The sequence below is a fragment of the Citrobacter sp. HN-141 genome (assembly GCF_033341895.1).
Taxonomy (GTDB): Bacteria; Pseudomonadota; Gammaproteobacteria; order Enterobacterales; family Enterobacteriaceae; genus Citrobacter.
In genome coordinates this window covers 115,026-165,077 of sequence record NZ_JAWPBF010000011.1, presented here as the reverse complement: position 1 = coordinate 165,077, position 50,052 = coordinate 115,026, and the positions used below count along the sequence as shown (strand labels likewise).

Annotated in this window: 48 protein-coding genes and 4 tRNA genes (1 of these 52 cut by a window edge); 26 read left to right on the top strand and 26 right to left on the bottom strand. The window is 51.1% G+C overall.

The features are described 5' to 3' along the window. The 4 genes from RYZ59_RS15325 to RYZ59_RS15310 form a co-directional block, all read right to left on the bottom strand. A partial coding sequence (locus RYZ59_RS15325; RefSeq protein WP_318049199.1) for a lecithin retinol acyltransferase family protein occupies nucleotides 1–410 on the bottom strand: 410 nt, incomplete at its 3' end. A gap of 58 nt (nucleotides 411–468) precedes the next feature. Beyond that, a complete protein-coding gene (locus RYZ59_RS15320) occupies nucleotides 469–897 on the bottom strand; it encodes a DUF2787 family protein (RefSeq protein WP_308837100.1) in 429 nt (142 codons plus the stop codon). Between the two features lie 47 nt (nucleotides 898–944). Further along, nucleotides 945–1,376: a hypothetical protein gene (locus tag RYZ59_RS15315; protein WP_308837101.1), complete on the bottom strand. Its 432-nt coding sequence runs from the start codon at nucleotides 1,374–1,376 to the stop codon at nucleotides 945–947. Continuing rightward, nucleotides 1,369–1,722, bottom strand: coding sequence for a hypothetical protein (locus RYZ59_RS15310; RefSeq protein ID WP_318049195.1), 354 nt, complete (start codon nucleotides 1,720–1,722; stop codon nucleotides 1,369–1,371). Before RYZ59_RS15310 ends, RYZ59_RS15315 begins: the two co-directional genes overlap by 8 nt. A gap of 600 nt (nucleotides 1,723–2,322) precedes the next feature. Here RYZ59_RS15310 and RYZ59_RS15305 point away from each other — a divergent pair. From RYZ59_RS15305 to RYZ59_RS15295, 3 genes are all read left to right on the top strand, one after another. Next, the gene (locus RYZ59_RS15305) at nucleotides 2,323–3,642 is read left to right on the top strand and encodes a tyrosine-type recombinase/integrase (protein ID WP_318049193.1); all 1,320 of its coding nucleotides are present in this window, start codon (nucleotides 2,323–2,325) and stop codon (nucleotides 3,640–3,642) included. Nucleotides 3,643–3,714: 72 nt separating this feature from the next. Next, nucleotides 3,715–5,646, top strand: a complete 1,932-nt coding sequence (locus RYZ59_RS15300; protein ID WP_075208969.1) for a DUF927 domain-containing protein — start codon at nucleotides 3,715–3,717, stop codon at nucleotides 5,644–5,646. Between the two features lie 75 nt (nucleotides 5,647–5,721). Beyond that, complete coding sequence (locus RYZ59_RS15295) at nucleotides 5,722–6,072, top strand: DUF4102 domain-containing protein (RefSeq protein ID WP_020838595.1); 351 nt, start codon at nucleotides 5,722–5,724, stop codon at nucleotides 6,070–6,072. A 51-nt stretch (nucleotides 6,073–6,123) separates the two neighbouring features. On the opposite strand, the gene RYZ59_RS15290 is transcribed toward RYZ59_RS15295, so the two are convergent. Then, complete coding sequence (locus tag RYZ59_RS15290) at nucleotides 6,124–7,311, bottom strand: site-specific integrase (protein WP_318049192.1); 1,188 nt, start codon at nucleotides 7,309–7,311, stop codon at nucleotides 6,124–6,126. A 512-nt stretch (nucleotides 7,312–7,823) separates the two neighbouring features. Continuing rightward, a complete protein-coding gene (locus RYZ59_RS15285) occupies nucleotides 7,824–8,144 on the bottom strand; it encodes a hypothetical protein (RefSeq protein ID WP_318049191.1) in 321 nt (106 codons plus the stop codon). Between the two features lie 355 nt (nucleotides 8,145–8,499). On the opposite strand from RYZ59_RS15285, the gene RYZ59_RS15280 reads away from it, so the two are divergent. Beyond that, nucleotides 8,500–9,375 carry a restriction endonuclease gene (locus RYZ59_RS15280; RefSeq protein ID WP_318049190.1) on the top strand — a complete coding sequence of 292 codons (876 nt, stop codon included), beginning with the start codon at nucleotides 8,500–8,502 and terminating at the stop codon, nucleotides 9,373–9,375. 600 nt (nucleotides 9,376–9,975) lie between these two features. On the opposite strand, the gene RYZ59_RS15275 is transcribed toward RYZ59_RS15280, so the two are convergent. The 6 genes from RYZ59_RS15275 to aspA all read right to left on the bottom strand — a co-directional run bounded on the left by RYZ59_RS15275 (nucleotide 9,976) and on the right by aspA (nucleotide 15,971). Next, nucleotides 9,976–10,051: transfer RNA gene (locus RYZ59_RS15275), tRNA-Phe, on the bottom strand. A gap of 296 nt (nucleotides 10,052–10,347) precedes the next feature. After that, nucleotides 10,348–10,923, bottom strand: coding sequence for a transcriptional regulator (locus RYZ59_RS15270; RefSeq protein WP_101743244.1), 576 nt, complete (start codon nucleotides 10,921–10,923; stop codon nucleotides 10,348–10,350). A gap of 36 nt (nucleotides 10,924–10,959) precedes the next feature. Next, the gene (locus tag RYZ59_RS15265) at nucleotides 10,960–12,669 is read right to left on the bottom strand and encodes a protein-disulfide reductase DsbD (RefSeq protein WP_318049188.1); all 1,710 of its coding nucleotides are present in this window, start codon (nucleotides 12,667–12,669) and stop codon (nucleotides 10,960–10,962) included. Further along, on the bottom strand, nucleotides 12,645–12,992 hold the full coding sequence (cutA, locus tag RYZ59_RS15260; protein ID WP_003025447.1) for a divalent cation tolerance protein CutA: 348 nt from the start codon (nucleotides 12,990–12,992) through the stop codon (nucleotides 12,645–12,647). The genes RYZ59_RS15265 and cutA overlap by 25 nt, the downstream gene beginning before the upstream one ends. A gap of 125 nt (nucleotides 12,993–13,117) precedes the next feature. After that, complete coding sequence (gene dcuA, locus RYZ59_RS15255; RefSeq protein WP_181509695.1) at nucleotides 13,118–14,419, bottom strand: anaerobic C4-dicarboxylate transporter DcuA; 1,302 nt, start codon at nucleotides 14,417–14,419, stop codon at nucleotides 13,118–13,120. Between the two features lie 115 nt (nucleotides 14,420–14,534). Beyond that, nucleotides 14,535–15,971, bottom strand: coding sequence for an aspartate ammonia-lyase (gene aspA / locus RYZ59_RS15250; protein WP_048212919.1), 1,437 nt, complete (start codon nucleotides 15,969–15,971; stop codon nucleotides 14,535–14,537). Between the two features lie 337 nt (nucleotides 15,972–16,308). Between aspA and RYZ59_RS15245 the strand changes: the two genes are divergently transcribed. Then, on the top strand, nucleotides 16,309–16,788 hold the full coding sequence (locus RYZ59_RS15245) for an FxsA family protein (RefSeq protein WP_005120978.1): 480 nt from the start codon (nucleotides 16,309–16,311) through the stop codon (nucleotides 16,786–16,788). A gap of 46 nt (nucleotides 16,789–16,834) precedes the next feature. Here the strand turns inward: RYZ59_RS15245 and yjeH are convergent, their stop codons facing one another. Further along, on the bottom strand, nucleotides 16,835–18,082 hold the full coding sequence (gene yjeH / locus RYZ59_RS15240) for an L-methionine/branched-chain amino acid transporter (protein WP_318049185.1): 1,248 nt from the start codon (nucleotides 18,080–18,082) through the stop codon (nucleotides 16,835–16,837). Nucleotides 18,083–18,358: 276 nt separating this feature from the next. Here yjeH and RYZ59_RS15235 point away from each other — a divergent pair, with 276 nt between their 5' ends. The 3 genes from RYZ59_RS15235 (at nucleotide 18,359) to RYZ59_RS15225 (ending at nucleotide 20,945) form a co-directional block, all read left to right on the top strand. Beyond that, nucleotides 18,359–18,652: a co-chaperone GroES gene (locus RYZ59_RS15235; RefSeq protein ID WP_005120976.1), complete on the top strand. Its 294-nt coding sequence runs from the start codon at nucleotides 18,359–18,361 to the stop codon at nucleotides 18,650–18,652. Nucleotides 18,653–18,695: 43 nt separating this feature from the next. Then, entirely contained in the window at nucleotides 18,696–20,339 is a 1,644-nt protein-coding gene (gene groL / locus RYZ59_RS15230; protein WP_137384020.1) for a chaperonin GroEL, read from the top strand. Between the two features lie 252 nt (nucleotides 20,340–20,591). Beyond that, on the top strand, nucleotides 20,592–20,945 hold the full coding sequence (locus RYZ59_RS15225) for a DUF4156 domain-containing protein (protein WP_005120974.1): 354 nt from the start codon (nucleotides 20,592–20,594) through the stop codon (nucleotides 20,943–20,945). Between the two features lie 176 nt (nucleotides 20,946–21,121). Here the strand turns inward: RYZ59_RS15225 and yjeJ are convergent, their stop codons facing one another. Together yjeJ and epmB are read right to left on the bottom strand one after the other, a co-directional pair. Beyond that, the gene (gene yjeJ, locus RYZ59_RS15220) at nucleotides 21,122–21,985 is read right to left on the bottom strand and encodes a YjeJ family protein (protein WP_318049183.1); all 864 of its coding nucleotides are present in this window, start codon (nucleotides 21,983–21,985) and stop codon (nucleotides 21,122–21,124) included. A 183-nt stretch (nucleotides 21,986–22,168) separates the two neighbouring features. Then, a complete protein-coding gene (gene epmB / locus RYZ59_RS15215; protein WP_318049182.1) occupies nucleotides 22,169–23,197 on the bottom strand; it encodes an EF-P beta-lysylation protein EpmB in 1,029 nt (342 codons plus the stop codon). Between the two features lie 41 nt (nucleotides 23,198–23,238). Between epmB and efp the strand changes: the two genes are divergently transcribed. The 3 genes from efp to ecnB all read left to right on the top strand — a co-directional run bounded on the left by efp (nucleotide 23,239) and on the right by ecnB (nucleotide 24,293). Then, nucleotides 23,239–23,805: an elongation factor P gene (gene efp / locus RYZ59_RS15210; RefSeq protein ID WP_003025478.1), complete on the top strand. Its 567-nt coding sequence runs from the start codon at nucleotides 23,239–23,241 to the stop codon at nucleotides 23,803–23,805. A gap of 99 nt (nucleotides 23,806–23,904) precedes the next feature. Continuing rightward, nucleotides 23,905–24,039, top strand: a complete 135-nt coding sequence (gene ecnA / locus RYZ59_RS15205) for a lipoprotein antitoxin entericidin A (protein ID WP_040232999.1) — start codon at nucleotides 23,905–23,907, stop codon at nucleotides 24,037–24,039. A gap of 107 nt (nucleotides 24,040–24,146) precedes the next feature. Then, the gene (gene ecnB, locus RYZ59_RS15200) at nucleotides 24,147–24,293 is read left to right on the top strand and encodes a lipoprotein toxin entericidin B (protein ID WP_003025482.1); all 147 of its coding nucleotides are present in this window, start codon (nucleotides 24,147–24,149) and stop codon (nucleotides 24,291–24,293) included. Between the two features lie 30 nt (nucleotides 24,294–24,323). On the opposite strand, the gene RYZ59_RS15195 is transcribed toward ecnB, so the two are convergent. After that, the gene (locus tag RYZ59_RS15195) at nucleotides 24,324–24,923 is read right to left on the bottom strand and encodes a LuxR C-terminal-related transcriptional regulator (protein WP_318049181.1); all 600 of its coding nucleotides are present in this window, start codon (nucleotides 24,921–24,923) and stop codon (nucleotides 24,324–24,326) included. Nucleotides 24,924–25,182: 259 nt separating this feature from the next. Here RYZ59_RS15195 and sugE point away from each other — a divergent pair, with 259 nt between their 5' ends. Next, a complete protein-coding gene (sugE, locus tag RYZ59_RS15190) occupies nucleotides 25,183–25,500 on the top strand; it encodes a quaternary ammonium compound efflux SMR transporter SugE (protein ID WP_318049180.1) in 318 nt (105 codons plus the stop codon). On the opposite strand, the gene RYZ59_RS15185 is transcribed toward sugE, so the two are convergent. Next, nucleotides 25,497–26,030, bottom strand: a complete 534-nt coding sequence (locus tag RYZ59_RS15185; protein ID WP_318049178.1) for a lipocalin family protein — start codon at nucleotides 26,028–26,030, stop codon at nucleotides 25,497–25,499. The two genes, sugE and RYZ59_RS15185, sit on opposite strands and share 4 nt — an antisense overlap. Before the next feature lie 93 nt (nucleotides 26,031–26,123). After that, nucleotides 26,124–27,269, bottom strand: coding sequence for a CMY-2 family class C beta-lactamase (blaCMY, locus tag RYZ59_RS15180; protein WP_318049176.1), 1,146 nt, complete (start codon nucleotides 27,267–27,269; stop codon nucleotides 26,124–26,126). Between the two features lie 131 nt (nucleotides 27,270–27,400). Here blaCMY and ampR point away from each other — a divergent pair, with 131 nt between their 5' ends. Beyond that, nucleotides 27,401–28,276: a LysR family transcriptional regulator AmpR gene (gene ampR, locus RYZ59_RS15175; protein ID WP_318049173.1), complete on the top strand. Its 876-nt coding sequence runs from the start codon at nucleotides 27,401–27,403 to the stop codon at nucleotides 28,274–28,276. A 41-nt stretch (nucleotides 28,277–28,317) separates the two neighbouring features. Here ampR and frdD read toward each other — a convergent pair whose 3' ends face one another. From frdD to frdA, 4 genes are read right to left on the bottom strand one after another with little or no spacing between them, the layout of a single operon-like run. Next, on the bottom strand, nucleotides 28,318–28,677 hold the full coding sequence (gene frdD / locus RYZ59_RS15170; protein WP_048212909.1) for a fumarate reductase subunit FrdD: 360 nt from the start codon (nucleotides 28,675–28,677) through the stop codon (nucleotides 28,318–28,320). A gap of 10 nt (nucleotides 28,678–28,687) precedes the next feature. Next, the gene (frdC, locus tag RYZ59_RS15165) at nucleotides 28,688–29,083 is read right to left on the bottom strand and encodes a fumarate reductase subunit FrdC (protein WP_048212908.1); all 396 of its coding nucleotides are present in this window, start codon (nucleotides 29,081–29,083) and stop codon (nucleotides 28,688–28,690) included. Between the two features lie 10 nt (nucleotides 29,084–29,093). Beyond that, complete coding sequence (frdB, locus tag RYZ59_RS15160; RefSeq protein WP_137384014.1) at nucleotides 29,094–29,828, bottom strand: fumarate reductase iron-sulfur protein; 735 nt, start codon at nucleotides 29,826–29,828, stop codon at nucleotides 29,094–29,096. Next, nucleotides 29,821–31,611, bottom strand: a complete 1,791-nt coding sequence (gene frdA / locus RYZ59_RS15155; protein WP_003830519.1) for a fumarate reductase (quinol) flavoprotein subunit — start codon at nucleotides 31,609–31,611, stop codon at nucleotides 29,821–29,823. The genes frdB and frdA overlap by 8 nt, the downstream gene beginning before the upstream one ends. 324 nt (nucleotides 31,612–31,935) lie before the next feature. On the opposite strand from frdA, the gene epmA reads away from it, so the two are divergent. Both epmA and yjeM read left to right on the top strand, forming a co-directional pair. Beyond that, the gene (gene epmA / locus RYZ59_RS15150; RefSeq protein ID WP_137384013.1) at nucleotides 31,936–32,913 is read left to right on the top strand and encodes an elongation factor P--(R)-beta-lysine ligase; all 978 of its coding nucleotides are present in this window, start codon (nucleotides 31,936–31,938) and stop codon (nucleotides 32,911–32,913) included. A gap of 216 nt (nucleotides 32,914–33,129) precedes the next feature. Continuing rightward, complete coding sequence (yjeM, locus tag RYZ59_RS15145; RefSeq protein WP_318049168.1) at nucleotides 33,130–34,632, top strand: glutamate/gamma-aminobutyrate family transporter YjeM; 1,503 nt, start codon at nucleotides 33,130–33,132, stop codon at nucleotides 34,630–34,632. 94 nt (nucleotides 34,633–34,726) lie between these two features. Here yjeM and mscM read toward each other — a convergent pair whose 3' ends face one another. From mscM to rsgA, 3 genes are all read right to left on the bottom strand, one after another. Then, nucleotides 34,727–38,041: a miniconductance mechanosensitive channel MscM gene (gene mscM, locus RYZ59_RS15140; protein ID WP_271454077.1), complete on the bottom strand. Its 3,315-nt coding sequence runs from the start codon at nucleotides 38,039–38,041 to the stop codon at nucleotides 34,727–34,729. Nucleotides 38,042–38,058: 17 nt separating this feature from the next. After that, nucleotides 38,059–39,027 carry an archaetidylserine decarboxylase gene (gene asd / locus RYZ59_RS15135; RefSeq protein WP_318049165.1) on the bottom strand — a complete coding sequence of 323 codons (969 nt, stop codon included), beginning with the start codon at nucleotides 39,025–39,027 and terminating at the stop codon, nucleotides 38,059–38,061. Between the two features lie 93 nt (nucleotides 39,028–39,120). Beyond that, entirely contained in the window at nucleotides 39,121–40,173 is a 1,053-nt protein-coding gene (gene rsgA, locus RYZ59_RS15130; RefSeq protein ID WP_318049163.1) for a small ribosomal subunit biogenesis GTPase RsgA, read from the bottom strand. Nucleotides 40,174–40,278: 105 nt separating this feature from the next. Here rsgA and orn point away from each other — a divergent pair, with 105 nt between their 5' ends. The 4 genes from orn (at nucleotide 40,279) to RYZ59_RS15110 (ending at nucleotide 41,560) form a co-directional block, all read left to right on the top strand. Continuing rightward, the gene (gene orn / locus RYZ59_RS15125; protein WP_040232952.1) at nucleotides 40,279–40,824 is read left to right on the top strand and encodes an oligoribonuclease; all 546 of its coding nucleotides are present in this window, start codon (nucleotides 40,279–40,281) and stop codon (nucleotides 40,822–40,824) included. A 196-nt stretch (nucleotides 40,825–41,020) separates the two neighbouring features. After that, nucleotides 41,021–41,096, top strand: a tRNA-Gly gene (locus RYZ59_RS15120). A 156-nt stretch (nucleotides 41,097–41,252) separates the two neighbouring features. Continuing rightward, a tRNA-Gly gene (locus RYZ59_RS15115) sits at nucleotides 41,253–41,328 on the top strand. A 156-nt stretch (nucleotides 41,329–41,484) separates the two neighbouring features. Then, nucleotides 41,485–41,560 (top strand) — tRNA-Gly (locus RYZ59_RS15110). A 269-nt stretch (nucleotides 41,561–41,829) separates the two neighbouring features. On the opposite strand, the gene queG is transcribed toward RYZ59_RS15110, so the two are convergent. Further along, complete coding sequence (queG, locus tag RYZ59_RS15105) at nucleotides 41,830–42,969, bottom strand: tRNA epoxyqueuosine(34) reductase QueG (RefSeq protein ID WP_318049161.1); 1,140 nt, start codon at nucleotides 42,967–42,969, stop codon at nucleotides 41,830–41,832. Between queG and nnr the strand changes: the two genes are divergently transcribed. The 7 genes from nnr to hflX form a co-directional block, all read left to right on the top strand. After that, nucleotides 42,968–44,515 (top strand): bifunctional ADP-dependent NAD(P)H-hydrate dehydratase/NAD(P)H-hydrate epimerase, encoded by a 1,548-nt coding sequence (gene nnr / locus RYZ59_RS15100; RefSeq protein WP_318049158.1) that lies wholly within the window; start codon nucleotides 42,968–42,970, stop codon nucleotides 44,513–44,515. The genes queG and nnr overlap by 2 nt on opposite strands. Continuing rightward, on the top strand, nucleotides 44,487–44,948 hold the full coding sequence (gene tsaE / locus RYZ59_RS15095) for a tRNA (adenosine(37)-N6)-threonylcarbamoyltransferase complex ATPase subunit type 1 TsaE (RefSeq protein WP_318049156.1): 462 nt from the start codon (nucleotides 44,487–44,489) through the stop codon (nucleotides 44,946–44,948). Before nnr ends, tsaE begins: the two co-directional genes overlap by 29 nt. Nucleotides 44,949–44,964: 16 nt before the next feature. Beyond that, nucleotides 44,965–46,290 (top strand): N-acetylmuramoyl-L-alanine amidase AmiB, encoded by a 1,326-nt coding sequence (gene amiB, locus RYZ59_RS15090; RefSeq protein WP_271456351.1) that lies wholly within the window; start codon nucleotides 44,965–44,967, stop codon nucleotides 46,288–46,290. Nucleotides 46,291–46,299: 9 nt separating this feature from the next. After that, nucleotides 46,300–48,162, top strand: coding sequence for a DNA mismatch repair endonuclease MutL (gene mutL, locus RYZ59_RS15085; RefSeq protein ID WP_318049151.1), 1,863 nt, complete (start codon nucleotides 46,300–46,302; stop codon nucleotides 48,160–48,162). Continuing rightward, the gene (miaA, locus tag RYZ59_RS15080; protein ID WP_318049148.1) at nucleotides 48,155–49,105 is read left to right on the top strand and encodes a tRNA (adenosine(37)-N6)-dimethylallyltransferase MiaA; all 951 of its coding nucleotides are present in this window, start codon (nucleotides 48,155–48,157) and stop codon (nucleotides 49,103–49,105) included. The genes mutL and miaA overlap by 8 nt, the downstream gene beginning before the upstream one ends. Nucleotides 49,106–49,315: 210 nt before the next feature. Next, a complete protein-coding gene (gene hfq / locus RYZ59_RS15075) occupies nucleotides 49,316–49,624 on the top strand; it encodes an RNA chaperone Hfq (protein WP_003025584.1) in 309 nt (102 codons plus the stop codon). Nucleotides 49,625–49,698: 74 nt separating this feature from the next. Continuing rightward, nucleotides 49,699–50,052: the beginning of a ribosome rescue GTPase HflX gene (hflX, locus tag RYZ59_RS15070; RefSeq protein ID WP_003025589.1), read on the top strand. The gene runs 927 nt beyond the window's last position; the window shows 354 of its 1,281 coding nt (coding positions 1–354); it begins with the start codon at nucleotides 49,699–49,701; its stop codon lies beyond the right edge, outside the window.

Genomic DNA, 50,052 nt, shown 5'->3' with positions numbered 1-50,052 from the left:
GCAAGCCAGATATCAGGGCACGAATCGCCGGTAACGCAGCGGGCAGTAAACCGGTGGCAGTTAAAGTCGAGCAGGCTGTAAGGATAGTGCTGACCCACTGCCGCCTTTGCCCGTTCAGCGGCCCGCGCACAGCCCTGTGGCGTCAAATCCATACAGTCGGTATACACCGAGATAGCGGAGTTCCAGCCATCGAGCCGGTCAAGAAACCCTTTTGCCTTACTTTTGATAACGGTTCCATCTCCATCAAGATGAACAATATCGCCGTTACCCACATAGATACCGCTGTGTGCGGCAAGGCCAAAAAGCAGTTCGCACTGCACGATACCGCCGTAAGCCGGTTCATCGACGCAGGAGAGAATGCAGTTATCGATAAATGAATCCACGAAGTTAAGCAGTAGAAGCCGGTACATAACATTCAGTTCCTTACTACGGGGGAGAGGGGGGATGCGGGGGAAACGTAGTGAATACTCAGCTTTCCCACAAAATACGGACCGTGAAAACCCCCATCTCGTGGTAAGCCATAAAGTTACTTTCCCATAGCGACCAGAACTCACGGGCGTCGATATGAGAGATATCGCCACAGCGGGAAAGCCAGGTGTACTGATGCGTCCAGCTCACATCGACATCTTTTTCAAGCTCAGGCCACGGATGTCCTGCATAGTGAAAATCGGTGACGTAATCGAACTGCCAGTTTTCTCCGGCAGGGATGAGGCGTATTTCGACCGGATGCCAGCCACCCGTTTCCGGTGAGTATTCAGGGTCACGAAAGTTAATGGTTAATCCGGTGATGGGGTGACGATGAGGCGGTTTCTGCGCGACGATATCCAGAAGCATTTGGGTGAACGACCGGGAGAGCGGCAGCACATAGCCTCCCTGCAATATAGCGGGTGATGACATAGTGAATTTCCTTTTTAAGGGGTATGGAACACAGAAAAAGCGGGGGGTTAGTCCTGACTGAGCGCGGTAAGCTGCGTCATACGATGCTGCCAGTCGGCATAACAGCGGTGCATAAAGAGCCTGCTGCTGTCCGCCTCGATAAGACAAATATCCGGGCTTCTCAGTACAGCGGCAAGAAACCCGGTGTTGTTGGTGCTGCCCTGACCAAATAGTGGGCGAAACACACGCGACGGGAAACTGTCCTGCTGTTGTTCAAGAATGGCGTGAATCGCATCAAGCGCTATCCATTCACGGGAGAACAGCCCCCCTTCGCCATTGGCGGTTAAGCGCAGGGCAAGGCTTCCGGTTTCACCCTCTTTACCCAGCTCATACGTCAGCAGACCCTTACTGTGGGGACTGATTTTCTCGGCGTCCCCACTGTAGAACACGGTATAGCTTTCGGTGGCGGCGGCTTCGGTAGCGATTTTTTTCTTACTCATGGTTCAGCGCCTCAATCAGGTTCTGGAGTTGAGTGATAACGGTTGTGTCCGGGAACATCAGATAGATACCCTGTCCGTTATCACAGACGATACCGAGAAGCAGATACCAGCCATCATCAAGTGCGGTGACGTATTCCGGGTTAGCCAGTGCAACTGCCAGCAGCGGGTCTTCGGGCAGCGTGTCATCATGGTTGAGATGCCAGAGCAGGGTTTCCGTTTCGTTCCAGAAGGCGGTAAAGAGGTTGATATCATCGACGGGGCCAAGGATTTCATTGCTGAGGGACGCCAGTGCGGAGGCGGGCAGGTTGAGAAGGGGAAGACTGGTGGGGGTCGTGATTTTAAACATGATTATCTCCATAATGAATTGATTTACATGGAAATAATATGTGCATAAAAAGAGGTTTTTTACGGTCATAGTCGTTGGTGTGGGTGAGCTTTGTGAATGTACAAAATCAAAGCACCCGCAGGCGTGAAATGTGACGAGTGTCACAATAATAAAAAATGAATAGAGTGTGGTTTTGATTGTGGAAAGGTTGATTCAACCTTAAGTTGGGCTGCATATTGTCAAAACCATTACTTTAATCTATTGATTTAAAAAGTATTAATTTTAAATACCTTATGAGGTCGTTTTTCAGGCGAAAATCGGTGAGGTGTATCACCATTTTCTTATTTCAGAGCCTCAAAAGTTGACTTACTTTGGGCGACGCATCCGGAACACAATTTTTTTATATGGTTTAACGCTATTTTCCCTTTTCCCTGGGCAGGAGTACTCCTGATGAATCATCATGGTCTTTCTGACTTGAGTATTAAATGTCAATGGGCATGTAAGAGCTGATTTTTCATGGGCTTGAAAGTGATGTCACGAATAAATAAGCTTATCCCATTGTTGGCCGACATATTAACTTACTCATTATCATCTGAATTTTCAGAGGACCATGTACATATTATGGATGTTAATTACCCTTTAAATAAAATAACGCAAGCGCTGGATGAAAAGAGCATCGCTGCTGCTCATAAAAATTCCTTCAATGTAGATGCGGAGATTCATGGATATTCCGACCATGGAGTATCTAATGCTATAGAATATTCAGAGGTTGCACCTAAAAATACTGGAGGTGTTTTTACTAAAGCCTTTCTTGATGAATATAAAATCCGTGCAGTACAAACTGGCCGGACTATCGAAGCCAGCGATACAAAATGTACCGGGCTTAAGGCTATATTCCACTCATCCGGACGCATTAAGTTTATTGTCCGCAAAAGTATTCGCGGAAAGAATGTTTACGTTGCAGTAGGAAGTTACCCTGAATTTTCCATTAATAACGCAAGGGAACATGCCTTTAAAATAATTCAGGAGCTTAAGGCTTCCGTTGAGACTTATGGTGAGCGTTTTCTTACGCACAGCAAAATAACGTTTAATGAACTTGTGGAACAGTATGTGAAATGCGTACTTAACACGGGCGTTAAGCGTTCAGCTAACACCGACCTTTCTAAGATCCGTAAATACCTGCGCCCTCTTCTCGGTGACAAAAAGCTGGCAGGTATGACGGAGGCAGATGTTCTGAGCTATCTGCACGATCTCGATCTTAAGCCTGCCACACGCAACCGCCACCTGGCGCTCATTAAAGCGGTCTTTACCTGGGCTATACGCATGGGATACACCAGCCGCTCTCCGGCGCTTTATATCAAAGCGCTGCCTGAAGTGACGTCAGATCGCCGCGCCATGGATGACTCCCAGCTTCAGCGCTGGATGGAAGTCTGTGAGTGCTGGCGTAATGGTAAACCCGATCATGAAGCCCTTGCTCTGCTCATGTTCCTTGCCCTGACGGGGCTGCGTCTGGGGGAAACCCGTCACCTTCGTCTTGAAGATGTGGACTGGAGCCGCAAGGTTATCACCCTTCGCCATACCAAAAACGGCAAACTCCGCCGTTTACCGGTATGTGATAAGGCTTTCGTTCTTCTGACAGAACAGCGTCAGCATCTGGGTGATGAAGGCTGGGTATTTCCGGGCAAGGGGACCGACAATCCGGTTTCTGAGCCGCGTCGCCTGCAAAAACGGCTTTGTGAGGCTGCGGGTATTCCACCGTTCACCATCCATGAGATGCGCCATACCTTTGCGACAAAACTCATTGAGAGCGGGGCCGACATTCACACCGTCAAAGACTTACTGGGCCACAGCACTATCAAAGTGACGGAGCTTTACTTGCACGCTTCCCCGGCGCGTTACCACGAAGCTGTTAACCGGGCGATGAATGTTTTTCCGGCCTAAACAGAATTCCCCCTCAGGCAAGTGAGTTCTGCGCTTTACTGCCTGTGGTTCACATTCAAAAGGAACCTGTAAATGAATAATAAATCAACACCATCCCCCTTGACTACAACGACCCCCGCTCGTTTTGCCTGCAGGAAATTAAATGCATTTCTGGCTCGTCGTGCTCTTCATATGAAGGTGGTAAGAAAAAACCTGAACAAGGCTGCTGCAATCGACATCGATCTCGATGACATTTCTAAGTGCGGATGCCGTGATGGTCTGCCTGAAGGCTTTGTCAATACTGCAAAAGGGCTTTTCTATTATGAAGGAAAAAAATGGTACCAGTTAAGCTCGACCCCCATTCTCCCTGTCTACAGGCATTATTCTGATTGTAAAACGCGCAATATGGGCGTCGAGTTGATGACTATCAACCATGCTGGAGAGTTCGCCTGTGCTGATGTCTCATTAAGTGATGCAATGGTAAAACCTGATCACGTCATGGCTTCTCTGGCGGGCAAAGGTTTTGGTATCTCCCTGACGATAAAGTCTAAAGAGCTTCTGGTGCAATTCTTACAGGTGTGTATGAAGAAATCGCTGGAATTGCCTACTTATCTTGTCGCAGATTCGATGGGTTTTGTGCCTGGCAACAAAGCATTTCTTCACGGCAGTATACCTATCGCGCAGCACCTTTTGGAATTTGACTATTTGATTCCGGCTTCCCGTGTTCCACGAGGGCTTGTCGAGTCGGGAACGCTGGATGACTGGAAAACGATGGTAGCTGAGCTGGTTCATGGCTGGCCTCAGGTCTTTGCATTATCCACAGCTTTTGCTTCGATGCTGCTGTCGTTGTGCAAAATGGATGTCGCATTGTTTCATTTTTACGGGGGGTCAACGACCGGAAAAACAATTCTTCTTCAGCTTCCCATGTCAGTTCACGGCCATGGTGGAGAACCCGGCAGTGCGCCAGATGTGAACATTTTACGCTGGAATACTACAGCGAATGCGCTTGAGAAAAACCTGAGTCGGTATTCAGGGATATTAGCCTGTATTGATGAGTTGGGTGCTTACAAACAGAAGGACTTTGCTTCCTTGCTGTACAATATTACTGCTTCGAAGGGTAAGGATAGAATGAATCAGCATCTGGAGATAGATGAGGCCTTTACCTGGAAAATGTTTATTCTTTCGTCAGGGGAAATGTCTATCCCTGAGAAGCTTGCCACGCAGAAAGAGCAAATTCAGGGAGGGCAGGAGCATCGTGCCATCAGTCTTAACATCCGCTCCGAAGATGCCCGTAAAGACGGTGAGACCTCTGAAGACGTACGTAATCGAGCTGAGAGACTGAAACATGGGTTGTGTGAGACTTACGGCACTGCGGGTAAGGAATTTATTGCCTGCCTTCTAACGTTGAAGGGTGAAAATGATGAGGCCTTATCTTATCAGGAGATGTGTAAATTCATCCAGGGTGCATCAAAAGATTGCTATGGCATTCTGATCGGTGAGTTGCAGAAAGAAGGCTATTCTCTCAGTAATATTCAGAAGCGTGCATTAGAACGTTTTGCTCTGTGCTGGTGCGCTGGGATTCTCGCAACTGAATGGAATATTCTTCCCTTTGATGAGGATGTTATTGCAGATGCGGTAATGAGTGCCGCTCGACGCTGGCTTGATGATAAACCTAACCAGTATAACCCCGTATTGCTGGCTCTTATTGATATTCAGCGTGACCTTGTAAAGCGAGAAGGTGCGCATTTTATCGGTCTTAAAGAACCGGACAACCGTAAACCCGCAAATCACTGGGGGTATATTCATCATGCTAGTGAAGATTTTTTAGTCTTCGCACCTGTATTTGAAGAGTGGTGTCAGAAACATTCCTTAAGCGCCAGTGACGTCGCTAAGGAACTGGTACGTCGAAAACTGCTGCGGGCAGAAAGTAAAGGGCATTACAAAAAGCGTCCTCTTACTGGTATGGACAGGTGTTACTACCACATTAAGCGAGGGTTTATCAGTGCTGATTTGAATTGTGCTTAGAGCATTATCTGAATGTAGTTAACTAACTTATATTTAAACTTATTATTCTGAGTAAATTAACAGAAGGGGAACCCCATGACTGAATTCTGCGAATTAGATGAAAATCACACTTTTCCTGGTGCTATTACAGGCTGTGAAACTTTTCGCCCACCACTTACGCCTTATGGTCTTATCATGACGCAGGCTAAATGCAATTTTTATGGTATCTGTAGGGAAGTGACCGACGGTAAGTATCCTGAATTAAAAGCAATGATTAACCGGAATGAAAACATTCGTTTCTTCACCAGTTATATTTTCAAAGGTAACGTTCGTTATGATTATCTTGGCGAATTTCCAACACTATCAATCGATCAGGCTCGCAATAAAGCCCGATATCTTGCCAGAAGTAATGAGGATGAGACCGATTATGAGCATATCCCGTTCTGACTGATAGCTGAACAGTAAAAAAAGCAGGGGCATTTGCCTCTGCTTTTTTTGTTATCGCAAGGAAGGTAACTGAGCCGTTATCCTTTCCGCCAGTAACTGACTGGTGTTCTGTAAGCGCTGAGGATGAAGATGCGCATACCGTTGTGAAGACTGACTGCTGCGGTGCCCCAGTTGAGCCTGAACGTCATACAGTGTTCCGCCGTAGGACACGATGAGGGCGGCAACCGAATGGCGGCAGGTATGAATACACACTTCCTTGTCGAAAATTCCCGCCCGACGCACGATACGCTGAAAGGCTTTAACCGGGTTACTCAGCGGCATTCCCTGTTTTTTACCAATAAACAACCACGGATTTCCCCGCTGCGTTGGCAGCGTTCTGATTACGTCCATCGCCAGTGAATTAAGATGAACAATCCGTCCATAGCCATTCTTGGTTTCAGGAAGCCATAGGGTGCGTTTAACCGGGTCAACATGCTCCCACTTAGCCAGACGCAGTTCATCACGACGAAGGCCGGTCAGTAACAGCAGTTTGACATAGCGGGCAGCTACGGGGCTGGTATCGTTATCGGCGGAGAGAAAAATACGACGAATTTCGTCCTCGGTGAAATAGCGCTGTCGGGCGTTGTTCTCCCTGAGAAGCTGTACCACTCTTGCCGGATGGACAGAGGTGATGCTTTGCCTTCCGGCCCAGGTAAACACCGCTTTAATCAGTACGATGACACGATTACAGGTTGCTGCTGATAATGAAGTGCTTAACGTCTGCTGGAGGCGGAGAATGCTGGCAGGCGTGATATCGCTAAGCAGCATCTGACCAATGGCGGGACGGATATGATCCCGGTAGCGCTGGAAATCCTTACCCCAGCTACGTTTAGCAGACTTTGCCCAAACCAGATAATGCTGGTTAAAGAGTTCATCAAATGTCATCTCTTGTCTCTTGTTTTCGCGTTCCTGCTTAGGGTCAGTTCCGGTGGCAAGTGAGCGTTTATGTTCCATGGCTATCTTACGGGCAAGACTAACGTCCACTTCAGGCCAGTGACCAATGGCAATGGCGCGTTTTCTTCCGTGGTAGAGATAGCGGAGGAGAAACTTTTTGCACCCCACTCCTTTGCTGACCAGACATTTCAGGCCGGAAATCTCGGTGTCGCTGTATTCGGCATCGGTGCTGCGTGAATCTGATGAGTTTGGGGGCAGGGATTTGATGAGCTGGTTGGTAAAACGGAAGCGTTTTGGACTGGACATATTACCTCCTTTGACTGGTGGAAAGAACGTCAGGGTTGACCCATCCCCGGCACGGCGCTTTTTATGGTTGAGTTGATTTTCTGGTGTGGCTAAGGGAATGCTGGTGCCACATGGTATGAATTAAGACGGGAAATGCAGAAAGAACAGGCTTTACGGTCTGATTCTGGTCTTAAGGGGAAAGATTGCCGTTGGGGAAGAGTTCACAGAAATAATATGTGTTTCAGTCGGGTATAATTACATGCCATAAGGACCAGTAGCGTTGCCTGTATGTGGGGCGGCTATGTGCCAGGAACGGACGTTACTACTAGCTCAAGCAAACCGCTCCTTAGCCCTTAATGAAGAATGGAGGTATTGGTATAAATAGGTGAATATCGGAATATCTCCAACAGGGAAAGGGACGTTTTTAGGGGATAACTATATTATCACCTAGTGGCCGTAAGAATATGCGCAGAGAGAACATATTTCACAACAGCCACCTTAGTTTTATGAAAAATCATAAACCGTAGGAATATTTAAACGCATTTAAACGTCAGGCGAGCAACGCCATTAACAAGTAAGTGTGTATCAATATCAGTTCTGACTTCTTTCATAGATTTATTTTGTACCCTACAGAAATCAGAAGCCTTTTTTGTTGCAGTGCCAATAGCGCCTCGTATACGACCTGCAGCAGGAGCAGCTTCTACCTCAGTGAGGTAGTTCCCATTATTCAGTTTTTTGACATCGGACTGATATGTCAGACCCAGGCCTTGAAACTGTGTTTTATCATTTTGCACAGAGCAACCGCTTAGAAAAGTACCAATTAAAATGGTGGTGGCAATTACTAATGTTTTCATGTAAAGAACAATCCTTATGTATTTGGTTAGTCTCTATTCTACAAACTGAAATACAACATAAATTAAACCAATTGCTATTTATAGATTTGCATACAGCTATCGTATTGAATATTTAGAGAAATAAATCACACTAACCGAAAAACAAGAACGTCAGGTGATCTGTTCCATATGATTCAGAACACATCGATGTAAACATGGATCCCTAACTTCCGCTTCTTGCTCACAGCGGACCTTCTGCTCAGTTAGTTTGGCCGCGTTCTGCCAACAGCGGGACACGCTAATGCTGGTGTACAGGTGCTGACTCATTTCCTCCTTCACTTTCATCCCGTTATACTGTGAAAAAAAGGAGGTAGGCGTGAAACTGAAAATGCAGGATTTGAGGCTGTTTAATCTCGTGTTTGAGAGCGCTCCTGGCTGGATACTTGATTTCTCTAACCGCACCTTGTCTGCTTTTTTTGATGAAGAACTAAACATTGATATTGATGATGAACGTTATCAGGAAGAGGGGACGTCAAAGGCCAAACGAGTTAGATGCCTGAAACAGGCTGATCGTGAGACCGCTCTGCGGGTTCTTGGCGCTCTCTGGCAGTATAAAACGGAATCCATGCCTGAACAGGCTGAACAAAGCCGTAATGACTATCTTGCACTGATTTCCCGCTTAGAAAACGCTGGCACCGATGAAGCCAAAGGCGTAAAGCCTGTTCAGGCATGGCATGGTGTTGACTGGCCTTCACTTATCGCTGAAATGAACGAGATGAAATCTCTGCCGCCACATCCACGTGGTTTTCGGTTTGAAGCCTGGCTTGCTGAACTGTTCAGTATCTTTAAGCTCGCTCCCCGTTCGTCTTTCCGAAACACAGGCGAACAGATTGACGGAAGTTTCCGACTGAATGATGAATTTTACCTGATGGAGGCAAAGTGGCATCAGAAAAGAACGTCGGCTGCCGATCTCCATGTATTTGAAGGAAAGCTCAGTACCAAGGCAACCTGGACACGCGGCGTTTTTATCAGCTGGATGGGGTTTACGCCTGAAGGTCTGACGGCTTTTGGTAAAGGGAAGCGTGTTATCTGTGTCAGTGGTTATGATCTTTACCACTCACTGAGTCATGGAATCCCTTTGCCCGACCTTCTGGACGCTAAAACCCGGCACGCAGCTGAAACGGGAGAGCCCTATGCTGAGTTCGACCGACTATATGCACTGAAGAACAAACAGTTTGGCACGATGAAATAACGGGTTGGGAAGCGGTGACTGCTCCCCGTTGTTTCACACAGAGTGCTGCTAGTAATGCCCGCATATCCCTCCCAGCGGACACTCAGCTTTAACAGTCCAATACGTTTAGCTCAAGTAGTACTACGGATAAACCATTTTATGATGGCGTGGAGGACGGGGGATTCTGGTAACGGTAAGAAATGAAAAGGAAAGAAGAGCTGTTGCAGGTGGACTGACTGGTGAAGATCCCCATGTGATTGGTGGAGGGTATATATTGCCAAGTTTCCCCGCTTGCTATTGGGGATTTCCCCACCTTATTCCCCGCGACAAAATCACGTTAAGACCAGCGGATTAAGGCGAAATGATAATTCCCCCGTTTTCCCCGTGCTTTCTTATTCATAATGAATGATTTGAGAGAAAGGAACCGTAGAGGACCGTAGAAAGACCGTAGCAGTGAGGTTAGGAAAAGGTACATCAGAGAATGTTGAGGTGTCTAAAAGTAACGAACATCTGCGAAAATGGCGAGAAATCCAGCAAACAAATAACGTGTTGCAACGACCAGAAATCTACCGTAGCGAGAAAAGGAAAAAGCCCCACTTTTCAGCGAGGCCTTATGAATAGTGGTGCCCGGACTCGGAATCGAACCAAGGACACGGGGATTTTCAATCCCCTGCTCTACCGACTGAGCTATCCGGGCAACGGGGCGCATTAAACCGTATTCACGCATGCCAGTCAATCAAATTTCCGGAAAAGCTGCTCAAACGCTTAATATTACGGCAATCTGTGCGTTTTTGCCTGAAGTTTGCACAAATTTCCCTGGTAATCCAGGTGGAAGGAGGCGCAACCATGGTGACATGAAGTTGCGTGCTAAGTACGGTGGTTTCTGCTGATTCCAGCTGCGTGGGTGCATGGCAAGACAGAGTGAATAACAGGGTATTTCGCACCACCGTGAAGATGGTGCGGTTTTAGCCGTGGCAGGAAAGGAATGCTCGTTTAGGTCAGCGCCCCGCCCATACGACACTGAGCAAAACGCAGGATATCTTCGGCCAGACGATGTGCTGTTTCTACATCAGCATGGCTGCGATTAACCAGCATGCGACTCAGGCAGCCCTCCAGCACCAGTTCCATCTGTTTGGCGACCATTGCCGGGTCATCAACTTCCAGCGTCGTCAGCAGCTCATGTGTGAAGTCATGTGCTGCCTTTTTCTGCTGATCGGCCAACTGATGGACAGGATGGCCTGGATCGGGGTAAAACGTGCAGGCAGCGATGAACAGGCAACCGGGATAGCGATTATTACTCACGCATTCTGACAGCGCGTTATAGCGTGCCAGTAGTTTCTGCTCAGCGCTCAGGGTGTCATCGAGCAAAAGCTGACGCCGCCAGATATCCACCCGTTGGCTGAGGTAACGCAAGGCATCGTACAGAATGGCCTCTTTATCAGGCCAGAAGCGTTGCAGTTCATCAAGTGGATAATTGACATGCTCTGCCACCATTTCCAGTGTGGTATTGGCTATCCCTTGAACCTCAAGTAATTTCAGGGCTTCTCCCAGGACATCTTCACGTTGCACGGTATTCTCCTCCGTATTTCCTTTTGCAAGTGTCGCTCACGGTTGGCGATCGCGCAAATGCGCACTAAAGGTCGCTGCATCCATAAAGCCCGTTACCCGCGCTTGCGGATGCTCTTTACCCTCGGCATCAAAGAACAAGATAGTCGGCAAACCTAAAACCTGTAGATGTTTCAGGAGAGCGACATCCTGGGCATTGTTTGCTGTCACATCCGCCTGCAATAGCACCGTGTTGCCTAGCGCTTGCTGAACCTGCGGATTACTGAACGTGTACTTTTCAAATTCCTTACAGGCTACACACCAGTCGGCATACAGATCCAGCATGACTGGCCTGCCTTTAGCTTGCGCCAGTGCTTGATTTAACGCATCTACCGATGCCACCGGCGTGAAGTTAAGGTGTGCCTGGGTTTGAGCATGTGGCGCGCCGAACGCCCAATCCTGTAATGGTCGTGCGCTTACTAGCGCCGCAGCTAACAGGACAATCTGCACGATACGCATCCAGCCTTGTTTTGCCTGCAGACTGGTGATGAACGACCAGGCAAAGAATGCCACGCCAAGCAATGACCACAGGCGAACGCCCCACTCATCACCGATAATCCGCTCAAGTAAAAAGACGGGAAGCGCAAGGATGACGAAACCAAAAGCGGTCTTGACGTGTTCCATCCATGGGCCACTTTTCGGTAGCAGGCGGTTACCAAATACGGTAATCAGCATCAGGGGTAATCCCATCCCCAGCGCGTACAGATACAGCGTACCGCCTCCCAGCCACATATTCCCGCTCTGAGCGATATACAGCAAAATCGCGCTCAGTGGTGCCGTGGTGCAAGGGGAACAGATGAGGCCTGCAATCGCCCCCATTGTAAAGACGCTGCCCGGAGAACCGCCCTGCTGGCGGTTACTCATCAATGTCAGACGCGTTTGCAGCGAGGAAGGGAGCTGTAATGTGAACAAGCCGAACATCGACAAGGCCAGCAGCGTAAAGACAATGGCAAGCCCAATCAGTACATAGGGATGCTGTAGCGCGGCCTGGAACTGTAGCCCGGCAGCCGCAACGACCAGACCCAGAGCAGTGTAGGTGAGCGCCATTCCCTGCACGTAGATAAAGGTCAGCAGCAGTGCCCGCCCGGTTGATAAGCGCTGTTTACCACCGAGGACGATCCCGGAAATCAGTGGATACATCGGCAGTACACAAGGGGTAAAGGCAATGCCAATTCCGATCAGCAATGCCCACAGTGCGGAAAAGGGGAGCTGGCCGGCAGGTTGAGATTGTTCTTCCGGCGCGACTGTAACTGGCGTTGGTGCTGGCGTTGCATCTGTACGCGCCATGACTTCACTGAGTGGAACGGTTTTGGTTTCCGGCGGATAGCAAAATCCGGCATCGGCACAGCCCTGGTAAGTGACGGTCAGCGTTGCACCAGATGCGGCCTGATTGATGGTTACCGGAACGTTCAACTGCTTACGGTAAATTTCACTTTTGCCGTAAAACTCATCTTCATGCCAGACGCCTGGCGGTAGCTTTACCTCGGCAATATCAGCCTGAGACGGCGTAATGCTTATCTGTTTGCGGTACAGGTAGTAGCCGTCTTTTACCTGCCATGAGAGGTTCAGGTCATGTTGGTTTTGCTGAAAATCAAAAATAAATGCCCGGTCGGCAGGAACAAACTGCGAGCGGCCAGGCGAATCAAATAATCCGGCAAAAGTGGATGTGCTGCATAGCAGCAGGATCAGCGTAAGGATGCGTTGAGCCATGAGCGGTAATCAAAGTCTCCGTGAGTGACGGGTAAAACCAGAAGTTCAGGGGTTTGATACGGATGATGAGACTTCAGGCAATCGAGAAGCGCTTGCTGGTGCGTGACGGTGGTTTTTAAAATCATCTGGACTTCATATTCCTGCTCCAGTTTACCCTCCCAATAATAGAGAGACGTTGCTCCGGGCAGGAGAGTCACGCAGGCGGCCAGTTTTTCTGCCAGTACTTTGGCTGCCAGATCCTGGGCTGTTGCTTCATCCGGGGCGGTACAGAGCACCACAACGGTATCGGGGATGGAAATATCCTGACTCTTAACATCAAGCATAAACACCTCGAAAGAACAGAGTAACCAGCAAGAGAACGGTAACTATACAACGGACGAGGGAAGGATGTTAGTTAAAGCGAGGCGGGGAGGAACTGCGGGATGCCTAAGCACCCCGCAGGTAAAACTTACAGCATGAAGCTACCCAGCAAGAAGCCGAAGCAGACAGCCAGAACCACACCCAGAGTACCAGGGATGAAGAACGGATGGTTAAAGACGAACTTACCGATACGGGTAGTACCGGTGTCATCCATCTGAACCGCCGCAACCAGAGTTGGGTAGGTAGGCAGAATGAACAGACCAGAAACCGCAGCGAAAGACGCTACAGCGGTCAGTGGAGAAACGTTCAGTGCCAGAGCCATCGGCATCAGTGCTTTAGCCGTTGCAGCCTGAGAATACAGCAGAGCAGAAGCAAAGAAGAAGATGACGGCCAGCAGCCACGGATGGCCCTGAATTACGCTACCTGCAGTATCTTTGATCCAGTCAATGTTGTGAGATACGAAGGTATCACCCAGCCATGCAACACCCAGGATACAAATACAGGCGCTCATACCTGCTTTGAAGGTGCTGGAGTTCAGGATGGAGTCAGTTTCAACGCGGCAGATGATAGTAGTCAGCGTCGCGATGCTCAGCATGATGATCAGAATAGCGTTGGTGGTGTTCATCAGCGGCTTAGCAACCAGACCAAGGCTTGGGCTGTTGACGATGGCGTAAACGACGACACAAACTACGCCCAGCAGGAACAACCATACGGAGGTTTTCGCACCGGCTTTGATTTCAACTTGTCTTTCACCGCGCAGCTCAACCAAACCTTCTTCCAGACGCTTGCGATAAATCGGATCGTCAGACAGTTTGGAGTTGAACAGCATGGTGACCAGGAAGGACATCACCAGCACAGCCAACAGGGTGGACGGAATGACCACGGACAGCAGGTGAATGTAGCTGATACCATGACCTTCCATTACGGAAGACATGTAAACCACGGCCGCAGAGATAGGTGATGCGGTAATCGCAATCTGTGCAGAAACCACAGCAGTAGAGAGCGGACGGCAAGGTTTGATCCCTTGCTCCTTCGCGACTTCAGCGATAACTGGCAGCGTTGCCAGAGAGATGTTGCCGGTACCCGCGAAGATAGTCAGGAAATAGGTCACGATCGGTGCAAGGATCGTGATGTATTTTGGGTTCTTACGCAGCAGTTTTTCAGTTTGATGGACCAGATAGTCCAGACCACCTGCAATCTGCATGGCAGAGATAGCAGCAATAACCGCCATGATAATGGAAATAACATCGAACGGAATATTACCCGGTTTTACGCCAATAGCGGCGAGAACCAGAACACCCAGCCCACCTGCAAATCCAATACCGATACCCCCAAGTCTGGCACCCAAAAAGATTGCCAGCAAAACGATGATAAGTTCTAAAACTATCATATTAGCCTTCCTTGTTGTTTAACAAGTTGATATTAAATTGTTGTTTTTAAGTAACTTAGTGCAAGAAAAAAGGCACGTCATCATGACGTGCCCTCTCTGGTACTACCCTACACGATTACTGTTCGCTTTCATCAGTATAACGTTTTGCTTTATAAGCCGGGTGCATCAGGTTCTGTGCAGAGAAGATATCGTCCAGTTCTGCCTCGGTCAACAGACCGCGCTCCAGGACAACTTCACGCACGCTCTTACCGGTTTCGGCACAAATTTTACCGACGATGTCGCCGTTGTGGTGACCGATGAACGGGTTGAGGTAGGTGACGATACCGATGGAGTTATAAACGAATGCTTCACACACTTCTTTGTTAGCAGTGATGCCGCTAACGCATTTTTCCAGCAGGTTGTAGCAAGCGTTGCTCAGAATGTGGATAGATTCGAACATTGCCTGGCCGATAACCGGTTCCATTACGTTCAGCTGCAGCTGACCTGCTTCAGATGCCATGGTAACAGTGACGTCGTTACCGATGACTTTAAAGCACACCTGGTTTACAACTTCTGGAACAACCGGGTTCACTTTTGCTGGCATGATGGAAGAGCCCGCCTGCAGTTCCGGCAGGTTGATCTCATTCAGGCCGGCACGTGGGCCAGAGGAGAGCAAGCGCAGGTCGTTACAGATTTTGGACATTTTCACAGCCAGACGTTTCAGTGCACCGTGCACCATAACGTATGCGCCGCAGTCGGAGGTGGCTTCAATCAGGTCTTCTGCCGGAACGCAGGCGAAACCGGTTACTTCAGCCAGTTTTTGCACTGCCAGCGGAGAGTACTCTTTCGGTGTGTTCAGACCCGTACCGATTGCAGTTGCGCCGAGGTTAACTTCCAGCAGCAGCTCAGCGGTACGGCCAATGTTTTTCACTTCTTCTTTCAACAGTACGCTGAAAGCACGGAATTCCTGACCGAGGGTCATCGGTACAGCATCCTGCAGCTGGGTACGACCCATTTTCAGGATGTCCTGGAATTCAACAGCTTTTTGCTCGAAGCCTTCACGCAGCTGGTTCAGAGCATCAATCAGTTTGATGATGGATGCGTAAACAGCGATACGGAAACCGGTCGGGTAAGCGTCGTTGGTAGACTGACATTTGTTGACGTGGTCGTTCGGGTTCAGGTACTGATATTCACCTTTCTGGTGACCCATCAGTTCCAGACCGATATTGGCCAGCACTTCGTTGGTGTTCATGTTGACGGAGGTACCCGCACCACCCTGGTAAACATCTACCGGGAACTGATCCATGCATTTTCCGTTATTCAGGACTTCATCACACGCCGCGATGATGGCATTTGCCACGCTCTTAGGAATAGTTTGCAGCTCTTTGTTGGCCAGTGCCGCTGCCTTTTTAACCATTACCATGCCGCGAACAAATTCAGGAATGTCACTGATTTTGTTGTTGCTAATGTAGAAGTTTTCAATCGCTCTCAGAGTGTGAACACCATAGTAAGCGTCCGCTGGAACTTCCCTGGTACCCAACAAGTCTTCTTCGATACGAATGTTGTTTAACATGTGAACCTTCTTTTTCAAGCTGCCAATGATTTGACTAAACACACAGGATATATGTGATTTCGATTGTTTCTCGACCGACGATTATCCCCTGCATCGGTCTGATACCCGAGATCATATGCTGGTTCAGGATTTCTACCGTAATCTGGATCACTTAAAACGTGGAATTTACCCCTTATTTATTATTCTGTGAAATAGATCACCCCTTTAGGATTAACACCAAATATTAGTGTACAAGTAGCTTGAAATTTTGCTAATCACCACAATATTCGAGTGATGCAAGTCACACAATTTTCGAACAGTTGTTGATGAAAACGACTGTTTTCAACAGGAGAGCCCTTTGCGCTGGATACCATTACTTGCCATTTTTCTCTATGTTTACATAGAGATATCTATTTTTATCCAGGTTGCCCATGTGCTGGGTGTCCTGATGACCCTGATTTTGGTTATTTTTACCTCGGTTATCGGTATGTCTCTGGTTCGTAACCAAGGATTTAAGAACTTTTTACTGATGCAACAGAAAATGGCAGCAGGTGAAAGTCCGGCTGCAGAAATGATCAAGAGCGTGTCGCTGATTATCGCCGGCTTGCTGTTGGTGTTGCCTGGTTTCTTCACCGATTTCCTCGGTCTTCTTCTTTTATTACCCCCGGTGCAGAAACATTTGACCATGAAGTTGCTGCCACATTTGCGTTTTTCGCGTATGCCAGGTGGTGGATTTAGTGCCGGAACTGGCGGTGGTGATACCTTTGACGGTGAATTTCAGCGCAAAGATGACGATCGTAACCGTCTTGATCATAAAGATGACGATCGCCGTGACTGACCCAGTAGGCCCGGTAAGCGTTCGTGACACCGGGTCTTTTTACTGATTATTTGGCCTCCGCCATTTTCCGGCTCGGTAAAAATAGCCATAACCCCGCCAGCATAATCAACGCATACAGACTCTTCCAGCCGACCATCGCCAGCAGCAGTAGGCACAGTAGCCCCCCAACTATCGCCAGTACGCGATAGTGCCCTTTTAGCAATCGACACCCCGCCAGCATGCACAGCAGATAAATCATAATAAAGATGCCGTTAGCGTAGACGATTAACGCGTCGAGATTGATTTGCAGCATATAGATGCACAAGGTACTGATGACGCAGCAACCCAATACCGCATTTAGCGCATTACCCGGAAGATGGCGAGGGGACAGGCGAGCCAGATAGCTCTCCGGTTTATATTGTGCTTGCGACCACACCAGACGGGCGAAACTTTGGATATAAATGTTCAGGCTGGCAAAGCAGGCCAGATAACCAATGATGCAGGCAACCCACAGGGCCTGAACGCCAAACAGTTGGACGACGATTTCAGGCAGCGATGCCGCCGCCGCCATCTGTTCACCGTAGGCATCAAAATGCAGCACAACGACGGTACATGCCCAGTACACGGAACCGGCCAGTAGCAGGCCAATCATCAGGGCGCGCGGGAAGTCCCGTTCCGGATTTTTGAATTCAGAGGCCAGGTGTGCGAATGCTTCAAGGCCAACAAAGCACCAGAACATCACCGACAGCGCGGCAAAAAGCCCGGGAAGCTGAATCTTGTCGATGGCAGGAAAGGGGATCTCACTCGGTTTCAGCTCGCCAGCCCACCAGATGGCGACAATCAGCGCGACGATCAGTCCGGCAATCACCGTTTGCAGGTTTGCGCTGGAGCTGGCACCCCGCGAGCCGATGTACCAGACCAATACCAGCGTGCCAAGCTCTGCCAACAGAAGCTGCCAACCATGCCAGCCAAACATCGCCTGGCCAAATCCGGCGGCGATGTGCAATGCCGCAGGTAACCCCACTGGAATTACCGATAAAAAAAGCCATCCGGTAACGCGCTCAAGCCGTGAGCCAAAGGCCATGCCGACAAAATGCGCCACGCCGCCTGCGCTGGGGAAATGACGACCCAGTACGGCGAAGACAATCGCCACGGGAAAGACCAAAACAATCAGCACCGGCCATGCCCACAGGCTGTTGTTGCCAGCAACCAGCGCGGCCAGTGCGGGGACGGCGAAAACGCCTGTACCTAACAATGATGTCGACAACAGGCCAACGCCCTGAGCCAGTCCCAGCTCTTGTTTTAGTCCGCTCATAAGTTGTTATCCGGTTATGCCCATGTACCGGGCTACAGCGCAGATTTTCGATGGTATCACAATAGGATTTGCTTATGACGACGTAGCTGAAATCGTTATGAAATGTGAGGTGTGTCGGTGTTTTGACGGGATTTTCTGCTGATAAAAATTTTTTTTTCGCTTGCCCCCTTGAAGGCACAAAAGCCCATCCCCATCTCTCTGGTCACTAGCCGGGATACCGTTTACGGGCCGGCGTCACCCATAACTGATAAAGACTTTCTCAAAGGAGAGCTATCAATGAGTATTCGTCCGTTACATGATCGTGTGATCGTCAAACGTAAAGAAGTTGAATCCAAATCTGCTGGTGGCATTGTACTGACTGGTTCCGCAGCAGGTAAATCAACTCGTGGCGAAATCATCGCTGTCGGTAAGGGTCGCATCCTGGACAACGGTTCTGTACAGCCGCTGGACGTGAAAGTCGGCGATATCGTCATTTTCAACGATGGCTACGGTGTTAAATCTGAGAAGATCGACAATGAAGAAGTGTTGATCATGTCCGAAAGCGACATCCTGGCAATCGTTGAAGCCTAATCCGCGAACGACACTGAACATACGAATTTAAGGGAAAGAGAAAATGGCAGCTAAAGACGTAAAATTCGGTAACGACGCTCGTGTGAAAATGCTGCGCGGCGTGAATGTACTGGCAGATGCAGTGAAAGTTACCCTCGGTCCAAAAGGCCGTAACGTAGTTCTGGATAAATCTTTCGGTGCACCGACCATCACTAAAGATGGTGTTTCCGTAGCTCGTGAAATCGAACTGGAAGACAAGTTCGAAAACATGGGTGCGCAGATGGTGAAAGAAGTTGCCTCTAAAGCGAACGACGCTGCAGGCGACGGTACCACCACCGCAACCGTACTGGCTCAGTCCATCATCACTGAAGGTCTGAAAGCCGTTGCTGCGGGCATGAACCCGATGGATCTGAAACGTGGTATCGACAAAGCTGTCGCTGCTGCAGTTGAAGAACTGAAAGCACTGTCCGTACCATGCTCCGACTCTAAAGCTATTGCTCAGGTTGGTACCATCTCCGCTAACTCTGACGAAACCGTAGGTAAACTGATCGCTGAAGCGATGGACAAAGTCGGTAAAGAAGGCGTGATCACCGTTGAAGACGGTACCGGTCTGCAGGACGAACTGGACGTGGTTGAAGGTATGCAGTTTGACCGCGGTTACCTGTCTCCTTACTTCATCAACAAGCCGGAAACTGGCGCAGTAGAACTGGAAACGCCGTTCATCCTGCTGGCTGACAAAAAAATCTCCAACATCCGCGAAATGCTGCCGGTTCTGGAAGCCGTTGCTAAAGCAGGTAAACCGCTGCTGATCATCGCTGAAGATGTTGAAGGCGAAGCGCTGGCGACTCTGGTTGTTAACACTATGCGTGGCATCGTTAAAGTGGCTGCAGTTAAAGCACCTGGCTTCGGCGACCGTCGCAAAGCAATGCTGCAGGATATCGCAACCCTGACTGGCGGTACCGTCATCTCTGAAGAGATCGGTATGGAGCTGGAAAAAGCGACCCTGGAAGATCTGGGTCAGGCGAAACGTGTTGTTATCAACAAAGACACCACCACCATCATCGATGGCGTGGGTGAAGAAGCGGCAATCCAGGGGCGTGTGACTCAGATTCGTCAGCAGATCGAAGAAGCAACTTCTGATTACGACCGTGAAAAACTGCAGGAGCGCGTAGCGAAACTGGCTGGCGGTGTTGCGGTGATCAAAGTCGGTGCTGCAACCGAAGTTGAAATGAAAGAGAAGAAAGCTCGCGTTGAAGATGCTCTGCACGCGACCCGTGCTGCGGTAGAAGAAGGCGTGGTTGCTGGCGGTGGTGTAGCACTGATCCGCGTAGCATCCAAAATTGCTGGCCTGAAAGGTCAGAACGAAGACCAGAATGTGGGTATCAAAGTTGCGCTGCGCGCAATGGAATCTCCGCTGCGTCAAATCGTTCTGAACTGCGGTGAAGAGCCGTCTGTTGTTGCTAACACCGTGAAAGCGGGCGACGGTAACTACGGTTACAACGCTGCAACTGAAGAATACGGCAACATGATCGACATGGGTATCCTGGACCCGACCAAAGTAACCCGTTCTGCTCTGCAGTACGCGGCTTCTGTTGCGGGCCTGATGATCACCACCGAGTGCATGGTTACCGACCTGCCGAAAGGCGATGCGCCTGACTTAGGTGCTGCCGGTATGGGCGGTATGGGTGGAATGGGCGGCATGATGTAATTTAATCTTCATACTTCAAGCCGCAGGTTCGTTGGCTGCGTTCGTTCACCCCAGTCACTTACTCATGTAAGCTCCTGGGGATTCATGAACTTGCCGCCTGCCTGCAACTTGAATTATTTGATTAAATACATATCTCGCGAAAAATGAGAAACCCTCGGGCAGAAATGTCCGGGGGTTTTTCTTTTGGTCATCTTTTTAGTATATGATTCAGCTACGGACATAAGGTCCAACTAATTGATTATGGGGAATGACATGCACGTGAAATATTTAGCAGGGATCGTTGGTGCCGCGCTACTGATGGCGGGTTGTAGCTCCAGCAACGAACTGAGTTCAGCCGGACAAAGCGTTCGCTTTGTTGAAGATAAGCCAGGCGCTGAGTGTCAGCTGATCGGCACTGCGACCGGTAAACAGAGCAACTGGCTTTCTGGCCAGCATGGCGAAGAGGGTGGCTCTATGCGTGGCGCGGCGAACGATCTGCGTAACCAGGCCGCTGCAATGGGCGGTAACGTGATTTATGGCGTAAGTAGCCCGTCACAGGGAATGCTGTCCAGCTTTGTCCCGACCGCCAGCGAGATGAATGGCCAGGTTTATAAGTGCCCTAACTGATTACACTTCATCCTTCAATCTGCCTCTTTGTTGGCTGCGTTGTGAAACCCCAGTCACATAGTTATCTATGCTCCTGGGATTTCTTCGCTTGCCGCCGCGATGCAGATTGAATGATTTTGTGTAATAAAGTGGCCTGAACAGCCATGTAACCGTAGGCGCTGGTAAGCGCAGCGCCATCAGGCATTCTGATTTTTTTGCGCAGACTGAACATGTAAATGATGCAGCGCGCGCAGACACTGATCCTGATTGAGCTTTTGCGCCTTATCATCCGTCAAGGTTCTGACAAACACCTGGCACGGTACACCGACAAGTTTTTTCAGCCGCGGGCTGAAGTCGAGAAGACGGCGAGTAATGGCTTCGGCTTCTTTGCTACCGGAAAGGGCGCGAGTTTTCACTACCGAACCACAGAACTGAGCTTTTCCTTTATCATCCGTATAGCGGTAAATAACTGCCAGATAATGATTAAACAGGTTATGTTTCCATTCGGGGTGTGTATAAGCGTCGTATTCCAGATTGTCGTTTTGCTGGCAATCCACATCGTACAGCGGCAGGAAATCCAGCAGCGATGTAATTCGTAGCGCTAAATCCCGCATGCCAGCATTATTTATTGCATGAATAATAGCGTGAGCCAACACCTGAATCTGTAATTCATTAACCAGTAATTCATCTGTTTTCCCGTCATGAAGCGTCAGAGAAAATGCTAAGTTTTCCCCTTTATCATCCACTAACATCAGTGAATTTATGCGACGGTTAATATCCGCATTTTTTAGTTCATCCTCCTGAATTAATGGAATATTTTCGTGCGTTTTTTTGCTGGCTTTTTCGCATTCTTTCTCATATTGCGCACGCTCGTTTTCGCTAAGCTGATGTTTAGCAGAGAGCCTGCTTTCCAGGGCGATAAGCAAGTCTCTTAACCCAAGCGGAGAAAGAAAAAACAACGATTCCTTATTTCTTGGCTCTTTTATCTTTAATGCCAGAGCAATGAATTCATTATTTTGGCGAATCATGCCGGTATTAATACCCTTAATACTTATAGCCATAACAGGTTCTCCCTAACCATATATTTATTAATATTCTGCATTTGAAACTATTGATAAAATCTACGAATGAATAATTTAACAGAGCTAATTAAAATAGCACAGATTAAAAGTGTGACTCCACTTGCGGGGATTTAAATAATAAGTAATCGTGGAGAGTGTCCGGAATCGGACACTCAATAATGGTTATTGTTGGCGTAACTGCAGGTCCAGCGGCGTTTTACTTGGCTCTCCGCCAATTTCTCGCGCCAGTTTGGGGACCATGTAACCGGAAACCAGCGTTAGCAGTTCACGCATAATTTGACGCGCTTCATCATCGCTGACCATAAAGTGGGCGGCACCCTGCACTTTATCCAGCACGTGCAGGTAATAGGGCATCACACCCGCATCAAACAGTGCGTTGCTAAGGTTGGCGAGCGTTTGTGCGTTATCGTTCACACCACGCAGCAATACGCTTTGGTTGAGTAGCATAACGCCCGCGGCGCGCAGACTGCTCATCGCCTGGCGAAACGTCTCATCAACTTCATTGGCATGGTTAATGTGATTGACCAGCAGAATCTGCAAGGAGGAGTGCGCAAAGCGCTCGACCAGTCCTTCTGTAATGCGAGCCGGGATCACTATCGGCAAACGGCTGTGAATACGCAGACGCTTAATGTGCGGAATAGCTTCCAGTTGCGTGAGCAACCAGTCCAGTTCGTGGTCTTTGGCCATTAACGGATCGCCACCGGAGAAGATGATCTCATCCAGCTCAGGATGCGCGTTAATGTAGTCGAGGGCGACCTGCCAGTTGCGCTTATTGCCCTGGTTTTCGGCATATGGGAAGTGTCGGCGGAAGCAATAGCGACAATTTACCGCGCAACCGCCTTTGACCAGCAGCAGTGCCCGATTGCGATATTTATGCAGCAGACCGGGAACCACGCTGTGCTGTTCTTCCAGCGGATCGGTCGAGTAGCCAGGTGCGGCAACAAACTCTTCCTGGGCTGTCAGTACCTGACGTAAAAGCGGATCGTTCGGGTTGCCTTTCTCCATGCGGGCAATAAACGCGCGCGGCACGCGCAGGGCGAAAAGCCGTCTCGCGTCGCGTCCGGCCAACAGTTTTTCATCTGCGTCTATGTTCAAAAGATGCAGAAGTTCATCGGGATCGGTCACAACATCGGCAAGTTGCGATAACCAATCTTCTCTGGATGGGGTATTTAGGGTTACAATATGCGCCATTTTGTGGCTTAGCTACCAGTTAACAATTTTCAGAGGGCCTTATGGCAACGTACTATAGCAACGATTTTCGTGCTGGTCTTAAAATCATGTTGGACGGCGAACCTTATGCGGTTGAAGCCAGCGAATTCGTTAAACCAGGTAAAGGCCAGGCGTTTGCGCGCGTTAAGCTGCGTCGCCTGCTGACCGGTACTCGCGTAGAGAAAACCTTCAAGTCTACTGACTCCGCTGAAGGCGCAGACGTAGCCGACATGAACCTGACCTTCCTGTATAGCGACGGTGAGTTCTGGCACTTTATGAATAACACCACTTTCGAACAGCTGGCTGCAGACGAGAAAGCGGTAGGCGATAACGCTAAATGGTTGCTGGACCAGGCTGAATGCATCGTGACCCTGTGGAACGGTCAGCCGATCTCCGTAACTCCGCCGAACTTCGTTGAGCTGGAAGTTGTTGAAACCGACCCAGGTCTGAAAGGCGATACCGCTGGTACTGGCGGCAAACCGGCTACCCTGTCTACCGGCGCAGTCGTTAAAGTTCCGCTGTTCGTACAGATCGGCGAAGTCATCAAAGTGGATACCCGCTCTGGCGAATACGTATCCCGCGTGAAGTAATAGCCTTCATCTTTCAGGCTGCATCAGGCGGCCTGAAAGATTTTGCGTATTTTTAAGATGTTGGTGCAGGTTGCTGCGCCATACTTTTCCAGGGCAGGAATGATGAAACGTCTTCTCGGTCTTGTAATGCTTATCCTTTTCACCAGCACCCTCCTGGCGGGCTGTAATACGGCGCGCGGCTTTGGTGAAGATATCAAACATCTTGGTAATTCAATTTCTCACGCTGCCAGCTAGTCCCCTCATATTGTCTTAAAAACGGTCGTTTATCCGTCACCCCCCCGGATCTTGTCTATTATTAAGTGGCTATACACAAACAATATTGGCTAGAAAAGGAAGACGTTATGGTTAAGAAGACAATTGCTGCGATCTTTTCTGTGTTGGTACTTTCTTCCGTATTAACGGCGTGTAATACGACGCGAGGCGTAGGTCAGGATATTTCTGAGGGCGGTAGTGCCATTTCTGGCGCAGCGACAAAGGCTCAGCAATAACTATGAACGGTACGACGCACCGTCGTACCGTTAATTCATCTTCTCAGGTAGAGAGAGAAACGGTGAAAAGCGATTCCCCAGGTGCAGCTTCATACGGATATTTCGCTTATAGGTGTATACCGTCTTACCATGAATGCAGAGCGCGGCGGCTATTGCATTGTTATCAACGCCATCCATCCACAATGACAGTACCTTCTCTTCCTGCGGTGTAAGCAGCGGTGTGGCATTTTTGGGTGTATCTAATACGGGGCGGATCTGTAGTGCATTCTGGATCGTGTGCGAAAGATCATGCAACGTGATGTGTTTGGACAATGTCGAGTGAACGGCAGAGTGAGGATGATCGATTGGGTTATGCGATCGGTCACCTGATTGTAGTAAAATCAGCGGGATGGCGCCGCAGCTCATAAAAAATGGTGCGATGGGGGGGCTGGAGTGAATATCGCTGAGAAAACTATATAAATCTGCGATTACCAGATGTGGCTTCCATTGCAAAATATGCTCTTTAGCCAACATCAGATTATTAATCCCTGACACCAGAAATGAAGAGTTGAACATACCAGAATGATTAAGCAAGGCCTCTATCCCTGTGCGGGTGAAGTGGCACCGGTCAATCACTAAAATTTTAAGCATAAACCTTTCGCATTCAGAAGAGGATCCAATGGCTCTCTGAGTTCAGAAAGCTCTTCATCATAGAGAAGTCCAATGTGAGCCAAATGCGGGAACTACGCCTCTAATTGGGCTTAATTCTTGCTTTAAGTAAGCAATGAATAAAAAGGTTGAAATTCATTTTCTCCCGGGCAAAAATGCCATTTCATACATCCGCTTTGCAGGACGACCTGCAAACGCATCTTTCACCCGGGGACGGCCCCATCGTGTACTGGAGCCTGTTATGTCCTGGATCGTTTTACTTATCGCGGGCCTGCTTGAAGTTGTCTGGGCGATTGGTCTGAAATATACCCACGGTTTTACCCGTTTAACGCCAAGTATTATCACCATTGCGGCGATGATCGTCAGTATCGCTATGCTATCCTGGGCGATGAGAACGCTGCCGGTTGGTACGGCTTATGCCGTCTGGACCGGGATTGGCGCGGTAGGGGCAGCCATTACCGGCATTCTGCTACTGGGTGAATCAGCCAGCCCGGCGCGCCTGCTCAGCCTGGGGGTGATTGTTGCCGGCATTATTGGCCTGAAGCTCAGCACCCACTAAGCGCCGGGTTGTTTTACCCAAATCAACTTGTTCACTTCAAACCCCTCCCGGGTCGCGACTGCCAGCATCTGCTGTTTCATCTCATCTGAAATCGTTGGGGTGCGAGAGAGAATCCACAGATAGTCGCGATCCGGGCCGCAGACCAGCGCATGGCGATATTCCCGGTCGAGAGCAATCACGTTATACCCACCATAGAAGGGACCGAAGAACGAGACCTTAAGAGCCGCCCGGCTAGGATCGCCGGTGAAATAGGCTTTGCCTTCCGTTTTTTGCCACATGCCTCGGTCCGGGTTGTAGCCTTTGTTGATGACGTTTAGCCCACCGTCATCGCGCAAGCTATAGGTTGCGGTAACTTTATCCAACCCACCTTCAAAGCGGTGGTCGAACCGCGCGATCTCATACCAGGTGCCAAGATAACGTTTGGCATCAAAGTTGTTTACAACGGTAACGCCTTTGGGCGGCGTAGGTGAACTGCAAGCCACTACCAGAAATGCAGCCGTGACTGCAGCAACGACAGGCAGAATGCGCATGGGATATTCCTTGCTGTATTTTTGTTAAGTGTAGATGACAGCAGGAAAAGACGTGGAAGAAAGGAGGCCCGACGGATCGGACCTCAACGCCGGTTACTGCAGTTTTTCAAGGATGCGCCAGGCCGCGTCGACGCGAGCAGGATTCGGGTAGCTTTTATTGGCCAGCATCACGATGCCCAGATTTTTCTCCGGAATAAAAGCCACATAACTACCAAATCCGCCAGTCGAACCTGTTTTATGTACCCAGGAGGCTTTTACTGCGGGGGCTGGTGGGGTTACCTCAACGGCCGGAAGCGCCGCCAGAGCGATTTTACTGTCGCTGCCGTTGATAATCGTGTCTGCTTTTACCGGCCAGTTCAGCATTTCCCAGCCTAAGCCCTGGTACATCTCACCAATGCGCCAGTAACGTGACTGTGCGAGCTGGATGCCCTGCTGCAGGGTTTTCTCCTGTACGTGGCTGGCGTCCATATTGGCCTGAACCCAGCGTGCCATATCCATAATTCTGGATTTTACACCATACGCTTCGGCATCAAGCTGGCCCGGCGAAACATGTACGGGCTTACCATCGCGATAGCCCCAGGCATAATCCTGTTGCTCGTTCTGCGGAACGGTAATCCAGGTGTGTGCGAGTTTTAATGGCTGCAGGACGCGTCTGGTCATCGCCTCTTCGTAGCTCATTCCTGAGGGTTTCACCGCCAGTGCGCCAAACAGACCAATGCTGGAGTTAGCATAGAGACGTTTAGCGCCTGGGGCCCACTGAGGTTGCCAGTTTTGATAAAAGTGCAGCAATGCGGTTTTATCCGTCACCTCGTCGGGGATCTGAAGCGGCAAGCCACCTGCCGTGTATGTGGCTAAGTGCAGCAGGTTGATACCCTGCCACTGTTTGCCTGTCAGTTCTGGCCAGTATTTCGTGACCGGATCGCTGAGCTTAATTTCACCGCGGGCGATCGCATCGCCGCCCAGCACGCCATTGAAGGTCTTACTGACTGAACCGAGCTCAAATAGCGTATTCTGTGTGACCGGGCGATTATTGGCGATATCAGCTTTACCCCAGGTAAAGTAATACGGTTTTCCCTGGTAGATAACGGCCACGGCCATACCCGGAATGGCCTGTTCTTTCATCAGCGGTGTGATGGTGCGGTTAACGATATCGGCAATGTGTTGTTCTGTCTTTGAGGCGGCAAACGTGGAGAAAGAGGCGGCCAGCAGCAGCGCGCAGCATAACGATTTTTTCATCATGAAATCATTTCCGTAATAAAAAGCGAAAGGGTGTCCGGGCCCATCAGACGCGACCAGTGTGTTTGATTTGCACTGTGTTGACAAACGGTTAAATTTAGCAGCAGATATAAGTTTTTCTAACAGGCAAGATGATGACGCGTAGCTATATCCCCCTTAATTCTCTGCGGGCTTTTGAAGCGGCCGCCAGGCATCTCAGCTTTACCCGCGCAGCAATTGAGCTGAATGTAACGCATTCTGCTATTAGCCAGCATGTGAAAGCGTTGGAGCAACAGCTGAATTGTCAGCTCTTTATCCGCGTTTCACGGGGACTGATGCTCACGACAGAAGGTGAAAGCCTGTTACCTGTACTTAATGACTCCTTCGATCGTATGGCGGCGATGTTAGACCGTTTTGCCGGTAACCAGGCTCAGGAAAAACTGAAAATTGGTGTGGTGGGCACTTTTGCGGTGGGGTGCCTTTTCCCACGTCTACACGATTTTAAACGGGGCTATCCGCATATCGATTTACAGCTTTCCACGCATAATAACCGTGTTGATCCTGCCGCCGAAGGCCTGGATTATACCATTCGCTATGGTGGTGGAGCCTGGCACGATACCGATGCGCAATATTTATGTAGCGCGCTGATGTCTCCACTTTGTTCACCCGATCTGGCCTCTCAGATTCAGACGCCTGCAGATATCCTGAAATTTCCGCTATTACGATCGTATCGTCGTGATGAATGGGCGCTGTGGATGCAGGCGGCCGGAGAGGCTCCCCCTTCACCAACGCACAATGTGGTCGTGTTTGACTCGTCCGTCACGATGCTTGAAGCGGCGCAGGCAGGGCTGGGGGTGGCGATTGCTCCCGTCAGAATGTTCACGCATTTGCTGAACAGTGAGCGTATCGTACAACCGTTTTTAACGCAGATTGATTTGGGAAGTTACTGGATTACGCGATTGCAATCCCGTCCGGAGACACCTGCGATGCGTGATTTTTCCCGCTGGTTGACCAGCGTTGTGCACAAATAAAAAGGCCCGCCAGTGGCGGGCCTAATCGGTAGCAACTGCGATTAGATAGTCAGAATGCCAATCGCTGTTACAACGGTCAGGATAGCAGCCAGGCCGTAGAATACCCATTTGCCAGCAGGCACGTGGATTTTCAGGTCATGCATAGCGTGGTGCATACGGTGTAAACCGCACCACAGCGGCAGAACGATCATCAGGAACAGAAATGCGCGTCCGATGAAGCTCTGGGCAAATGCCATAATGCGCTCATAGCTCAGCGCATCGCCCGGGAACAGACCCAGCGGCAGCATAATACCAACCAGCAGAACCACTACCGGCGCAATGATTGCGCCCCACATACCACCTGCACCAAACAGACCCCAGAATACAGGTTCGTCAGAGCGTTTTGGATTTGGATTAATCATCCCGGACTCCTTACCAGTACAGGGCTACATACAGTATGACTACGGTCACAACCGCAGTAACTACCCAGAGACCTTTGATGATCGGCTCTGGCCCCATTTTTTCGTCTTTTACGATGATGTTGGCGGCTTTCGGCGCCAGTTCAAACCAAGTTTTGGTATGCAGCAGCGCTGCAGCCAGAACAACCAGGTTGAGGATGACCACCACCGGGTTTTGCAAAAAGCCGACAAAGCCCATCCAGGACTCAGCACCATGCTTCAGAGCAAACAGGCCGAAAATCAGTTCAATACTGAACCAGACTGCCGGAACTGCCGTGCCTTCGCGCAGCATGTAAAAGCGATAAAATGGCAGCTTTTTCCACCAGGTGGACGTCATCGGCCGCACATAGGGTTTGCGTTTAGTCGTCATCATGCACTCCTTAGCGTGGTTTCAGGGTAGCGATAAGAAAGTCTTTTGAACTTTCAACTTTACCCTGCTGAATGGCCGCAGCCGGATCGACGTGTTTCGGGCAGACTTCGGAGCAGTAGCCCACGAAAGTACAGGTCCAAACGCCGTTCGGGCTGTTCAACTGAGCCATACGCTCCTTCTTACCGTGGTCGCGGCTATCTTCGTTATAGCGATGCGCCAGCGTAATTGCAGCCGGTCCAATGAACTCAGGGTTCAGGCCGAACTGCGGACACGCGGCGTAACACAGACCACAGTTGATGCAACCGGAGAACTGATGATATTTCGCCATCTGCGCCGGAGTCTGGGTGTTTGGACCCTGATCCGGAGTACGCGGGTTACCAATGATGTACGGCTTGATCGCTTCCAGACTTTCGATGAAGTGCGTCATATCGACGACCAGATCGCGCTCAATCGGGAAGTTGCCCAGCGCTTCAACCTTCATACCGCTGGTGTAATCACGCAGGAAGGTTTTGCACGCCAGCTTCGGCACGTTGTTGACCATCATGCCGCAAGAGCCGCAGATTGCCATACGGCAGGACCAGCGATAGCTCAGGTCTGGTGCCAGGTTATCTTTGATGTAGCCCAACGCATCCAGCAGAGACGTGGTTTCATCATAAGGAACTTCATAGAAAGCACTGTGCGGCGCGGTATCGGTTTCCGGGTTATAGCGCACCACCTCAACTTTCAGGTTTTTCATCTCAGCCATTCGCCTTCTCCTTCTTATCGGCTGCTTCCGCTTCGCCACCGTATACACGTTTAGCTGGTGGCAGAGTGGTGATTTTCACGTCGCTGTATTCCAGGCGAGTCGTGCCGTCAGCATCGCGGAAGGCGAGGGTATGTTTGAGGAAGTTAACGTCGTCACGCTCGGTGCAGCCTTCATCCAGACGCTGGTGCGCGCCGCGGGATTCTTTACGTGCCAGCGCGGAGTGTGCCATACATTCGGCAACGTTCAGGCCGTGACCCAGTTCAATGGTGTACAGCAGGTCGGTGTTAAAGACGCTGGAGGTATCAGTGATACGTACGCGCTTGAAGCGTTCCTGCAGCTCAGCCAGCTTATCAACGGTTTTCTGCATGAGTTCCGGTGTACGGTAGATACCGCAACCTTCTTCCATAGACAGACCCATTTCGTCGCGGATCTTAGACCAGTTTTCGTTACCTTCCTGGTTAACCAGATCTTTCAGACGTTTTTCAACGCCAGCAACCTGTGCGTCGAGTGCGGCACTGTTTGCAGCGCCAGCCGTTGCAGCACGTTCTGCAGCCTGCTCACCCGCCATACGGCCAAAGACCACCAGTTCCGCCAGAGAGTTGGAGCCCAGACGGTTAGCACCGTGCAGACCAACAGAGGAACATTCGCCGACAGCGAACAGACCTTTAATCCGGGTTTCACAGTGCTGATCGGTTTCGATACCGCCCATGGTGTAGTGCGCGGTCGGACGTACCGGGATCGGTTCTTTAACCGGATCGACACCCACGTAAGCTTTCGCCAGTTCGCAGATGAATGGTAAACGTTCGAGCAGTTTTTTCTCGCCGAGGTGACGCAGGTCGAGGTGAACGACATCGCCACGTGGGGTGGAGATGGTGTTGCCTTTGCGCCATTCGTGCCAGAACGCCTGAGAAACTTTGTCGCGCGGACCGAGTTCCATGTATTTGTTCTTCGGCTCGCCCAGTGGGGTTTCCGGACCCATGCCGTAGTCTTGCAGATAACGGTAGCCGTTTTTGTTGACCAGAATACCGCCTTCACCACGGCAGCCTTCGGTCATCAGGATACCGGAGCCTGGCAGACCGGTTGGGTGATACTGAACGAATTCCATATCACGCAGCGGAACGCCGTGGCTCAGCGCCATGCCCATACCGTCGCCGGTGACGATGCCGCCGTTGGTGTTGTAACGGTAAACACGACCCGCGCCGCCCGTTGCCATCACGACTGCGTTAGCACGGATTTGTACCAGGGTGCCTTCCATCATGTTCATGGCGACCAGGCCGCGAGCATGACCGTCGTCCACCAGGATATCCAGAACGAAGTGTTCATCAAAGCGCTGAATCTGCGGGAACTGCAAAGACGTTTGGAACAGCGTATGCAGCATGTGGAAGCCGGTTTTATCCGCGGCAAACCAGGTACGCTCGATTTTCATGCCGCCGAAGCGACGTACGTTGACGCTACCGTCTTCACGGCGGCTCCATGGGCAGCCCCATTGTTCCAGTTGCGTCATTTCAGTTGGGCAGTGGTGGACAAAGTAATCCACGACATCCTGCTCACACAGCCAGTCTCCGCCTGCTACCGTATCGTGAAAATGGTAGTCAAAGCTGTCATGATCCTGCGCGACAGCAGCAGAGCCGCCTTCGGCAGCAACGGTATGGCTGCGCATTGGGTACACTTTTGAGATCAGTGCGATTTTAGCGTTGGGATTTGCTTGTGCGGCAGCAATTGCAGCACGTAATCCCGCGCCACCGGCGCCTATAATGGCAAGATCGGCTTGAAAGGTTTGCACGACATTCCTCCAGATTGTTGTTATTTCATCCCCGCCCGAATTCAGATGCTTCATCGGATTCAGACAGGTTATGAACGCGTTTCCACTGCTCCTTTATAGGTACAATAGTATAGTCTTAGGGATGTGAGGGAAATTTGACGTGTTCGATTTTTTTAGCGTATCAGTGGGCCGAATTATCATTGAATTTGATTAATTTAATTACTAAACCACCCAATGTTGCTTTTTTTACCCGACAGCCAGTGTTTATTATTCCCGCGTGAAATTTGTCTCGCTAGCGCGATACGAGTAGACTTCGTGCCCTTGTCTGAAATCGGAGAAACAACCATGAGCGAAACGGCAACCTGGCAGCCGAGCGCGTCCATCCCCAATCTGTTAAAACGTGCAGCAATTATAGCGGAGATTCGTCGCTTTTTTGCCGATCGTGGAGTGCTTGAGGTTGAGACACCTTGCATGAGTCAGGCGACGGTAACGGACATCCATCTGTTCCCGTTCGAAACGCGTTTCGTTGGCCCTGGTCATTCCCAGGGGATGAACCTCTATTTAATGACCAGCCCGGAATACCATATGAAGCGTCTGCTGGTCGCGGGATGTGGCCCGGTGTATCAGCTATGTCGCAGCTTTCGTAATGAAGAGATGGGACGTCATCATAATCCTGAGTTCACCATGCTTGAGTGGTATCGCCCACACTACGACATGTATCGCCTGATGAACGAAGTGGATGATTTGCTGCAGCAAGTGCTGGACTGTTCACCTGCCGAAAGCCTTTCTTACCAGCAAGCTTTCCAGCGCCATCTGGAAATTGACCCGCTGTCTGCGGATAAAACTCAACTGCGGGAAGTGGCGGCGAAGCTGGATCTCAGCAATATCGCGGATACTGAAGAAGACCGGGATACCTTGCTGCAACTGCTGTTTACAATGGGCGTTGAGCCGCATATTGGCAAAGACAAACCAACGTTTGTGTACCATTTCCCGGCCAGTCAGGCGTCACTGGCACAAATCAGTACCGAAGATCATCGGGTCGCTGAGCGATTTGAGGTTTATTACAAAGGTATTGAGCTGGCGAATGGTTTCCATGAGTTGACCGACGCGCGTGAACAGCAGCAACGGTTCGAGCAGGATAATCGTAAACGTGCCGCGCGCGGCCTGCCGCAGCAGCCAATTGACAACAACTTGCTTGAAGCGTTGAAGGTTGGGATGCCGGATTGCTCTGGCGTGGCGCTGGGTGTTGATCGTCTGGTGATGCTGGCGCTGGGCGCTGATAGTCTGGCTGACGTTATCGCCTTTACCGTCGATCGTGCATAACGCGTTATCCCTCTACAATACAAAGTGGCGGTAAAGTCGCCACTTTGTAGCACATTTTTTCACTTTCCCTCTAATAGCCACAATTTGACTCTGGATATCTGGTATCGTTTAGGTATCAATTCTGTGTTGATTTTTAATTGCTGAACTCTGCAAAGAGAGCGGTGCTAATCGGTGAGCGGCGTTTGCGAAACGCTTGCCAGAGTAAGGGATAGTTGAATGACCCAAACAATAAAGAAGATGAGCCTGACAGGTCTCATCCTTATGATATTTACGTCAGTTTTCGGATTTGCAAATAGTCCCTCTGCATTTTATTTAATGGGATATAGTGCGATTCCCTGGTATATATTTTCTGCATTATTATTCTTTATTCCCTTCGCGTTAATGATGGCAGAAATGGGTTCCGCCTATCGGAAAGAAGAAGGTGGAATATATTCGTGGATGAATAATAGCGTTGGACCACGCTATGCGTTTATCGGTACGTTTATGTGGTTCTCTTCCTACGTGATATGGATGGTTAGCACGGCGGCAAAAGTATGGGTGCCTTTCTCGACCTTCTTATTCGGCGCAGACATGACGCAGCATTGGGGTATCGCCGGGCTTGAACCAACCCAGGTTGTCGGGCTGCTTGCGGTCGGCTGGATGGTGGTGGTCACCTGTGTTGCTTCTCGTGGTATTAATAAGATTGCACGTATTACGGCGGTTGGCGGAATTGCCGTTATGTGTCTTAATTTAGTTCTGTTGTTAGTGAGTGTCGCTATTTTGTTATTAACTGGTGGCCACTTTGCACAGGATATTAATTTCTCATCTTCACCCAATCCAGGATATCAGTCCGGCCTGGCCATGTTGTCGTTCGTGGTATTTGCCATTTTTGCTTATGGTGGAATTGAAGCCGTGGGTGGACTGGTCGATAAAACAGAGAAACCAGAAAAGAACTTTGCCAAAGGCATTGTCTTTGCCGCTATCGTCATTTCAGTTGGTTATTCGCTGGCCATATTTTTGTGGGGTGTTAGCACCAACTGGCAGCAGGTATTAAGTAATGGTTCCGTTAACCTTGGTAATATCACTTATATCCTGATGAAAAGCCTTGGGATGACATTGGGTAATGCGTTGCACCTTTCCCCAGAGACGGCGATGACGATGGGGGTGTGGTTTGCGCGTATTACCGGGCTTTCCATGTTCCTTGCCTATACCGGCGCTTTTTTTACCCTTAGCTACTCGCCGCTGAAAGCGATTATTCAGGGGACGCCGAAGGCGTTGTGGCCCGCGCCGATGACCAAACTGAATGCGATGGGCATGCCAACGACTGCCATGTGGATGCAGTGCGGGCTTGTGAGTTTGTTTATTCTGTTGGTTTCGTTCGGCGGTGATACGGCTTCCGCGTTTTATAACAAACTGACGCTGATGGCGAACGTATCTATGACGCTGCCGTATCTGTTCCTGGCGCTGGCATTCCCATTCTTCAAATCCCGCGTGGGGTTGGAAAGACCGTTTGTTATTTTTAAAACCCGCACGGCAACGTTGCTGGCAACGGGAGTGGTGGTACTGGTGGTGACGTTTGCCAACGTATTTACCATCATCCAGCCGGTGATCGAGGCCGGAGACTGGAACAGTGCGCTGTGGATGACCGGCGGTCCGATCTTCTTCTCACTGCTGGCGATGGCGATTTATCAGAACTACAGTCGCCGCACGGCCAACGATCCTGAGTGGGCGGTGGAATAAACGACCTGTTTAATCCGGCCTACAAAGAAGCATCTTCGTAGGCCGGATAAGACACAACGGGTCGCCATCCGGCATTTCTTGCCAGGATCATGCGCTACAAACTTCCCGCCGGACGACTGCTTCTGCCCGCAGAACTTAACGTTCTTCCCGTTTGCTTACCCCCCAGACTTTCCAGACGCATCTGGAACGGTGGGAATGGCATATCAATACCGTGCTCACGGAAGCCTGCCAGAATCAGTTGGTGGATCTCGTGGCGCAGTGGCATACGGTGTCCCATCTCCGCAGCATAGATACGCAGCTCGAAGATCTGAATCCCCTGCTGAAGGTCAACCAGGAAGACTTCCGGGGCAGGGGTGTCGATCACCAGCGAACAGCGGTGTGCGGCGGTAAGCAGGATTTGTGTGACTTCCTCGCTGTTAGCTTCCGATGGCGCTGGGATAGTTAACACCACACGCGTGACCGAGTCAGATAGTGACCAGTTGATAAACTGTTCGGTGATGAACGCTTTGTTGGGCACGATTATCTCTTTGCGGTCCCAGTCGCTGATGGTGGTCGCACGGGTATTAATTTTCGTCACGCTACCGGTGAGATCGCGAATGGTCACCGTGTCGCCAATACGGATTGGTTTTTCAAACAGGATGATCAGGCCGGAAATAAAGTTGGCGAAGATCTCCTGCAAGCCAAAGCCCAGCCCCACACCGAGAGCGGCTACCAGCCACTGCAGTTTCGACCATTCGATACCAATCATTGAGAAGCCAACCAAACCGCCAATCAGCATCAGCAGATATTTGGTGATGGTGGTGATGGCATAACCGGTGCCGGGGGTTAAATCCAGGTGCTGTAGCAACGCCAGTTCCAGCAATGCCGGCAGGTTGCGCACCAACTGCGTTGTGATGATAAACACCAGAATCGCAATTAACACGGCACCCAGTGTAATGGGCTCTAAACTTTCCACGCCCTGCACCGTGGAAGTGACATCCCAGAGTGAGATATTTTCCAGGAAGCCGAAAGCGGAATGAATTTCTGACCACAGCACGATAACCGAAAGCAGGGCGATGAGCATCAGGATAGAACGCACCAGGCGCAGTGATTGTGCACTGATCGCATCAAGATCCACTTCGCTTTCATCAACATCAACGGCCCCTTCAAGGCTGGTTGAATGTGGCGGCTCTTCCTCACCGCGCGCGCGTTGCGCCAGCATTTCGGCGCGTCGATGCTTGGCACGGTCGAATGCCAGACGGCGCCGTTGGATGAGCATCCAACGGCGAATGACGTGATAGACCACCAGTAACAAGAACCAGATTGCTACCGAAGTCTCCAGGCGCGCCAGCAGGGCTTGTGATGTTGCCAGGTAGCCCACAGCTGCTGCGAGAATAGCAATCAGTGGCGCACCCATCAGCATATTCCACAGCATGCTGTTGACCATGTTGTCGCCATTGCCTTCTTTGTCGAGATACAGCGGTATGCCAGCGCGTTTCAGGCTCAGGGTTACGATCGCCAGCGCTCCGCAAATCAGGATAAAGCACAGGCGCCCCAATGAAGCGGAGAATTCCCGGTCATTGAGGTTATCAAACATAATCACCGCCATGATCAGCGGGACAATCAGCCCGATACTCATCAGGTAATAGTGCATGGCCTTGGCGACACGGTTACGCGGCCAGCCAAAGTGCGCAATGAACAGACCGTTGGGGCGCGCGAAGGTGGCGCAAATCATTACCGCCCACAGCATGGGGACCGTTGCGGTAACGCCGTCTCCTATCGCGACGGCCAGCGGGTAGGGCCAGGCTTCCTGTAATCCGTAACCCAGCGTTGCCCATAGCACCGGCAGCGGTGAGGCGACGAGTATCGACCAGAATACCGTGCGTATCGTGAGCCAGAAGTGGTCCTGGGTGACTTTACCAACACGCGCCGACGAGCGTTCAAGAAAGCGGGTGAAGTGTTTGCGTGAAGAAAGGCTAAACCCAACCAACACCAGTGCACCGAACAGTGGCAGCAGCGTTTCTTTGCTGGTCAGCATCATGATAGTGGCTTTGCCAAGCTGATTAAATGTATCGAGTGAGATCAGGCGGCGCAGATCCTGAACGATGTCGACAGGCCAGGAGAGAGAAATGGGGCTGACGTCTGATGTCCAGAACAGATAACGGTGCGTGGCTTCATTGACCTCTTTTAGCGCATCTTCCAGTTGGCTGTTGGAGACTTTGAGCTTGGTCAGCTCAAGGATCAGCGTATCGCCGCCCTGTAACAAAGAGTTCAGCAGCTCACGTTGGGTGCGTAGCTGGGCGTTGAGAATGCTGCTCTGTTCAGCGGTCAGCGGTTGTCCATCGGCCTGATGAATCTGACGCAGTTGCGGCTGTTTGTTGAGCAGGTCCTCATAGCGCATGCGGTGTACGCGCAGCTGCGCCATTTCGGTATCTAACTGCTGGGGTTTGGGCATTTCTGGCAGGCGAGAAACTTGTGCGCGCAGTGCTTCTCCCAGCATATTCGAGACGCCAAGCCATTGTGACTGTTCCCGCAGCGTATTCAGCGCCTGACGTACCTGCAACGTTTGGCTGGTGGCCTGACGCTGCTGGGAGGCGACCAGATCCATACGTTGCGCCTGCTGATTGAGTGCCTGAGACAGCTCACGGTTAACTTTAAACTGGTCAATGATGCCTTCCGGCAATCCTGCGCTGTTTTCTGCCAACAGTTCCGTGCTTTCCAGCGCACGCTCGGCTTCACGCTGGCGCTGGCTGTTGAGTTGGTTGCGTAATGCCTGCAGATAAGCGTCGAGCTGTTGGCTCTGCTTTTCTGCCAGTTCGGAGCGCATTCGCGCCAGTTCCTGGCGGTTGTTTGCGGAAAGCTGAGCCAGTTCCAGTTCATCGACCTGGGCTTTAAGCCTGGCGGATTCCGCCTGCATTGCCTGATTGAGCGCTGAGTTACTGTTGGCTGTACCCAGGCGTCGCTCAATATCATTTAACTGGCGGCGAGCATCGGTTTGTTGCTGAGGAAGCTGGCTTAACGAGTCGGCGATTTCCCGGGCGCGATCCTGCTCCTGTTGAGCCTGGCGGCTTTTATCCAGTAACTGACTGCTGACCTGAAGGATTTCCTGGTTTAATGCATCCGTCGTGAGGCCGGTCGGTACGCTACGCGGTTCATCGCGCAGGTTGTTAAGCTGTGCGCGTAACGTGGCGGACAGCTTGGGGAAGTTATCGATAACCTGCTGATATTGTTCAGCACGCTCAAGGGAGCCTTTCCGCTCCTCGAGAGCATTCAGCGCGGACTGGAGCGCCTCAACGGTTTCTGGCTGAGCGGGTTTCGCCGCCTTTGCCTGCTCCAGTTCCTGAGTGAGTTGTTTACTGTCGGGGGCCGTCGCAGCGTACGCCCCCTGGCTGAGGCACCAGGCCATCAGAAAAGTGATAATCAGGCGCACAGCAGCGATTCCTATGGTTAACTTGCGTCTTTTTTGTCTTCAACCAGCGGGCTGGCGTCGTGTTCTGCTTCGATCTCTTCTTTCGGCAATAGCGCGGGCTCTGCCTCCGGCGTCACGAAGGTCTCGGTAGAGATGGCCATCGGCTGGCCAATTTTGGTGACCGACAGATCCTGCAACTGTGCAACCAGATTAACTTTACCCGGCGCAAACAGGTTGATAACGGTTGAACCGAGTTTAAAGCGGCCCATTTCCTGACCTTTCAGCAGCGCCACAGAGCCTTCGCTTTCGCCTTCCGGCCAGGTCCAGCGTTTGATCACGCCTTCACGCGGTGGGGTAATGGTGCCAGCCCATACGGTTTCAATGCTGCCGACGATGGTTGCACCAACCAGAATCTGTACCATCGGGCCGAATTCGGTATCAAACAGGCAAATAACACGTTCGTTACGGGCAAACAGGTTCGGCACGTTCTGCGCGGTCAGGATGTTCACAGAGAAGAGATCGCCTGGCACGTACATCATCTCTCGCAGGATACCGTTACACGGCATGTGGACGCGGTGGTAATCGCGTGGAGACAAGTAAGTGGTTACAAACGTCCCGTTACGGAATTTATCCGCCATCTGGTAGTTGCCTGCCAGCAGTGCTTCAAGGGTGTAGCTATGCCCTTTAGCCTGCAGCAGTTTGTCTTCTTCGATGTTGCCTAACTGGTTAATCACGCCATCAGCGGGCATGACCAGTACGTTTGGATCGGTATTGATCGGGCGTGCATCTTCGCGCAGTGGGCGAACAAAGAAGTCGTTAAAGGTACGATAGCTGGCGGTGTCCGGCTTTTGCGCCTCTTTCATATCGACCTTGTAATATTTCACGAACAGATCGATAACCAGTTTAGTCAGCCATCCCGCTCGTTTGCTCGCACCCCAACCCGCCAGGCGAGTGAGCCATAGTTTCGGCAGAATGTATTGTAGCGAAAGCTTAAATGAGTTTAACAAGGTAGCCTCCAGGCCATAATTTGTTCCCGATCCGGCATAAGGGCCGGATACTGAAAAAAGGGGGGACGATTCTAGCGATGCTTAGCTTAGTTGTCAGTCGTCGGTATCAGAAAAGTTTTTACGCGTTTTTACCTGCGCCATGCTTTCCAGGATGCGGTGATAATTTTCAAACCGGGTTTCGGCTATGACCCCTTTTTCTACAGCCTCACGGATAGCGCAGCCTGGATCGGTATCATGTTTGCAGTCGCGGTATTTGCAATGGCCCAGGTAGTCATGGAATTCGACAAAGCCATCAGTGATTTGTTCCGGTTCAAGATGCCACAGTCCAAACTCACGTACACCGGGGGAGTCGATGACATCGCCGCCATGAGGGAAGTGGTACAGGCGAGAAGCTGTTGTGGTGTGCTGTCCAAGGCCGGAGTTGTCGGAGACATCGTTGGTCAGGATTTCTTCCTGCAGGCCGAGAAGATTATTGAGCAGGCTAGATTTACCTACGCCCGACTGACCGGCAAAAATGCTGATGCGATCGGTTAATGCTTCTTCTAGCGGTTTCAGGCCGTCTTTAGTGCGGCTTGATACCATCAACACTCGATAGCCAATGTTGCGATAGATATCCATCTGTTCGTTAACGAAGGCCATACCTTCGTCATCCAGCAGATCGATCTTATTCAGTACGATAATCGGTTCAACGTGTAGCGTTTCGCAGGCTACCAGATAGCGGTCGATAATATTGAGTGACAGCTCAGGTAAGATGGCTGAAACAATCACGATTTGATCGATGTTGGCCGCAATGGGTTTCACCCCGTCGTAAAAGTCCGGGCGTGTGAGTACTGAGGTACGCTCATGTACCGCTTCAACGATCCCTTTAACATTCACGCCCTCTGCTGCCGCTTTACCCGGACGCCAGACTACACGATCGCCGGTAACCAGCGAACGAATGGTACGGCGGATGTTGCAACGGTGAATTTTCCCGTCAGCAGATTCTACGTCGGCATGCATGCCAAAACGGCTAATAACGATGCCTTCAGCGGTTTCGCCAAACAGGTTGTCGTCGTAGTCAGGCTTCTCCGTGGACGTTTTAAGACGACGCTGGTGATTGGCGTTCACACGGCGCTGTTGGCCTTTGGAGAGTTTATTCTTACTCAATCGGGCTGGCTCCTGGTCGCCCATGATGGGCAAAACATTTATGATACACACAATTTTAGATCAATGTAGTCACACTGAATGTGACGCTGAAGGGTGGAAAATAGCATGAGTGCCAATGAAAACAACCTGATTTGGATCGATCTGGAGATGACAGGTCTGGATCCCGAGCGCGATCGCATTATTGAGATCGCCACGCTGGTGACGGATGCCAACCTGAATATCCTGGCTGAAGGTCCGACAATTGCGGTGCACCAGTCCGACGAACAGCTGGCATTAATGGATGACTGGAACGTACGTACGCATACCGGAAGTGGGCTGGTGGAGCGCGTAAAAGCGAGCACCATGGGCGATCGTGAAGCCGAACTGGCTACGCTGGCCTTTTTGAAAGAGTGGGTTCCGGAAGGGAAATCACCTATCTGTGGCAACAGCATCGGTCAGGATCGTCGTTTCCTGTTTAAATATATGCCGGAACTGGAGGCATATTTCCATTATCGCTATCTGGACGTCAGCACGCTTAAAGAGTTGGCCCGTCGCTGGAAACCAGAGATCCTGGATGGCTTCAAGAAACAAGGAACGCACCAGGCAATGGACGATATTCGTGAGTCCGTTGCTGAGCTGGCTTACTATCGCGAGCATTTTATTAAGCTTTGATTTTGTTCTCCGGTGGCTTGCGTCACCGGCTTTTTGACGCTAAATTGTTCACCCTGGTTGCAAAGTAATCACTTGAACGAATTTTCGAAAAAAACGTATTCAGGGGGGTTGCAGCTAAAAGGATTTCTCGTATAATGCGCCTCCCGTAACGACAGAGAATTACACGTTACGGCAGCAACAAAAGAAGTACAAATTTGCGGGAATAGCTCAGTTGGTAGAGCACGACCTTGCCAAGGTCGGGGTCGCGAGTTCGAGTCTCGTTTCCCGCTCCAAAATTTGAAAGTGCTTATTAAGCACCGATCACCAATCGCAGAATTTCGAATTGCGACAAGGCGGCAACTGAATGAGTCCTCAGGAGCTTACAAAAGTAAGTGACTTAGGTGAATGAAGGCAGCCAACGCAGTAGCGGTTCGAAAGACGAAGATTATGCGGGAATAGCTCAGTTGGTAGAGCACGACCTTGCCAAGGTCGGGGTCGCGAGTTCGAGTCTCGTTTCCCGCTCCAAAATTTGAAAGTGCTTGTTAAGCACAGACCACCAATCGCAGAATTTCGAATTGCGACAAGGCGGCAACTGAATGAGTCCTCAGGAGCTTACAAAAGTAAGTGACTTAGGCGAGTGAAGGCGGCCAACGCAGTAGCGGTTCGAAAGACGAAGATTATGCGGGAATAGCTCAGTTGGTAGAGCACGACCTTGCCAAGGTCGGGGTCGCGAGTTCGAGTCTCGTTTCCCGCTCCAAATTCTTATCTCAATAAAAATATCCACAACGTAGTATCGCGTTGGGGACGTTTTCTTTCGCCATTGACATACTTCTGTAAACAGACTTATCCACAGGCCGAGGCATCATTCCTTGAATGCAAATAACTTCGCCGGGTGAATAATATCTTCTTAACTAATTGAAGTTATTGAGATAATTATCATTTCAAATTGTTAATGCGATCACTTGACGATTTTTTCCCTCTTGAATATCAATGTGTTTTTATTTTTATACACAAGCTGTGGATGACTTAAGCATCGCGTGGCAATCCTTTTTCAACGACCCTGACCAGACGTTGTTTCTTCGGTAACTGCACTTCCACTACGCAGGCATTTCGCTTCTCAATTTGCCGGGCAACCGCCCACGATATGTGTTCGTCGAGAAGTGGGTGCTCACCTCTGCGGGTTTCCAGCGCATTGATTACGGTTTCATCCCAGGGGGCATTTCCCAGCGCAACGGCGATATTGCGCAGCCAGCGCAGATGGCCAATACGACGAATGGCAGATCCCTCCGTGACTTTCAAAAACCACGCCTCGCTCCAGCTAAATAGTTCTACTAACTCCGGAGCATGAAGCTGCTTGCGCGGGTTGAAGTCATCCTCTGCCGTCAACTGCGAATAGCGATTCCACGGGCAGATGAGCTGGCAGTCATCGCAGCCATAGATGCGGTTCCCCAGTAGCGGACGAAACTCTTCCGGGATCGCGCCTTCCAGTTCGATCGTGAGATAAGAGATACAGCGGCGCGCATCCACCGTGTAGGGTTCAACGATAGCGCCGGTAGGACAAATGGTCATACAGGCCACGCATTTACCGCATCCTTCTTCGACTGGCTTATCAACCGGGAGAGGCAAATCGACCAGCAACTCACCGAGAAAGAAGAATGAGCCAGCCTCACGGTTGAGGATAAGTGAGTGCTTACCTGTCCAGCCAAGCCCGGCTTTTTCCGCCAGTGGACGCTCAAGAATGGGCGCAGAATCGACAAAAGGTCTAAAATTCAGCGAAGCGCAGTGCTGCTGAATCATCTCGCCCAGCTTTTTTAAGCGGTTACGTAGCAACTTATGGTAGTCACGTCCAAGCGCGTACCGGCTGACGTAACCCAAAGAGGCATTTTTCAACGTGCTGGCAAAGGCCGCATTGGTAGGAAGATAGTTCATTCGTACGCTGATAACGCGTAATGTACCGGGCAATAATTCGTGAGGTCGGGCGCGCATCATGCCGTGACGGGCCATCCAGTCCATCTCGCCGTGATAGTGTTTATCCAGCCAGGCCTGCAGTTTGGGTTCGGCTTCGCTGAGGTCGGTATCGGCAATACCGACCTGCTGAAAGCCAAGTTCCAGCCCCCACTGTTTAATATTTTGCGCTAACTGATTGAGATCGAGGGGCTCTGACATGACGGACCATACAATGAAGAAAAACCTCGCAAGTATACCACACTCCATCTGGCACGCCGATGACATCAAACGGATGGAACGAGAGGCGGCAGACAACTTAGGGCTGACGCTTTATGAACTGATGCTGCGCGCGGGAGAGGCTGTGTTTCAGGCTACACGGAACGTATATCCGCACGCTCAACACTGGCTGGTGCTGTGCGGCCACGGTAACAATGGCGGTGATGGGTATGTGGTGGCAAGACTCGCCAAAGCGCAGGGCATTGATGTCACATTGCTGGCGCAGGAGAGCGATAAAACGCTGCCCGAGGACGCACAGCAGGCGCGTGATGCCTGGTTTAATGCGGGGGGCGTCATTCACTCTACAGATATCGTCTGGCCTGGTCGTGTGGATGTCATTATCGACGCGCTGTTGGGGACCGGTTTAAAACAGGCTCCGCGCGAACCGCTCCGAACGCTGATTGAGCATGCCAATGCCCATCCTGCCCCCATCGTCGCGGTAGACATTCCTTCCGGCCTGCTGGCACAAACAGGAGCGACGCCGGGGGCGGTGATAAACGCAGCGCATACCGTCACCTTTATTGCGCTCAAACCAGGGCTGTTAACCGGTAAAGCGCGCGATGTTACCGGACATCTGCACTTTAACGCGCTTGGGTTGGACGCCTGGCTTGCCAGGCAAGATGCGCCGATTCAGCGTTATGAAGCCTCGCAGCTTGCGCATTGGTTAACACCACGTCGACCTACCTCGCACAAAGGCTCCCACGGTCGGTTGGTCATTATTGGCGGTGACCACGGCACGGCGGGTGCCATTCGTATGGCCGGTGAAGCGGCACTGCGTGCGGGGGCTGGATTGGTCAAGGTACTGACGCGCAGTGAAAATATCGCCCCCATTTTGACTGCCCGACCGGAACTGATGGTCGATACGCTAACGCCGAAGACGCTGGAAGAGGGGCTGGCGTGGGCGGATGTTGTGGTGATTGGTCCGGGTCTTGGACAGCAGGCGTGGGGCAAAAAAGCATTGCAAAAGGTCGAGAATTTTCGCAAACCGATGCTCTGGGATGCCGATGCGCTGAACCTGCTGGCAATCAATCCCGATAAACGTCACAATCGCGTGATCACGCCGCATCCGGGTGAGGCAGCACGGCTGCTGGGTTGTTCCATTGCAGAAATTGAAGACGATCGCTTACTTTGTGCACAACGTCTGGTAAAACGGTACGGAGGTGTGGTGGTGCTGAAAGGCGCGGGGACGGTTGTCGCCTCGGAACAGGCTGCATTGGGTATTATTGATGCCGGCAATGCCGGAATGGCCAGCGGCGGGATGGGGGATGTGCTTTCCGGTATTATTGGCGCATTGCTTGGACAGAAGCTTACCCCGTATGATGCTGCGTGTGCGGGATGTGTGGCGCACGGTGCGGCGGCGGATGTACTGGCAGCGCGTTTTGGTATGCGCGGCATGCTGGCGACAGATCTCTTTACCACGCTACAGCGTATTGTTAACCCTGATGTGATTGACGTTTATCATGATGAATCGAGTAATTCCACTACCTGATGAGCAGGCAACTTTAGACCTGGGACTGCGGGTAGCCAAAGCCTGTGACGGTGCGACGGTTATTTATTTATATGGCGACCTGGGGGCGGGGAAAACGACCTTTAGTCGGGGATTCCTGCAGGCGTTAGGTCACAAAGGTAATGTAAAAAGCCCGACCTACACGCTGGTCGAACCCTATGCGCTCGATAATTTAATGGTCTATCACTTCGACCTGTATCGCCTTGCGGACCCGGAGGAGCTGGAATTTATGGGGATCCGCGATTATTTTGCCAATGATGCCATCTGCCTGGTGGAATGGCCGCAACAAGGTAAAGGTGTACTGCCAGACCCGGACGTCGAAATACACATTGAATATCAGGCGCAAGGTCGTGAGGCGCGCGTAAGTGCTGTCTCCGCATCGGGTGATTTATTGCTGGCGCGTTTAGCCGAATAACCTTAAGGGTGGCGGGATGATTTATCGCATCAGAAACTGGCTGATGGCAACCCTGGTCCTGCTGTGCGCGCAGGCCGGGGCCGCCAGCCTCTCCGATCTTCAGGTGTCCAATGGCGATCAACAGGCGCGGATTACGCTGAGCTTTATCGGTGAGCCGGAATACGCTGTGTCACAGGAGGGGAAACGAACGGTCACGCTGGATATTAAACAAACCGGTGTGATTCAGGGATTACCACTGCTGTTCAGCGGCAATAATCTGGTGAAGGCGATCCGTTCGGGTACGCCAAATGATGCCCAGTCTCTGCGGCTGGTCGTCGATTTAACCGAAAACGGAAAAGCAGAAGCCGTAAAACGACAAAACGGTGGCAATTACACCGTTGTGTTTACGATTAAAGCGGATGCGCCGCCACCGCCGCCACCTGTGGTGGTCAAGCGTGTCGAGGCACCGGTTGTGGCTCCGCGTCCCGTTGAGCCAGCACGTAATCCGTTTAAAGCAGAAAATGATCGCACCACCGCGGTGACCAGCAGCAATACGGCCACGAGACCAGCAGCTCAGGCTCGCGTCAGCAACGGCGATAAAGTTGTTATTGCTATCGATGCCGGACACGGCGGGCAGGACCCAGGGGCGATCGGCCCTGGTGGTACACGCGAGAAAAACGTCACTATCGCTGTTGCGCGCAAACTGCGCGGCTTGCTGAATGATGATCCGATGTTTAAGGGGGTTCTCACCCGTGACGGCGATTACTTTATCTCGGTGATGGGCCGTTCTGATGTTGCGCGTAAACAAAATGCCAACTTCCTGGTCTCTATTCATGCGGATGCCGCACCAAACCGCGATGCGACTGGCGCTTCCGTATGGGTGCTGTCAAACCGTCGTGCCAACAGTGAAATGGCCGGTTGGCTTGAGCAGCACGAGAAACAGTCGGAACTGCTGGGCGGCGCGGGTGATGTGCTGGCTAACAGCCAGTCTGACCCCTATCTCAGTCAGGCCGTACTGGACCTGCAGTTCGGTCATTCGCAGCGCGTCGGGTATGATGTGGCGACCAGCATGATCGGTCAGTTAGAACGTATTGGTTCGATGCATAAACGCCGCCCGGAACACGCCAGCCTTGGCGTATTACGCTCGCCGGATATCCCGTCAGTCCTGGTCGAAACCGGTTTTATCAGCAATAACAGCGAAGAACGGCTGTTGGCAAGCGATGATTACCAGCAGCAGTTGGCCGAGGCGATTTACAAAGGACTGCGTAACTATTTCCAGGCGCATCCGATGCAAACCGGCCCACAGGGCGCACCGGCGCAAACTGCCAGCGCCGTATCGCCTGGCAGTACGTTAACAAACTAAGGATTAGCCATGCCGATTCAGGTTCTACCGCCACAGCTGGCGAACCAGATTGCCGCAGGCGAGGTGGTAGAACGGCCTGCGTCAGTGGTGAAAGAGCTGGTAGAAAACAGCATTGACGCCGGCGCGACGCGTATTGATATTGATATCGAGCGCGGCGGGGCGAAGCTTATCCGTATTCGTGACAACGGCTGTGGGATTAAAAAAGACGAGCTGGCGCTGGCGCTGGCGCGTCATGCCACCAGTAAAATTGCCTCGCTTGACGATCTCGAAGCGATTGTTAGCCTTGGATTTCGTGGCGAGGCACTGGCGAGTATCAGCTCGGTTTCACGTTTAACCCTGACATCGCGTACGCAAGAACAACCCGAAGCCTGGCAGGCCTATGCCGAAGGGCGTGACATGGATGTGACGGTTAAACCCGCTGCGCATCCGGTGGGTACTACGCTGGAAGTGCTGGATCTGTTTTACAATACGCCAGCCCGACGCAAGTTTATGCGCACGGAGAAAACGGAATTTAACCACATCGACGAAATTATCCGCCGCATTGCGTTGGCGCGTTTCGATGTGACGATTAATCTGTCGCACAACGGCAAAATGGTGCGCCAGTATCGTGCTGTCGCGGCGGATGGACAAAAAGAGCGCCGACTGGGTGCTATCTGCGGGACGCCGTTTCTGGAGCAGGCTCTGGCGATTGAATGGCAGCATGGCGATTTGACGCTGCGCGGCTGGGTGGCCGATCCGAACCACACGACGGCGGCGCTGGCGGAAATCCAGTATTGCTATGTGAATGGCCGGATGATGCGCGATAGACTGATCAACCATGCCATTCGCCAGGCCTGTGAAGATAAGCTAGGCGCCGATCAGCAACCCGCATTTGTACTGTATCTGGAAATCGACCCGCATCAGGTGGATGTCAACGTGCATCCAGCCAAACACGAGGTACGCTTTCACCAGTCTCGTCTGGTGCATGACTTTATTTATCAGGGCGTGTTAAGCGTCCTGCAACAGCAGTTGGAAACCTCGCTGCCGTTGGCTGAGGACGATGAACTCGCCCCGAGACATCTCCCGGAAAACCGCGTGGCGGCAGGGCGTAACCATTTCGCCGAACCTGCGCCAGCGCGTGAACCTGCTACTCCCCGTTATTCTGCCACTTCCGGTAGCGGAAGTGGTCGCCAGGGGCAGGCAAGCGCCAGTTGGCCGCACGCCCAGCCTGGCTATCAAAAGCAGCAGGGCGAAATTTATCAGCGCCTGCTGCAGACACCGGCTCCGATGCACAAACCACCGGTCGCTGAAACACCGGCGGTGCCACTTACCGGTAACAGTCAGGGGTTTGGGCGGGTGCTGACTATCGTAGGGACCGACTGTGCATTACTGGAAAGCGATGGCCAGATTCGGCTGCTGGCGTTACCTGTTGCGGAACGGTGGTTGCGTCAGGCGCAGCTTACGCCTGGGCAGGGCCCTGTTTGCGCTCAGCCGCTGCTGATCCCATTGCGTCTAAAAGTCACCGCTGATGAAAAAGCCGCGTTGCAAAAAGGACAAAGCCAACTGGCTGATTTGGGGATTGAATTTCAGCTGGATGCGCAGCATGTGACCATCCGAGCGGTGCCTTTACCCTTACGCCAACAAAATTTACAAATCTTGATTCCTGAACTGATAGGCTACCTGGCGCAGCAAACCGTATTCGAAGCGGGCAACATTGCGCAGTGGATTGCACGTAACCTGATGAGCGAGCATCCGCAGTGGAGTATGGCCCAGGCGATTACGCTGTTGGCGGATGTTGAGCGGCTATGCCCACAACTCGTGAAGGCGCCGCCGGGTGGTCTGTTACAACCTGTTGATTTACATTCGGTAATGAACGCCCTGAAACATGAGTGATACCTGTAAGGCGAGCCTGCCAAAGGCGATTTTTTTAATGGGGCCGACGGCCTCCGGTAAAACGGCATTAGCAATTGAATTGCGTAAAGTTTTGCCCGTAGAGTTGATAAGCGTTGATTCCGCCCTTATTTACAAGGGGATGGATATTGGCACCGCGAAGCCTGATGCTGATGAATTGCAGGCCGCACCGCACCGATTGCTGGATATTCGTGATCCGGCGCAAGCGTATTCTGCAGCAGATTTTCGTCGCGATGCGCTAGCCGAGATGGCCGATATCACCGCAGCGGGGCGTATCCCGCTGTTAGTGGGTGGCACAATGTTATATTTCAAAGCGTTGCTTGAAGGGTTGTCACCGTTACCGTCGGCAGATCCGGAGGGCAGGGCCAGAATCGAGCAGCAGGCGGCAGAGCTTGGATGGGACGCGTTACACCGACAGCTTCAGGAGATTGACCCGGTAGCTGCAGCGCGGATTCATCCAAATGATCCGCAAAGACTTTCCCGGGCACTGGAAGTTTTTTTCATTTCGGGTAAAACTTTAACGGAGCTGACGCAAACGTCAGGAGATGCTTTGCCGTATGAGGTGCACCAGTTTGCGATCGCTCCGGCGAGTCGTGAATTGCTCCATCAGCGAATTGAGCAGCGTTTTCATCAGATGTTAGCTTCAGGTTTTGAAGCAGAAGTCCGGGCGCTTTTTGCCCGAGGAGATTTGCATACGGATTTGCCTTCCATTCGTTGTGTAGGGTATCGCCAGATGTGGTCATACATTGAAGGCGAAATTTCATACGATGAAATGGTTTATAGAGGTGTTTGCGCCACGAGGCAGTTAGCGAAGCGGCAGATAACCTGGTTGCGTGGTTGGGAAGGGGTGCACTGGCTTGACAGTGAAAAGCCTGACCAGGCGCGAAACGAAGTATTACAGGTTGTTGGTGCTATCGCGAACTGAATGTGTACAATTGAAACGTATCGTGCGCAATTTTTCAGAACCATAAGGTTCAATACGCAAAGTCATTCAAGTTGCATCAAGGCAGCAAGAGAGTGAATCTCCAGGAGCTTACTCAGGTAAGTGACAGGGGTGAACGAACGTCGCTAACGTAGAGGCAACCTGAAGGATGAAGCGTATTAAGTACAAATAAGCATATAAGGAAAAGAGAGAATGGCTAAGGGGCAATCTTTACAAGATCCGTTCCTGAACGCACTGCGTCGGGAACGTGTTCCAGTTTCTATTTATTTGGTGAATGGTATTAAGCTGCAAGGTCAAATCGAGTCTTTTGATCAGTTCGTGATCCTGTTGAAAAACACGGTCAGCCAGATGGTTTATAAGCACGCGATTTCTACGGTTGTCCCGTCTCGCCCGGTTTCTCATCACAGTAACAATGCCACCGGCGGCACTGGCAGCAACTACCATCATGGTAGCAACGCGCAGGGTTCATCAGCGCAACAGGACAGCGAAGAAACCGAATAAGGTTTTAGGCTGTTTTACACACGGGGAGCCAGAGATCCTGCGTTCCCCGTTGATACATATTAAGGGGTTGACGCTTGTTTGACCGTTATGATGCCGGTGAGCAGGCGGTACTGGTACACATCTATTTTTCGCAAGACAAAGATATGGAAGACCTCCAGGAGTTTGAATCTCTGGTTTCTTCCGCCGGTGTCGAAGCAATGCAGGTGATTACCGGGAGCCGTAAAGCACCGCACCCGAAGTATTTTGTTGGTGAAGGTAAGGCAATCGAAATTGCCGAAGCCGTAAAAGCGACTGGCGCTGCGGTGGTGATTTTTGATCATGCGCTAAGCCCTGCCCAGGAACGTAACCTGGAACAGTTATGCCAGTGTCTTGTTATCGACAGGACTGGTCTCATTTTAGATATTTTTGCCCAGCGTGCGCGGACCCAT

Excerpts from the sequence above, each read along its gene's own strand:
- RYZ59_RS15320 (WP_308837100.1), bottom strand. The coding sequence starts at position 897 with ATGTCATCACCCGCTATATTGCAGGGAGGCTATGTGCTGCCGCTCTCC.
- RYZ59_RS15315 (WP_308837101.1), bottom strand. The coding sequence starts at position 1,376 with ATGAGTAAGAAAAAAATCGCTACCGAAGCCGCCGCCACCGAAAGCTAT.
- RYZ59_RS15310 (WP_318049195.1), bottom strand. The coding sequence starts at position 1,722 with ATGTTTAAAATCACGACCCCCACCAGTCTTCCCCTTCTCAACCTGCCC.
- RYZ59_RS15305 (WP_318049193.1), top strand. The coding sequence starts at position 2,323 with ATGGATGTTAATTACCCTTTAAATAAAATAACGCAAGCGCTGGATGAA.
- RYZ59_RS15300 (WP_075208969.1), top strand. The coding sequence starts at position 3,715 with ATGAATAATAAATCAACACCATCCCCCTTGACTACAACGACCCCCGCT.
- RYZ59_RS15295 (WP_020838595.1), top strand. The coding sequence starts at position 5,722 with ATGACTGAATTCTGCGAATTAGATGAAAATCACACTTTTCCTGGTGCT.
- RYZ59_RS15290 (WP_318049192.1), bottom strand. The coding sequence starts at position 7,311 with ATGTCCAGTCCAAAACGCTTCCGTTTTACCAACCAGCTCATCAAATCC.
- RYZ59_RS15285 (WP_318049191.1), bottom strand. The coding sequence starts at position 8,144 with ATGAAAACATTAGTAATTGCCACCACCATTTTAATTGGTACTTTTCTA.
- RYZ59_RS15265 (WP_318049188.1), bottom strand. The coding sequence starts at position 12,669 with ATGGCTCAACGCATCCTTACGCTGATCCTGCTGCTATGCAGCACATCC.
- cutA (WP_003025447.1), bottom strand. The coding sequence starts at position 12,992 with ATGCTTGATGTTAAGAGTCAGGATATTTCCATCCCCGATACCGTTGTG.
- dcuA (WP_181509695.1), bottom strand. The coding sequence starts at position 14,419 with ATGATAGTTTTAGAACTTATCATCGTTTTGCTGGCAATCTTTTTGGGT.
- aspA (WP_048212919.1), bottom strand. The coding sequence starts at position 15,971 with ATGTTAAACAACATTCGTATCGAAGAAGACTTGTTGGGTACCAGGGAA.
- yjeH (WP_318049185.1), bottom strand. The coding sequence starts at position 18,082 with ATGAGCGGACTAAAACAAGAGCTGGGACTGGCTCAGGGCGTTGGCCTG.
- RYZ59_RS15235 (WP_005120976.1), top strand. The coding sequence starts at position 18,359 with ATGAGTATTCGTCCGTTACATGATCGTGTGATCGTCAAACGTAAAGAA.
- groL (WP_137384020.1), top strand. The coding sequence starts at position 18,696 with ATGGCAGCTAAAGACGTAAAATTCGGTAACGACGCTCGTGTGAAAATG.
- RYZ59_RS15225 (WP_005120974.1), top strand. The coding sequence starts at position 20,592 with ATGCACGTGAAATATTTAGCAGGGATCGTTGGTGCCGCGCTACTGATG.
- yjeJ (WP_318049183.1), bottom strand. The coding sequence starts at position 21,985 with ATGGCTATAAGTATTAAGGGTATTAATACCGGCATGATTCGCCAAAAT.
- epmB (WP_318049182.1), bottom strand. The coding sequence starts at position 23,197 with ATGGCGCATATTGTAACCCTAAATACCCCATCCAGAGAAGATTGGTTA.
- efp (WP_003025478.1), top strand. The coding sequence starts at position 23,239 with ATGGCAACGTACTATAGCAACGATTTTCGTGCTGGTCTTAAAATCATG.
- ecnA (WP_040232999.1), top strand. The coding sequence starts at position 23,905 with ATGATGAAACGTCTTCTCGGTCTTGTAATGCTTATCCTTTTCACCAGC.
- ecnB (WP_003025482.1), top strand. The coding sequence starts at position 24,147 with ATGGTTAAGAAGACAATTGCTGCGATCTTTTCTGTGTTGGTACTTTCT.
- RYZ59_RS15195 (WP_318049181.1), bottom strand. The coding sequence starts at position 24,923 with ATGCTTAAAATTTTAGTGATTGACCGGTGCCACTTCACCCGCACAGGG.
- sugE (WP_318049180.1), top strand. The coding sequence starts at position 25,183 with ATGTCCTGGATCGTTTTACTTATCGCGGGCCTGCTTGAAGTTGTCTGG.
- RYZ59_RS15185 (WP_318049178.1), bottom strand. The coding sequence starts at position 26,030 with ATGCGCATTCTGCCTGTCGTTGCTGCAGTCACGGCTGCATTTCTGGTA.
- blaCMY (WP_318049176.1), bottom strand. The coding sequence starts at position 27,269 with ATGATGAAAAAATCGTTATGCTGCGCGCTGCTGCTGGCCGCCTCTTTC.
- ampR (WP_318049173.1), top strand. The coding sequence starts at position 27,401 with ATGACGCGTAGCTATATCCCCCTTAATTCTCTGCGGGCTTTTGAAGCG.
- frdD (WP_048212909.1), bottom strand. The coding sequence starts at position 28,677 with ATGATTAATCCAAATCCAAAACGCTCTGACGAACCTGTATTCTGGGGT.
- frdC (WP_048212908.1), bottom strand. The coding sequence starts at position 29,083 with ATGACGACTAAACGCAAACCCTATGTGCGGCCGATGACGTCCACCTGG.
- frdB (WP_137384014.1), bottom strand. The coding sequence starts at position 29,828 with ATGGCTGAGATGAAAAACCTGAAAGTTGAGGTGGTGCGCTATAACCCG.
- epmA (WP_137384013.1), top strand. The coding sequence starts at position 31,936 with ATGAGCGAAACGGCAACCTGGCAGCCGAGCGCGTCCATCCCCAATCTG.
- yjeM (WP_318049168.1), top strand. The coding sequence starts at position 33,130 with ATGACCCAAACAATAAAGAAGATGAGCCTGACAGGTCTCATCCTTATG.
- orn (WP_040232952.1), top strand. The coding sequence starts at position 40,279 with ATGAGTGCCAATGAAAACAACCTGATTTGGATCGATCTGGAGATGACA.
- nnr (WP_318049158.1), top strand. The coding sequence starts at position 42,968 with ATGACGGACCATACAATGAAGAAAAACCTCGCAAGTATACCACACTCC.
- queG (WP_318049161.1), bottom strand. The coding sequence starts at position 42,969 with ATGTCAGAGCCCCTCGATCTCAATCAGTTAGCGCAAAATATTAAACAG.
- tsaE (WP_318049156.1), top strand. The coding sequence starts at position 44,487 with ATGATGAATCGAGTAATTCCACTACCTGATGAGCAGGCAACTTTAGAC.
- amiB (WP_271456351.1), top strand. The coding sequence starts at position 44,965 with ATGATTTATCGCATCAGAAACTGGCTGATGGCAACCCTGGTCCTGCTG.
- mutL (WP_318049151.1), top strand. The coding sequence starts at position 46,300 with ATGCCGATTCAGGTTCTACCGCCACAGCTGGCGAACCAGATTGCCGCA.
- miaA (WP_318049148.1), top strand. The coding sequence starts at position 48,155 with ATGAGTGATACCTGTAAGGCGAGCCTGCCAAAGGCGATTTTTTTAATG.
- hfq (WP_003025584.1), top strand. The coding sequence starts at position 49,316 with ATGGCTAAGGGGCAATCTTTACAAGATCCGTTCCTGAACGCACTGCGT.